Origin of the sequence: Pseudoalteromonas mucoides, from assembly GCF_049257175.1 — a bacterium.
Taxonomy (GTDB): domain Bacteria; phylum Pseudomonadota; class Gammaproteobacteria; order Enterobacterales; family Alteromonadaceae; genus Pseudoalteromonas.
The window spans coordinates 115,343-158,854 of record NZ_JBMMUC010000015.1; the positions used below are offsets into that span (position 1 = coordinate 115,343).

The 43,512-nt window shown below is 37.2% G+C and carries 35 protein-coding genes; 20 read left to right on the plus strand and 15 right to left on the minus strand.

Features of this window, described 5'->3' with window-relative positions; genetic code table 11:
- Positions 1-147 precede the first annotated feature (147 nt).
- The 5 genes from AAEU30_RS16390 to AAEU30_RS16410 all read right to left on the minus strand — a co-directional run bounded on the left by AAEU30_RS16390 (position 148) and on the right by AAEU30_RS16410 (position 8,014).
- Positions 148-993, minus strand: coding sequence for a heparin lyase I family protein (locus AAEU30_RS16390; protein WP_421961423.1), 846 nt, complete (start codon positions 991-993; stop codon positions 148-150).
- A gap of 143 nt (positions 994-1,136) precedes the next feature.
- The gene (locus tag AAEU30_RS16395; RefSeq protein WP_421961424.1) at positions 1,137-2,060 is read right to left on the minus strand and encodes a heparin lyase I family protein; all 924 of its coding nucleotides are present in this window, start codon (positions 2,058-2,060) and stop codon (positions 1,137-1,139) included.
- A 31-nt stretch (positions 2,061-2,091) separates the two neighbouring features.
- Positions 2,092-3,783 carry a GH39 family glycosyl hydrolase gene (locus tag AAEU30_RS16400; RefSeq protein ID WP_421961425.1) on the minus strand — a complete coding sequence of 564 codons (1,692 nt, stop codon included), beginning with the start codon at positions 3,781-3,783 and terminating at the stop codon, positions 2,092-2,094.
- Positions 3,784-3,792: 9 nt separating this feature from the next.
- Positions 3,793-5,244 (minus strand): sulfatase, encoded by a 1,452-nt coding sequence (locus tag AAEU30_RS16405; RefSeq protein WP_421961426.1) that lies wholly within the window; start codon positions 5,242-5,244, stop codon positions 3,793-3,795.
- Positions 5,231-8,014, minus strand: coding sequence for an alpha-L-rhamnosidase (locus AAEU30_RS16410; protein WP_421961427.1), 2,784 nt, complete (start codon positions 8,012-8,014; stop codon positions 5,231-5,233). Before AAEU30_RS16410 ends, AAEU30_RS16405 begins: the two co-directional genes overlap by 14 nt.
- Positions 8,015-8,149: 135 nt before the next feature.
- On the opposite strand from AAEU30_RS16410, the gene AAEU30_RS16415 reads away from it, so the two are divergent.
- The gene (locus AAEU30_RS16415) at positions 8,150-9,592 is read left to right on the plus strand and encodes a sulfatase family protein (RefSeq protein ID WP_421961428.1); all 1,443 of its coding nucleotides are present in this window, start codon (positions 8,150-8,152) and stop codon (positions 9,590-9,592) included.
- A 632-nt stretch (positions 9,593-10,224) separates the two neighbouring features.
- Here AAEU30_RS16415 and AAEU30_RS16420 read toward each other — a convergent pair.
- Positions 10,225-11,874, minus strand: coding sequence for a methyl-accepting chemotaxis protein (locus tag AAEU30_RS16420; RefSeq protein WP_421961429.1), 1,650 nt, complete (start codon positions 11,872-11,874; stop codon positions 10,225-10,227).
- 473 nt (positions 11,875-12,347) lie between these two features.
- Positions 12,348-13,253 (minus strand): LysR family transcriptional regulator, encoded by a 906-nt coding sequence (locus AAEU30_RS16425; RefSeq protein ID WP_421961430.1) that lies wholly within the window; start codon positions 13,251-13,253, stop codon positions 12,348-12,350.
- 180 nt (positions 13,254-13,433) lie between these two features.
- On the opposite strand from AAEU30_RS16425, the gene AAEU30_RS16430 reads away from it, so the two are divergent.
- Together AAEU30_RS16430 and AAEU30_RS16435 are read left to right on the plus strand one after the other, a co-directional pair.
- Positions 13,434-14,399, plus strand: a complete 966-nt coding sequence (locus AAEU30_RS16430) for a class 1 fructose-bisphosphatase (RefSeq protein WP_421961431.1) — start codon at positions 13,434-13,436, stop codon at positions 14,397-14,399.
- 235 nt (positions 14,400-14,634) lie between these two features.
- Positions 14,635-15,306: an HAD family hydrolase gene (locus tag AAEU30_RS16435; RefSeq protein WP_421961432.1), complete on the plus strand. Its 672-nt coding sequence runs from the start codon at positions 14,635-14,637 to the stop codon at positions 15,304-15,306.
- Positions 15,307-15,344: 38 nt separating this feature from the next.
- Here AAEU30_RS16435 and AAEU30_RS16440 read toward each other — a convergent pair whose 3' ends face one another.
- Complete coding sequence (locus AAEU30_RS16440; protein WP_421961433.1) at positions 15,345-16,178, minus strand: DeoR/GlpR family DNA-binding transcription regulator; 834 nt, start codon at positions 16,176-16,178, stop codon at positions 15,345-15,347.
- A 345-nt stretch (positions 16,179-16,523) separates the two neighbouring features.
- Between AAEU30_RS16440 and AAEU30_RS16445 the strand changes: the two genes are divergently transcribed.
- The 11 genes from AAEU30_RS16445 to AAEU30_RS16500 all read left to right on the plus strand — a co-directional run bounded on the left by AAEU30_RS16445 (position 16,524) and on the right by AAEU30_RS16500 (position 26,928).
- A complete protein-coding gene (locus AAEU30_RS16445) occupies positions 16,524-17,435 on the plus strand; it encodes a sugar kinase (RefSeq protein ID WP_421961434.1) in 912 nt (303 codons plus the stop codon).
- On the plus strand, positions 17,435-18,430 hold the full coding sequence (locus AAEU30_RS16450) for a TRAP transporter substrate-binding protein (RefSeq protein ID WP_421961460.1): 996 nt from the start codon (positions 17,435-17,437) through the stop codon (positions 18,428-18,430). Before AAEU30_RS16445 ends, AAEU30_RS16450 begins: the two co-directional genes overlap by 1 nt.
- Positions 18,427-18,930 carry a TRAP transporter small permease gene (locus AAEU30_RS16455; protein ID WP_421961435.1) on the plus strand — a complete coding sequence of 168 codons (504 nt, stop codon included), beginning with the start codon at positions 18,427-18,429 and terminating at the stop codon, positions 18,928-18,930. Before AAEU30_RS16450 ends, AAEU30_RS16455 begins: the two co-directional genes overlap by 4 nt.
- Positions 18,927-20,219 (plus strand): TRAP transporter large permease, encoded by a 1,293-nt coding sequence (locus AAEU30_RS16460; RefSeq protein WP_421961436.1) that lies wholly within the window; start codon positions 18,927-18,929, stop codon positions 20,217-20,219. Before AAEU30_RS16455 ends, AAEU30_RS16460 begins: the two co-directional genes overlap by 4 nt.
- A gap of 39 nt (positions 20,220-20,258) precedes the next feature.
- Positions 20,259-21,032 (plus strand): glucose 1-dehydrogenase, encoded by a 774-nt coding sequence (locus AAEU30_RS16465; RefSeq protein ID WP_421961437.1) that lies wholly within the window; start codon positions 20,259-20,261, stop codon positions 21,030-21,032.
- A gap of 55 nt (positions 21,033-21,087) precedes the next feature.
- Positions 21,088-21,918 (plus strand): 5-dehydro-4-deoxy-D-glucuronate isomerase, encoded by an 831-nt coding sequence (gene kduI, locus AAEU30_RS16470; RefSeq protein WP_421961438.1) that lies wholly within the window; start codon positions 21,088-21,090, stop codon positions 21,916-21,918.
- A gap of 208 nt (positions 21,919-22,126) precedes the next feature.
- Positions 22,127-23,293, plus strand: a complete 1,167-nt coding sequence (locus AAEU30_RS16475; RefSeq protein ID WP_421961439.1) for an NAD(P) transhydrogenase subunit alpha — start codon at positions 22,127-22,129, stop codon at positions 23,291-23,293.
- The gene (locus AAEU30_RS16480) at positions 23,290-23,565 is read left to right on the plus strand and encodes an NAD(P) transhydrogenase subunit alpha part 2 (protein ID WP_421961440.1); all 276 of its coding nucleotides are present in this window, start codon (positions 23,290-23,292) and stop codon (positions 23,563-23,565) included. Before AAEU30_RS16475 ends, AAEU30_RS16480 begins: the two co-directional genes overlap by 4 nt.
- A 7-nt stretch (positions 23,566-23,572) precedes the next feature.
- Entirely contained in the window at positions 23,573-24,943 is a 1,371-nt protein-coding gene (locus AAEU30_RS16485) for an NAD(P)(+) transhydrogenase (Re/Si-specific) subunit beta (protein WP_421961441.1), read from the plus strand.
- 311 nt (positions 24,944-25,254) lie between these two features.
- Complete coding sequence (locus AAEU30_RS16490) at positions 25,255-25,593, plus strand: plasmid mobilization protein (RefSeq protein ID WP_421961442.1); 339 nt, start codon at positions 25,255-25,257, stop codon at positions 25,591-25,593.
- Positions 25,594-26,628: 1,035 nt separating this feature from the next.
- Positions 26,629-26,928: a hypothetical protein gene (locus tag AAEU30_RS16500; protein ID WP_421961443.1), complete on the plus strand. Its 300-nt coding sequence runs from the start codon at positions 26,629-26,631 to the stop codon at positions 26,926-26,928.
- A 385-nt stretch (positions 26,929-27,313) separates the two neighbouring features.
- Here the strand turns inward: AAEU30_RS16500 and AAEU30_RS16505 are convergent, their stop codons facing one another.
- Complete coding sequence (locus AAEU30_RS16505; RefSeq protein WP_421961444.1) at positions 27,314-27,565, minus strand: helix-turn-helix domain-containing protein; 252 nt, start codon at positions 27,563-27,565, stop codon at positions 27,314-27,316.
- A 104-nt stretch (positions 27,566-27,669) separates the two neighbouring features.
- On the opposite strand from AAEU30_RS16505, the gene AAEU30_RS16510 reads away from it, so the two are divergent.
- The gene (locus tag AAEU30_RS16510) at positions 27,670-28,182 is read left to right on the plus strand and encodes a hypothetical protein (RefSeq protein ID WP_421961445.1); all 513 of its coding nucleotides are present in this window, start codon (positions 27,670-27,672) and stop codon (positions 28,180-28,182) included.
- Between the two features lie 97 nt (positions 28,183-28,279).
- Here AAEU30_RS16510 and AAEU30_RS16515 read toward each other — a convergent pair whose 3' ends face one another.
- The 3 genes from AAEU30_RS16515 to AAEU30_RS16525 form a co-directional block, all read right to left on the minus strand.
- Positions 28,280-29,284, minus strand: a complete 1,005-nt coding sequence (locus AAEU30_RS16515) for a hypothetical protein (RefSeq protein ID WP_421961446.1) — start codon at positions 29,282-29,284, stop codon at positions 28,280-28,282.
- A 6-nt stretch (positions 29,285-29,290) separates the two neighbouring features.
- Complete coding sequence (locus AAEU30_RS16520; RefSeq protein ID WP_421961447.1) at positions 29,291-30,487, minus strand: AAA family ATPase; 1,197 nt, start codon at positions 30,485-30,487, stop codon at positions 29,291-29,293.
- A gap of 358 nt (positions 30,488-30,845) precedes the next feature.
- Positions 30,846-31,625, minus strand: coding sequence for a DeoR/GlpR family DNA-binding transcription regulator (locus AAEU30_RS16525; RefSeq protein WP_421961448.1), 780 nt, complete (start codon positions 31,623-31,625; stop codon positions 30,846-30,848).
- A 393-nt stretch (positions 31,626-32,018) separates the two neighbouring features.
- On the opposite strand from AAEU30_RS16525, the gene AAEU30_RS16530 reads away from it, so the two are divergent.
- From AAEU30_RS16530 to AAEU30_RS16550, 5 genes are all read left to right on the plus strand, one after another.
- Positions 32,019-33,434, plus strand: coding sequence for an FGGY-family carbohydrate kinase (locus AAEU30_RS16530; RefSeq protein ID WP_421961449.1), 1,416 nt, complete (start codon positions 32,019-32,021; stop codon positions 33,432-33,434).
- A 139-nt stretch (positions 33,435-33,573) separates the two neighbouring features.
- On the plus strand, positions 33,574-34,602 hold the full coding sequence (locus AAEU30_RS16535; protein WP_421961450.1) for a GGDEF domain-containing protein: 1,029 nt from the start codon (positions 33,574-33,576) through the stop codon (positions 34,600-34,602).
- A 629-nt stretch (positions 34,603-35,231) separates the two neighbouring features.
- Entirely contained in the window at positions 35,232-36,245 is a 1,014-nt protein-coding gene (locus AAEU30_RS16540) for a tyrosine-type recombinase/integrase (protein WP_421961451.1), read from the plus strand.
- Between the two features lie 131 nt (positions 36,246-36,376).
- On the plus strand, positions 36,377-37,729 hold the full coding sequence (locus AAEU30_RS16545) for an ATP-binding protein (RefSeq protein WP_421961452.1): 1,353 nt from the start codon (positions 36,377-36,379) through the stop codon (positions 37,727-37,729).
- 181 nt (positions 37,730-37,910) lie between these two features.
- A complete protein-coding gene (locus tag AAEU30_RS16550) occupies positions 37,911-38,789 on the plus strand; it encodes a DNA replication terminus site-binding protein (RefSeq protein ID WP_421961453.1) in 879 nt (292 codons plus the stop codon).
- 431 nt (positions 38,790-39,220) lie between these two features.
- On the opposite strand, the gene AAEU30_RS16555 is transcribed toward AAEU30_RS16550, so the two are convergent.
- The 3 genes from AAEU30_RS16555 to umuD form a co-directional block, all read right to left on the minus strand.
- A complete protein-coding gene (locus AAEU30_RS16555; protein WP_421961454.1) occupies positions 39,221-41,098 on the minus strand; it encodes a hypothetical protein in 1,878 nt (625 codons plus the stop codon).
- 608 nt (positions 41,099-41,706) lie between these two features.
- On the minus strand, positions 41,707-42,966 hold the full coding sequence (locus AAEU30_RS16560) for a Y-family DNA polymerase (RefSeq protein ID WP_421961455.1): 1,260 nt from the start codon (positions 42,964-42,966) through the stop codon (positions 41,707-41,709).
- Positions 42,954-43,367, minus strand: a complete 414-nt coding sequence (umuD, locus tag AAEU30_RS16565) for a translesion error-prone DNA polymerase V autoproteolytic subunit (protein ID WP_421961456.1) — start codon at positions 43,365-43,367, stop codon at positions 42,954-42,956. Before umuD ends, AAEU30_RS16560 begins: the two co-directional genes overlap by 13 nt.
- Between the last annotated feature and the right edge of the window lie 145 nt (positions 43,368-43,512).

Genomic DNA, 43,512 nt, shown 5'->3' on the forward strand with positions numbered 1-43,512 from the left:
TAATACAATTAAAAGCTACCTGTTTTTCCGGTTTAATAAATAAACGATCTTATCTAAATAAGTCGAGAAAACCCAGTGATCAGAGCGAAGCGATGTCGCTGGGTAGTTCACTTTACTATAGTATGTCCAAAGTCGATTTTTATCTTACTAACGAAAATTATCGGGGATAACAGACGATAAGCTTGTACCAATTTTAATATCGTGAAAGTAAGCATTAATATCATACTTACACGACTTTTTATTATATGCGCCCCATTTAGGGTAAACAAAACGGCCATCATTTGTACGATGAAATATAGTTTTTTTATCGTCAGATACTTTTACTTGATATAACTTCGATTCAAGATTTGTTAATTCCTGTTGCTCACCATTAAACCAAAATTGAACGAACCCGCCATGGTTACCTTTATCTACTTTAATGCGAAGAATGATAGAGATCCATTCATTTTGTGCTACGGGTTTACGCCACAACACCGTTCTTCGTGATTTATAGTTCTTATTTTCATCATAATTAGCGCCCCAAGCATTTAAAGTTAAATCACCATCATATTCAAAATTAAGTGGGTAATTTTGAAAATGCGGGCTGGCTGACTTCCATTGGAAAACAGTGACTTCCTTATCTATAGGCAAGTTATCTGCTGTATCAATCTTCCATTGCCAAGCAATATAGAGATCATCGCCTTCGTTAGGACTAAATGAATTTAGCTTGCCTTCAGTTCTCGCTAATTCAGCTCTTTTCCTATTTTTTGGTTTGTTAATCATCCAAATTTTGCCGAGTTTTTCATCGGTAAGTACATTATACGATGAGGCTTTGACATTTTTTTCATCACCTTGAAATTTGCAATAATCTTGAGGGTAATTGCCATCATCAAGTCGTTTAAAAAAACTGTCCACTTGAGTACTTTTATCGGCGTCGGCAAACCAAATTACTTCTGCGGAAACAGGACAACTTATTGAAGAGTATAAAGTGATTAACATTATGAAATTTTTCATAGTTTCTCAATTATTTTAAGGCCGCCTAATTCAAGTATTAAATGGCTAGGATCAATATCTTATAAGTAGGGCTAACATTTTATTTAAATAAGCAATAAGGCGTTAGCCGCTCTGATCAAATAAACCTATTTATGAGCTCGTTATTAATTAGTTCTTGGCACAAGATCTTGATAGTTAAGTTCATTACCTTCAGCCTGACGAATTTCATCTAAATACATGACAACGTCTTCGTCACGATTGGCATACTCCCCCCATAAATACCAACCAAATGAGGGATAAACGCCTTGTTTGTCGTTGTAGCCTAACTGGATGTCTTGTATATCTGCGGCCTGTTTACCATCAATCCATAAGGTAATACCGCCTTTTTCTTGAAAAGGATTGGTGTTTACTTTTAAAACAAAATCAACCCAACGATCTTGATAATCAGCGAGAGTTGCGGGAATTGTTAATGTCTCATTGCCTTCTCCTTGGGTGCTGGTACTGATTTTTTTGCTATCCCATGAATAACCTAAACTAAAGCCCTGCTTTTTAAGGTTAAGAGCAACCGGTGGTATGCGATTTGGTTCACTTTGGCCATCTCGTGCACCGTGTATTTGAAAAAATAGTGCGCCTTGATCTTGTGTAAACTGTGTGAATTCACTCGGAAAGTAAGCACTAAACCCATACCATACGGTTGAAATATTACTTTGCGCTTTTTTACCATGAAACATGGCTTTACGGTCTGTGTTATCTAGCTTCTGCGGATCACCGTTCCATTTTGATGGATTATTTGCTTTCCATAGTAACTTCGCGGAGTAGTGGCCTGATCGTGCTTTTGATTCATCAAGAGTAAAAGAGTGGGGACCCTGTAACTGAGCAAATAAAAAATTCATCGGCAGTGATGGATCTAAGCCAGGTTGGTGGGTACTTATTGATAAAGTTGTATTTTCAGCATTCCAGCCGCCTTGCTCGAACGATTCGTAAATAATAGACTTATTTGATGTATGGCTATCATTTAAGTCGTTGTGACTGCACCCGAGTAAAGAGGCTAACATAAGCAATGTAAATTGTGTTTTTATAGCTGTCATTAGTCGTCATTCCGAAAGTTTAATTAATGTGTTACCAACGAACCTGATAGTTTTGTACACTAAAAGAAGGCAGAGTATTTTTTATATGTACTTGTGAAAGCTGTGAGTTACTATCTGCGGTAGTCTTTCCGTGCTGCCATTCACCCCAGTTGAGTTTGTTGATTTTTCCATATTTGGATAGGCTTTCTTTATATACTTTAAGCCCGGTTTCGTTTAATGCATTAGTCGCCGATGCAGTAGGGTGAGAGTCATTTTTACGCCATCCCCCTTGGTTTTGTGGGATCATGGCATTCGGGTGATCTGCAAAAAATAGTTGATCGAAATTGCTTGTATTATCAATTTGCGCAACCCGATACTTAAACTCTGTGCCAGCAGGTTTATCGACACGTAATGAAAGCTGTATCTGCTCGGGTGTTTGATATTCCATATTTTTTTTATTAAAACTAAACATAAGAATGTCAATGTCTTGGTTACTTTGTTTTTGAGAAAATATACCATCGATATAATTTCCTCTTTCTGACTGAGTTTCACTACGTGTATTGCGATAAAAACTATTGCCGACCATGTTATTGAGAGCTAGTTGTGTCATGGCCTCGGGGCTATAAGAGCCTTTTCTGGCATTTCCCCATTGATATACATCTTTTATATTCTTCTCTAGCATCATTTTTGACAGCATGGCAAAAAATGCAGAGTTGTGTGACGTTGCGACACTGACGAAACCAGCTCGTTTCATTTTTACGATAAATTTATACTCATGGATTTCAAAGCGGGCATCAGCATTATAATCGGGGTGCTCTAAAATGGGCGCTATTTGCTTTTGGTAAACTTCATCCATATCCATTTCTTGAGGATGAGTAATATGGGGATAATAAGAAATGGCTAAGAAGTCGTAGGGAACATTATTTTGTTTTGCCCAACTGACAAAGTTTGGAGCATAAGCATCATCAGTGTTACCAGTGTAATCAATATAGTTGCTTTTATGGGTCGCTTCGCGAAAGTGAGTACCTACAACTGCCTTGGGGAGGACAGATTTTAGTGCTAAAACAGTGTTTTGATAGTGTTCAAAAAACTCTTGTTGAGTAGCAGCCCAATGTTGTGGACGAGTGTCTATTTCTGAACCTATTCTAAATCGCCAACTTAATACCTGCCTTTCACCATACTTGTCTACTAAGTGGGTGATCAAAGCACGAATATAATCATGCCAAGCTTTAGCATCCTTAGGTGGTAAACCGTTACCATATACGCCGACACGGTCTTTGGCCAAATAGTGTATGCCATCTGGCTGTTCGACAAAATTATAGCCACGTTGAAATGCCCAAGGTGGGTTATCCAACACTATCTGGAAAATATCCCAATCATTTTTAAGCCAACTATCAATGCGATCAGTTGCTGCTTTGAAATTATAAACGTATTTTTCACCGTCCCAAATATAAGTATCACCAGTAAGATCTTGGTTATACCATCCGCCTAGCATACGTACTGTATTGACTTTAGCTTTACGGCCAAAGGTTGCTGGTTTAGATTTTGGGTTTCCGTGCTCTGTCCTGACTGCAACGTCAAAAAAATCATATATCTGACCAAGTTTTTCTTGCTCAGTGGTAAAGTCAGCAGTGAATGTGTGTGCTGTTTCAATCACATTGTCATTTTGTGATGGCGTCGTAGACGATTGGCAGCCTGTCATACCAATACAGAGTGTGAGTAGTGTGAGCTTGAGTAATTTCATTATTGTTTCTTAATTATTTATTACGTGACGTTTTTTATAAAACGATGGAGCGTCTTGAGGAAACTTTTCATCCAAAAGTGCTTTGAGTCGTTCTTTAATTTTTGCGTATTCTCTTTCGCCAGCTACGTTGACGGTTGCTACGTTGCTGGTGGTGTGATTGTAGAGCTCAGTACTTTTAATCTCTTGCGTCTGAGCATTTCTCCACTCTGTATAACGCCATAGGCCATCTGTCACTGTTACTCCCATGATCTTTCCGCGATTAAACAAGCTATAAGCGGCTTTTTTAAATGGCATGTCAGGGTTATCAGTGACTGTTAATAAACTTTTACCATCGACCTTAGGGGTGGGGAGCCCGGCTGCTTGTGCTATTGAAGGGAAAATATCTACGTTTTCAACGAGTGCCTTCGATGTTTTGCCTGCTTTGCGATTATCATGGGATAACTCACGACTGATGATAAGGGGTACCTTCGTATCTAATTCCATATTAGTGTGTTTATTCCATGCACCATACTCACCTAACTTATACCCGTGATCGCTCATAAAGACGACCATTGTATTGTCTCGTAAATCCATTTCATTTAGCGCTTCCATTACACGGCCAACTTGCGCATCCATATAACTTACCGAGGCGTAGTAAGCGTGAATAAGCGTTTTAGTTAGCTCATCATCAACATCCCCTTTTTGTGGGATGCCTCCATACATACGAAGCTCCCCCCATTTAGTGAGAGCTAGTCGGTACATATTGTCAGGTTTTTCTCTACTAGGAACACTGAACTGATCGCGGTCATAAAGGTCCCAATATTTTTTTGGCGCATTAAAAGGAAGGTGTGGCTTACTAAAGCCTACAAACATTAAAAACTTATCATCTTTAAGTTGCTTTAAAGTATTGATAGCATCTGTTGCAACTTTGCCATCTTTATAAAAGTTGTCATCTACTTCACCCGCTTCATAAGCGAAGCGCGTTTTTGCGTTTTCAGAATTCGCATAAAAATTATCAAGCTTTTTAATATGCGTTGACCAGTTTTCTTGATCATCCGTTACACTATGATAGACCTTACCAATACTGATAGTTTTATAGCCGTTTTCTTTAAAGAGTTGTGGCATAGAAACAACATCAGGCTGATTAGGTCGTAAGCGACCATCCCTGCGAATTGTGTAAAGCCCAGTCGTTTCTGGACGTAACCCGGTCATAATACTAACGCGAGAAGGTCCGCAAATTGCTTGTTGCGCATAAGCGTTAGTAAATTTGATACCTTCAGTCGCTAGCTTATCTATACTAGGGCTTTTAACATGTTTATGGCCATAAACACCTAAATCACTACGTAAATCGTCGACCAAAAAAACCAGCACATTTACGGGCTCTTTATCCTGTGTACCGATCAAATCATTCTTAACTTCGCTTGAACTACAGGCAGTAAGCAGCAGGATTAATAAAACAGCTATATAATTAAATTTTGCCATGAATCTGATACTCACCAGGTGTTAATCTTCTTTTATTCGTAACTGTTTTACCTTGTTGTAAAATTGTTACGTCACTTAAATGAGCCAAGTCTAATATGGCTGTTGAGTTCTTTGGTACTGTGAGTGAAATGGATGCTTCATTTCCCTTTAATGACCAGCTGAGCTCAATAGCACCATTGGTTGTCTGTATGTTTCCGCCAACATTATTTAGATAGTGAGAAAATTGTGGTGAAACGTTAAATTCTCTGAATCCAGCTTCTATAGGTGTAACACCTAATATTCCTTCATAGAACCATCTAGAAATAGTGCCGTAAGCATAGTGATTTAAGGAGTTCATTCCTTGCGGGTTAAAACCTTCCTCTAACGAATAAGAATTCCAGCGCTCCCATGTTGTCGTTGCGCCATTGTTGATTGAATAAAACCATGATGGATAACTTTCTTTAAACAGTAATTGATAGACTAAATCGCTACGACCTGCTTTTTGTAGAGCTGACGCAAGTAATGGCGTGCCTAAAAAGCCTGTGCGAAGGTGGTTGTCTGCTTTTTCAATTAGTCCAATGAGTAGATGTTGGGCTTTTTCAATTTCGGCTTGTTCGAATAAGTTAAATTCTAAAGCAAGTAAGTATGCAGTCTGTGTCGACTCTCCTTTTTTAGGCATTAGGTTTTGATCGAAGAAAGTTTTTCTAAATGCTGTTTTTATTTGTTGGTGCAATCTTGTTAGTTGCTCTATATCAGCTTTTTTCTTAAGTACTTTGGCAGTTTTAAGCGTTAACTCAACTGAGCGAGCATAGAAAGCGGTGCCAATTAAACTAAAATCTGTATCACCTCGGTTTGCTTTTTTTCCTTGTGCTTTCGGGTAAGGTTGTAACCAGTCGCCAAACGTTTGCATGTTTGAAATGTGATTATTGCTTTGGCTTTCGTGATAATTTAGCCAGTTCTTCATCATGGAATAGTTATCAGATAAAACCGACTCATCTCCTGTCATTATGTACAATTCCCAAGGGATAATTGTGGCTGCATCCCCCCATCCAGAAGAGGTCCATTTAATCCATTCTACATAAGGGATATATAATGGGATTTTGCCATTATCAGTTTGCTCTTCTCGCATGCTTTCTAGCCAAGCTGACCAAAAACCATACGCGTCGGCCATGTACATTGACGGTGTCACAAACGCATTGGCGTCACCAGTCCATCCTAGTCTTTCGTCTCGCTGAGGGCAGTCTAGAGGGACATCATAAAAATTACTTTTAAGGCCCCAGTTAATATTACTGAAAAGCTTATTTAATTTCGCATGTGATGAGTGAAAGTTATTATATAGCTTGATATCAGAATGTTGTACTAGAGCTTTAACCCAGTTATTAGAGGGAGTTTTTGATGGATCGAAGCCAGATAGTTTTATGTATCGATAACCATGAAATGTAAAAGTAGGTCTATATTTAATAAGGCCTGACTTTGATGGTGTGATGTAATTAGTTGAGAGTGCACTACGATAGTTATCAGTATAAAACTCACCCATATGTAATGCTTCAGCGAACTCAACCTTTATTTTTTGGCCGGCCAATGCGGGTACTTTTATTTCAGGTACACCAACCATATTTTGACCAAAATCATATACCACACTATCTTTTGAAATATTCACTATTTTAATAGGTGAAAGTTCATTGATGATTCTAATAGGTTCGTGTCTTTTTGGGCTAAGCTTAATAGCAGGATCAATTTTTTGTGTGTAAGCACTTTGCCATGTAGCACTGTCAAAATTATTCTTATTCCAATTAGGTTGTTCTAGTGCTTGTGAATAATGCTCCCCATCGTAATTACTGGCAAAGCGAATAGGGCCATTTTGTGTTACTTTCCAAGATTGGTCTGTAGCTACGACTTGAGTAGAACCATCTGTAAAGTGTATTTCAAGCTGAGCAAGTAGAAGCGGGGAGTGGATATGATCTGTATCTTTTAAGTCAGCAATCCTCGCTGAGAACCAGCCGCCTGCTAATATTGATGCAAGAGTGTTTTCTCCTTTTGTAAGTTTGTTGGTTAGATCGTATGTGAGTGTTTCGATTCTTTTACTATATGGAGTCCAGCCAGGAGTCATTACATCAACTTTTGATACTTCTTCTCCATTAATGAAAGGCTTAAAAACACCCTTTGAAGTAATATACAAACGCGCTTTTTCTATTTCTTTGTTGATATTAAATGACTTTCTGAAATATTGTGGAGTAGCGATAATACTTTTGGATGGCTTTTTTGACTGTTTAGTATCAGGATGCCCGATCCAGCGAGCTTTCCACTCGCTATTGGTCAATAATCCAAGTTCTATACTTTGGGGTTCACTCCATTGCGAGGGTTTGTTTTTTTCATTCCAAACTCTAACACGCCAGAATACGCTCTGTCTTGAAGACAGGGGTTGGCCTTGGTATTCAGCCCAGCTAGTCCCAGATGAATTTACCTTTTTACTATCCCACAAATCTGGCCGTCCAGTGAGTAAGTTTAAAGTTGTACTGACCTGAATTTGATAAGCTGATTGGAAATTAGAATGAGCGTTTTTTGCTATTTTCCATGAGAAACGAGGTTTACTCTCATAGTAACCGATAGGTGATTCAAAACCTTCGCCGACCTTTAATTCAACAGGAGCTGCAATTGATACGAAAGGTTGCTCAGTAACTCTTTTTGTTTCTGTATCGCTGCTACACGCTATGTTTAAGGACATTACTAATGTGATAATGAGTGGCTTAACAATTACCTTAAATAAATAATGTTGTTTTGATTTATTCATTTTGTGTGTGTTTGTGTTAATCAATTATTTCTTTACAGTAACATTAATACTGTCATTTTCAAGCTAAATCAGTCATCATTGTGATTGGTTTTGATTGTTGTTTCTTGGTAGTGATACAATTTTTGGATGATTAAAATGAAAAAATATTTGAGCACACTGTTTATTTTAACTTTGTTCACCACTGGGTTTAATTCCCATGGTGCAATAAAAAAGGGGGCGGAAAGTTCAACCAATAAACGCCCTAATATTCTATTTATCTTAGCTGATGATCATCGCTGGGACTTACTTGGTAAAAATCACCCGATAATACAAACGCCTAACTTAGATGAGTTGGCAAACCAGGGAGTGAGTTTTTCTAATTCATTTGTAACTACACCAATTTGTGCTTCTAGCAGAGTCAGCATACTTACGAGCTTAACTGAGAGGACCCATGACTTTACCTTTAGTCGCCCTGCAACTGGCGCGATAGAGTCAGATAACATTTACCCTAAAAAATTGAAAGATCACGGTTACACTTCAGGGTTTGTCGGGAAATACGAAATAAAGCTATCAGGTGAAAACTTTGATAGGTTTGATTATTTTGAACCATTACTACATTCTAAAACAAATACTTATCAAGGAAAGGAGATCCCTCAAACACATTACATTGCCCAAAGAGCAAAAGATTTTATTGAGCGAACGCAAGATTCATCAAAACCTTGGGTATTAAATGTTAATTTTTGGAATCCACATGCACTCGATAGTGACAAGAAAGATCAATATCATTACCCTGCAAAATTTGAAAATTTATATACTGATATAACTATTCCAGCAGCAAAGTTATCTGATGATGCGACATTTGCAGCATTACCTGAATTTTTACAGAAATCTATTGGCCGAACTCGCTGGGAGTACAGGTATGCAAATGACGCAATGTACCAAAAAATGGTCAAACGCCACTATCGAGCTATAAGTGCGGTTGATGAAGGGGTTGGTCAGATTATTGAGCAACTTGAAAAGCTGGGTATGTTACAAAATACGATTGTTATTTACACTGGAGATAACGGGTATAGCTTAAATGAACGTCAATTAGCTGGTAAGTGGTTTGGTTGGGAAGAAGACCTTAGAGTGCCTTTAATCATTTATGACCCTCGCAATACCAAACAAGGAGTGACTATTGATAAGACGGCCCTTAACATTGATATTGCTCCTACAATTTTAGATTATGCAAATGTTGCAATACCTGAAATGTATCAAGGCAACAGTTTAGTTGGGTTGGTTAAAGGTGAAGAAATGCCTTCCTGGAGAGATGAGTTTTTCTTCGAACATATGTATCAGCCTAAAAGAGTATCGATACCCCCTATGGTTGGCTTGCGAACAGACAACTGGAAGTTTGTTGATTTTTATAAAAATGATTACTTACAGCTCTATAATTTACAAGAAGATCCTAAGGAGCAATTTAACCTTGCACAATTACCTGAATATAAATCTAAAGTTGACGAGCTACGTAAGCGAACCTCTGACTACATCATTAAATATGAAAATGAGAGAAGTGAAGAAGTTAGTTCAAGGGTATCTTTTTTAAACTCTAGAGATTAACTTTCAGTTAAAAATGTACATTAAATGAGAAACTAAGTGGTTAAATATCACAGGGTTTCTCACTAAGTCATCGATAAATGTCGCTTTTATAAACATAAAGCGACTTTTTTATTTTAAGGTGTACTAAAGTCCACCGTGCGGTTTTGTAACCGGGATCACAATGACTACCTGGTGCACTATATAGTCGCTACTTGTTCATTTCTGAATCAAACCTATTTGATGATTTCATCTAATGTTACGAATGAAATACAACCCGCCAACTAAAACTGCGAAAGTTAAAAATAATATAATCAAACATGTGATTTGTACTACATTCATAAACATTCCTCCACGTTTTTATTTTTGTATTATATCAGAGCAATTTAAAAGTACTATTGTGTAAGGTGGCTTGTTTATATCATGATATATTTTATCGTAGCCGTCGAGAAAGCACCGTGATCAGAGCATAGCAAAGTAGCGTGGAAGTTCTGAATATCGTTCGTAGTTCCTAGGTGCTAACTAGTGAGGGGGGCTTAATATTAGGAGCCGATTTAAATAATTCGGCTCCTTTAAATAGTGCTATAAAATCAGGTTACTACTTTTTTAGTTCAATAGTAACGATGTAGAATGTTGAACTTACCGTTTAAGCTGCTTTAATCTAATTTAAAAGCTTTAACTGCTTGTTGTAATTCATGAGATATCGTAGATAACTCATTCGCATTTTCAAGTGTACCATCAGAGCTTGCAGCTGTTTTATTAGCTAAATCTCTAATTGAGACAATACTTTTATTTATATCTGTGGCTACGTTGGTTTGCTCTTCTGCAGCCGTTGCTATTTGAGTGTTCATATTTTCGATAAAGGCAATTGATTCACGTATATCTTCTAATGCTTTACTAGCTGTGATAGATTTTTCGTAAGTAGATTGAGCTCCTTGCATGTTTACTCCCATAAATGAGACTGATTGTTTTGCTGAGTTTTGCAGTTGTGTAATCATTAATTGAATCTCATCAGTACTTTGCTGGGTTCTGGTTGCTAAATGACGAACCTCATCGGCTACAACAGCAAACCCTCTTCCTTGTTCACCCGCCCTTGCAGCCTCTATAGCTGCATTTAGTGCTAATAAGTTTGTTTGCTCGGATATCCCTCTTATAACATCTAAGATACTACCAATTCCCATGGTCTTATCTTCTAGCTCGGTGATCACTTGTTCAACTTCTTGCATGCCAGACACTAAGCTGGTGATACTTTCATTCATGGAAGCAACAATTTCGTTGCCTTGCTTGGCGTTTTCGTTCGCTTCTAGAGTTGAGTTCGATGCTTCAAGCGCATTACGAGCAACTTCCTCAGCTGTAAACGTCATCTGATTCATCGCTGTTGCGGTCAATTCAAGTTGCTCCATCTGAGCCTGAGAGTCTTCTTTAACTGAATGGGCGCTATTTATCATTGTTTCCGCTGAAGTATTAAGCGTTGATGAAGCATCATTAATATCGTAAATAATATTCTTAAGTTTATTTACCATTTGTTGTACTGCACCATAAATCCCGGTCGGGTTTAAGGTATTATGACTAGTTGTTGTAAAATCACCAGATGCAATTTTTTTGACAACCGATTCTATTTCATAAGGTTCACCGCCAATGACTTCGTACAATCGTTTAACAAATACAAGAGCAAGAGCGATTACAATTGCAAGTAAGAACAGTGCAACCAAAACTAGATTTCGAATAAATGAGTTAAGTTTAATTTCTCCATTTAGTTTTTTTTCTTGGATAGTGTGCGCTATTTCATCAATATAAAAGCCAGTACCAATATACCAATTTGTACCAGGAATCATTTCTAGATAGGCCATCTTCTCATAAATTGCAGAGTTATCACCTGGACGACCTGAAAGGTATGTTAGATAGCCATCTTTTCTTGTTACAGCTTCGATTTGCTTCAAAACGCTTTTATTTTTACTGAGATCTTTTCCTCGTATTGCTGGATTTCGTCCGTTTGCTAGAGCAATACCGTCTATGGTCATAATAAAAAAATAGTTAGTTGAATCAAACTTTAGATTATTTATTATATCAATGGCTTTCTCATTGTTTCCTGCTTCAATTGGTTCTTTAATGGTATTGAGTGCCAAGCTAACTAAGCTTTTTAAATGATAGCGTTTAGCTTGTTTTATATCGGTTTGATAATGCGCTAAATCGCTCTCAAAAGTATCAATAGAGTTGTTGTAAGTCAGAAGCACAAAAATTGCTATTATTGCAATAATAGGTGTGATGACGCTAAGTATTATTTTCTTTCTAAAGCTTAAATCCATATTCATTCTTACCCTGTGAATAATAAGGTGCTTTTATGCATGCATGACAAATATGGCACGCAAAATGTGCACAAAATCTGGGTGACTGCTATAGCAGTTATAATTTTTGTTTATATTTATATGAAGTAACATCAGCTAAGTTGTAGTGAGTCTGTGATGTTTGCTTCTATTAAACAGATGGAAAGTGGGCTAATTGATTATATTTAAACATGTGAGTTACCTATTATTGTGTGTGTAATAAAGCTTGAATTAGTGTTTGATTTATTTTGATTGAAAATGCTTGTATTTAGTTATACTGGTTAATGTTGTGTTAAATGTCAAGCTGTGGTTTTCAGATGGTATGTTGTGAGGTTATTTCTATTTATGGCGCAGCTATCTTTAAGCGCTACTTTGACAGCTATCTTTAAGCGCTACTTTGACAGCTATCTTTAAGCGCTACTTTGACAGCTATCTTTGGTTAAAGGGGGAGTAGATTAATTAAAAATATGTTCTAGCGATTGGTATTCTTTTTTTATACTTTGAATAAGTCGTGTAATCTTTTCGGGTTTATGGCGGGTGTAAGGGTAAATGGCAAACACACCTAAAGAGCGAGCTTTATATTGATGTAATACTTGTACAAGGGAGCCAGCTTGTAGCTCTTCATATACGCTACACTTTGGAACATAAATTAAACCTATATCGTTAAGAGCTGCTTTTTTTAACGACAGAGCATTATTTGAAGACATACTCCCTTTGACGAGAATTGACTCGTGTTGTCCGTCTTTTGTAAAGCGCCACTCATTACTGCCGTTTGCTTGCAGATCATAACAGAGACAATTATGCATTTTAAGATCATGTATTTCTGCTAGTTGGTTTGCAGACTCCAAATATTTCGGAGAGCAGCAAACAACCCAACTCGATTGTAATAAAGGTACGGCGATCAAGGATGAATCTGCAAGATCAGCTGTTCGAATAGCTAAATCTACTCCTTCTTCCACTAAATCAATAAGCTTGTTCTCAAGTCTTAACTCAATGGTAACTTTAGGGTACTTTTTGCAAAACCTAGCAACTAAATCAGCTAAAAGTAACTCTCCTGAGATTGTTGGGACAGACATGATTATATGGCCAGATATCTCTTGAGAAAGCTCATTAATAGCGGAAAAAGCATCATTGGCTTGCTGGTTAATTCCTTTTGCATGTTTGTACAAAAGCTTTCCTGCATCTGTCAGGCTTAGTTTTCTTGTCGTTCTATAGAGTAGTTGGGTGTTTAATTCTTGCTCTAATGCAGATACTTTCTTACTAATAACTGTTTTTGATAAACCAATTTTTAATGCAGCCTGGCTGAATGAGTTTTCCTCAACGACTGCGGCAAATATAGCGAGTTCAGAAGCACCGATCATGAAATAGCCTTGATTATGTATTATTTCGAAACAGTTTATTTGTTTATTGTCAATATACACATAAATAAGCGCGGAGTATATTGTTTGGCTGATAAATCGCTAGTAAATGTTTTAGCCAATAAGCAGAGAGCACCGGCGAGTAGTCACGTTTAATATCATGATAAAAAGTAGGAAAGTAAGTTGCAAAGATTAATACCGGTACTAAAAAAAGATAATGTTGAGCTAGAATTAATTATGTTGATTAGAACAATTCTTGCTGCATCAAAAGAGATATCATTTAGAGTTAGTCAGGGGGCATTAGCTGGCGTTCTGGGTTCTACCTTAGATGAGAATATCCAAGGTGAAGTGCAAAAAAAGCTGGATGTTATCGCAAACCAACTACTCAAAGATATGTTATTGGATGATGATTCTGTTCGCGCAATTGCTTCAGAAGAAGAAGACTTTGTTGTTCCAGGCACACCAGAAGCACCTTATATCGTTGCATTTGATCCATTAGATGGTTCATCTAATGTGGATATCAATGGCCAAATAGGTACCATTTTTACGATATATAAAGCAAGAGATGATGTACCAGATGATAGCGAGCTACAGTTTGCTCAAAAAGGTGATCAACAATTGTGTGCTGGATATGTCTTATATGGTGCTTCAACTTTACTTGTTATGACTACCGGCGGACCGACGCGCTGTTATACTCTAGACTCTACACATGGAGGCTATTTGTTAACAGACAATAACTTCGAGATACCGGTAAAAACCAAAGAATTTTCTGTAAATATTGCTAACTACCGATATTGGCCTGAAAAGATTCAGTCTTATTTTGATGAATTATTATATAAAAGTGATGCATTTTCTGGCTCATCTATGAGATGGAATGCTGCAATGGTTGGTGATATTCACCGTATTATAAGCCGTGGTGGATTATTCTTGTATCCACAAGATAATAGAAATGGGAATAGTAATGGCAAAATTAGACTACTTTATGAGGCCAACCCATTAGCTTTGCTTGTAAAAAATAGCGGTGGCTTAGCAACAAGTTTAGGCCAGTCAATTTTATCAATTGAGCCAACATCCCTTCACCAGCGTGTTCCTGTAGCTTTAGGATCTAAAGAGCAGGTTGAATATTATAATAAGATTACTACTCAGTGATTATTTAATAACCGGTGCGCTACAAATGTGCTAAGTCATTCTCAAGCTTATAGTTCAATTAGAAGTTTGGGATGACTTTTAGGTGGGTTAGTTAAATCTGAAATATATCTCGCTATTAAACCAGAGTGACATGGCTAATAATGAGCTATTGTGATTGATTTTGTTCTAACATAATATAAATGGTATGAAGATAATGATGATTTATAAATCAAACTTAGACTGGAGCGTGTAGGTTTTGCGTACTCATATATTTGATATTGATGGTACTTTAACTAAAAGTGGCAATGATTTATGGTTCTTAATTATGCAAGAGCTATGTGAACCTAAAGCCTTTAGAGCATTAGTTTTGGACTGGGAAGCAAAAAGTAAAACTTATGAGAGTTCATATACACTTCTTGTAGGCACTCTCAAATTACTCCGAAATATTGAAAATGCTGAAGAAAAAATTTTTAACACAGCTAAAAAACTGACTCATGGTTTGATAGATAAGAAACTTGTACCAAATAAAGCGCTTATTGCTCTTAGGCAAAGTATTCATGCTTGTGATTTAATTGTACTAAGTACAGCTAACTACTTTGAAGCTGCTAAAGGATTCACAGAAGCATTACTGGAACGAAACTTAATTAGTCAGTTTGAATATAACCAGCTTGTTATTCTTGCAACTAATACCGATTGGGGTAAATATTCCGTAGAGTGCTTTAATATGGGTGATGTGAAAATACATACATTTTATAGGTTTTTACAACAAAAAAACTATCCATTGAAGGTACCTGACAAGGTATTTATTGATGATCCCCAATTTAATGATGCATCACTCGCTAATGAATCTCTAGAAGTTGTGGTTGTAGATAACCTTAAAAATAGGGATTACATACGAAATACAGGGTTTGAGCGAGTATTTTGGTAATTTAATAAGCCCTAAGAGCAAGGGCTTATTAATGAAAGTTACGCAGCGGAAAAAGGTACGATGATAACTTCAATCCCTTTACTCTCAAAATCTTTAATTAGCTTCATGTCTGCATTTGAGTCAGTGATTAAAATATCCACCTCAGACAATGGGCAAAATATAAAATTACTGTGCTGACCTAACTTAGTACTATCAGCTAATATAACTAATTTTTCAGTCTGTTTCTTTAATTTTTGTTCTGATCTAATGAGTAAAGGATCTGATTCCATTACACCAAACTCCCCTATCCCTGGGGTACCCATAAACATCATAGTGGACCGATAGTTCTCTATCGTATCACTCTCATACGAGCTGAGAATAATACCTTGATCTCTATAAATCTCTCCGCCTGGTAGCGAAACTTGATTCTCACTATTCTCAGTTATGTAGTTGGCTAAAACAAAAGAGTTGGTGAGAATATTTAATTGTAAACTAGATAGAAACTCACCCATCATGTAAGTAGAGCTACCACCATTGATGATAATAGAGTCCCCATCCGAACATAGCTCTACAGCACGCTTAGCAATTAGCCTTTTTGTATCGGCTTGCTTTGTTTTATCTACACTAAAAGAAGTACTGGCTATTTGAGTTTTTTTCTTCTCTTTATTTGCAGATTCTGCACCGCCCCTTATTTTTGTGATTTCACCACGCTTGGCCATTTTAGTGATGTCACGCCGGATTGTTGCTTCGGAAGCATTGAGCTGTTGAGTCAAACTTCTAACACTTGCGAATTGACTCTTTTCTAAAATATCAATGATCAATTGTTGTCTGTGCTTTTCAAGCATTGGCAACGTTTGTTCACTCGACTCAGTTTTTCCAGAAGATTTATTCATATACCGATAAATTAGCCATTTTAATATAGTCTTCACACGATAACACAGTTTGATTTAAAAAGACAGTTTGTGACAAATGGTGATTTTTGATTGTTGTTCAATGTGCTTGAACACAGTTTTAGGCTAATTAAGAATCAATTTTTAACGAAAAACCACTGCATCATGACTAGATTATTTGACAATACAAAACTATTCGGTCAAAATCGCTCAAAGTGGTCATTTACAATCATATAACCTGTAGTTAAAATCGTTCTGTAAATTTTTAACACTTTTGATGAAAGTGCTCATTAGCCAGCATGATTTTATTTAAAGCCGCTTATGTTAATTGAATCTAAGGATGTAATAGTGAAAGTCGCAGTATTAGGTGAATGCATGGTTGAATTAAGTCAACAGGCAGAAGAGCAATTTAAACTAGGTTTCGGCGGTGATACTTTAAATACTGCTGTCTACTTATGTCGATGTGATGGGCAAGCTGATTACTTTACTGTTTTAGGAGATGACCTTTACAGTAAAGGTATGCTTGAAGCGTGGCAAAATGAAGGTGTAAATGTTGAGCACGTAAAAATTAAAAAGGGGCAGTTGCCGGGCTTATACATTATAAATAACGATGATGCTGGTGAGCGCTATTTTAATTATTGGCGTCAAAATTCCCCTGTACGCTCAATGTTGACTGATTTCCCTGAAGTATTAGAAGAACTGCAAGAATATGAAGTAATTTTCCTCAGTGGTATTACTTTATCTCTTTTTCCTCAAGATGATTTGATTGCTTTATTCAATTGTTTAACACAATACCGTAAAAAAGGTGGTTTAGTTGTGTTTGATAACAATTACCGACCTCGTAATTGGATGAGTGTGGATACTGCCATAGATGTATTTAGTAAAATGATGTCGTTAACAGATATCGCTTTGATTAGTTTTGATGATGAAAAGTCCTTATACGGACAGCATTCAGTCGATGAGTGCATTGATCGTTGGGCGGAAGCCGGAGTTAATGAGGTAGTGGTTAAAAATGGCCATCATGGCTGCCACTTATTTAAAGATAATCAACGTTTTTTTCACCCTCTAAAATCTATCCTATCACCAGTAGATACAACTGCTGCAGGCGATTCTTTCAATGGCGCCTATTTAGCCGCCAAGTTACAAGGTAAGTCGGTAGATGACTGTATTAGTGCAGGTCAGCGATGCGCAAGCACAGTAATTATGCATAAAGGCGCTATTATCGATAAAGAAATAGCACTGACAAGCGGAGGCTTATGATGCTTAATAAACTCGTTTTTAAGTCTTTCATAGTGGCATTGTCTTGTTTAATGCTGTCAGCATGTAATAACAAAGATGAAAGACACACATCGATTCGTCTGGCGCATCATTTAGATACAAAACACCCTGTCCATAAATCACTTGTTCATATGAATGAAGTGTTGAAGGAGCTGTCAGGAGGAACGATGGAACTAGTTATCTATCCGTCTGCACAAGTGGGTACTGAGCGCGAAGTACTGGAGCTTCTGCAGATTGGTAGTATGGGGATGACAAAAGTGTCTGCTAGCTCCCTTGAAGCATTTGTTCCGCAAATGAAAGTTTTTGGTCTTCCATATTTATTTAATGACCATGCGCATTATTGGAGAACATTAGACAGCAACATAGGGCAAGAATTACTTGATGCAGGCACTCCATTTCTAATAAAAGGTCTTGGATACTTTGATGCAGGCAGTCGTAGTTTTTATTCTACTAAGCGTAAAGTAGAGAAGCCTGAAGATCTTCAGGGGCTAAAAATAAGAGTTATGAGCAGTAAAACAGCTGTAAGTATGGTTAACACTATGGGTGGAGCTGCAACTACTGTCAGTTGGGGTGAGTTATATACAGCTCTCCAACAAGGGATTGTCGGAGGTGCTGAAAATAACCCTCCTAGCTTTTATTTCTCAAAGCACTATGAGGTGAGTAAGTATTATTTGTTAGATGAGCATACTTCAATTCCTGATGTAATAGTTATTGGTACAAAGGTATGGAACAACCTTAAGCCACAAGAACAACAATGGTTAAGTCAAGCGATGAGTGAAGCAACAGAGTATCAAAAAATACTTTGGGCTGAATCGACTGCAATGTCTTTACAAAAAGTCAAAGAAGCAGGTGTTGAAGTGATTATTGCAGACAAAAAGCCGTTTCAAGAGAGTGTAAGTCCTATTTATGAATCGTTAGAAGGTACGTTGCTAGAGCCTCTCGTTGAAGATATAAAAGCTTTAGGAGAGTCAAAGTGAAACAATTTGAACATGTCTTACACACGATTGACCGTTCTTTACGGGTTTTATTAGCCATCATGATGGCTTTGTTAGTAGTTGATGTTACTTGGCAAGTTTTAACACGGTTTGTACTACCACAGCCAAGCTCATTTACTGAAGAAATTGCTCGCTTTTTGCTTATTTGGATCAGTTTGCTTGGAGGCGCTTATGCCTATAGAGAGCATAGCCACTTAGGCTTTGATTTGATTGTGAGGAACTTATCGACAGCAAAAGCAAAAGTTGTTTTTCAGTTATGTTGCTTACTCGTGGCTATATTTGCGATCACTGTACTGATAATCGGTGGTTTTAATCTAGTACACCTAACTTGGACTTTAGGTCAGCACTCGGCGGTGTTAAATATACCAATGGCCGGCGTGTATATCGTATTACCCCTTAGCGGATTGCTATTTTTACTCTATAGCACCTATTTCTTTTTCAATGCTTCAAGTTATTCATTCGAGCAGGAGGACATCATATGATCAGTATAATTTTGTTTGGTGTTTTCGCACTGTTACTGCTAATTAATTTACCAATAGCATTGGCTATCATATTTGCCACATTAGTGACTATGTTGGCGACAATTGACACATTACCGGCTCTGACGACAATAGCCCAGAGGCTAACGGCTGGTATTGATAGTTTTGCGTTACTTGCTATTCCGTACTTCATTCTATCTGGTTATATCATGGGACAGGGCGGTATAGCATTACGATTGATTGAGTTTGCCAAAGTATTGGTCGGGCGCCTTCCAGGAGGCCTAGCATTTGTAAATGTGATCTCATGCGCACTTTTTGGTTCTATATCAGGCTCTGCTGTGGCTGCGACGTCAGCGATTGGCGGTTTCATGATCCCTGCAATGAAAAAAGAGGGGTATGACAAACCTTTTAGCACGGCTGTAACCGTTACCGCAGCGACAACTGGTATGTTAATTCCTCCAAGTAATATTTTGATTATTTATTCACTTGCTAGTGGCGGGGTTTCGATCGCTGCATTGTTCATTGCAGGTTATTTGCCAGGACTATTAGTGACACTCTTGCTGATTGCTGGCGCTGCGATATATGTTAAACGTAAAAATATTCAGCCGTTGTCAAAAGAATCAATAGGACCGTTTTGGCCTTCATTATTTGGAGCTATTCCAAGCTTATTTTTGATTGTTTTGATCATCGGGGGCATCATTGGTGGGTTCTTTACACCGACGGAAGCTGGGGCTATAGCTGTACTCTATTCATTGGTTGTGTCTTTAGTGTTTTATAAAGAGCTGAGCTACAAAGACCTTTATCCAATTTTACTTAAAGCTGTTAATACAACGGCTATTGTGATGTTGTTAATTGGCGCATCATCTGCAATGTCTTGGTTAATGTCTTATGAGTTAATTCCGCAGACAATTAGCCAAACACTATTAGCATTATCAGAAAATCCGTTAGTTATCCTATTAATAATTAATATTACATTGCTATTGATAGGCACCTTTATGGACATGACACCTGCAGTATTGATATTTACACCAATATTTCTACCTGTTGCAGAAAGTTTGGGTATATCACCATTACACTTCGGCATCATGATGATCTTAAATTTATCAATCGGGCTGTGTACACCGCCGGTAGGTAGCGTGCTATTTGTTGGCTGTAGCATTGGTAAGGTGTCAATTAGTCAAATAGTTAAACCTATATTGCCATTATACGTGGCAATGGTAGTTGCACTTATTTTAGTCACAATCTTCCCTTCGATTAGTGAATTTTTACCTCAACTTTTAGGTTTAATCTAAGAAGGTCTTTAATTTAAACCGTTAAATAGGAATTTAGTAATGAACACATATTTACAGCAACAGTTTGGTTTAGAGAATAAAGTTGCAGTTGTAACCGGCGCTAGCCGTGGTTTAGGTCAAGCGATGGCAATAGCACTGGGTGAAGCTGGCGCAACAGTTGTAGCCGTTGGCTCAAAGGTTGAGAATGTTGAAAGCACTATCTCTTTATTGAAAGAAAAAGGTGTGACATGTTTGGCGCTTGGTTGCGATCAAGGCGATGGCGACCAAATCAAACAAGCAGTTGCAGATACTATCAGTGAGTTCGGGCAGATAGATATTTTAGTCAATAATGCCGGTACAATTAAGCGCTCACCAGCGCATGAGTTTTCAGATGATGACTGGAACGAAGTTATCAATACAAACCTAAATGGCGTGTTTAAATTTTGCCGTGAAGCGGGTAAACACATGCTTAAACAAGGCTCAGGTAAAATCATCAATATTGCTTCACTACTGAGCTTTTCAGGTGGTATTACAGTACCAGCCTATGCTGCTAGTAAAGGTGGTGTAGCGCAGTTAACAAAAGCATTAGCAAATGAATGGGCATCGAGCAATATTCAGGTAAATGCAATCGCACCAGGTTACTTCGAAACGGATAACACTTACAACCTACGTCAAGATAAAGAGCGTCATGAAAGTATCACGGCTCGTATTCCAAGTGGCGTTTGGGGTAAACCTGAAGATCTAGCCGGTGCGACAGTCTTTTTATCAAGTAATGCAGCAAATTATGTAAATGGCCATGTCATGTTAGTTGATGGCGGATGGATGGCTCGCTAAGCCATTATTATTTCAAATTTTTAAATGTATAAACCAATTATACAAAGGGGCAATTATGGACTTTATGTTCTCAGCGGATATTAGAAGCTACAAGACAATGCGTAATGATGAACTACGTGATGCCTTTGTAACCGCACCATTATTCGAAGCCGGTAAAATTAATTTAACGTATACCGACGTTGACCGTGCTGTGATTGGCGGCATTACACCCGCGGGTGAACCAATCGTCTTGCCAACCCATAAAGAGTTAGCAGCGGATTATTTTTGTCAACGCCGTGAAGCGGGTGTGATAAATATTGGTGGTGAAGGGCTTATCACCGTTGATGGTACTGAATACCCAATGAATAATCGCGACAGCTTGTATATTGCGAAAGAAAGCCAAGAGGTGGTGTTTTCATCAAAGGATGCAGCGAACCCAGCGAAATTTTATTTGGCATCGTACCCAGCACACCGTGTAACAAAGACTGTGCACGTACCAAAAAGTGAAGCGAAGTTCATTGAGCTTGGATCACAAGAGACATCAAATGAGCGTACGATTTTCCAATCGATTCGCCCAGGTATTGTGGATAGCTGTCAATTAGTGATGGGTATTACAGAGCTTAAAAAAGGCAGTGTGTGGAACACGAAGCCACCACACACCCACTTTAGACGTACCGAAGTGTATATGTACTTCGACTTACCGAAAGATGAAAAAGTATTTCATTTAATGGGTGAGCCAACGGAAGTGCGTACATTACCGATTGAAAGTGAAGTGGCGATAGCGTCACCGAGCTGGTCAATACACAGCGGTGTGGGCACATCTAACTATACGTTCATTTGGGCGATGGGTGGTGAAAACCAAGAGTTCGATGATATGGACCACATTGAGGTGAGTGCACTACGTTAGTTCGATGATGCATCTTAACTAAGCGTTCGCCAACCACGTACTGGCGTTCGCCAGTACGTTATATCCTTAAACAGTTTAAGCAAGTCATCATCTAGCCTTGCCTGTTTGAGGTCACCCTACGTTGCCCACAGAGTGGGTATTAAACTTCTATCCGACACGATGTGTTGGAGGAATTGTTGCACCTTAAATTTAGGAATGAGGAAAATTTATGGCCAAAATAGTGTGTTTAAAAGAGGCTGCTAGCCGAGAGCGGCGGTGTGGGCTATTGCCTGCGAATGTCAAAGCGTATGTATTGTTAGGGGCTGAAGTCATTATTGAATCAGGGCTTGGTGACGGTATTTTCATCACAGATGAAGAGTACGTTAATGCAGGCGCTACAGTGCTTAAAAACCGCGCAGAGATTTTAGCGCAAGCAGACGTAATTTTATCGGTTGATAAATTGCCAGTGGAGGATATACCTCATGCGAAAGGTAAAACGGTTATCAGCTTTTTAGACCCGTTTAACAGTCATGATTATGTGGATTCACTTTGTCTCAACTTAGTCACCAGCTTTAGCGTCGAGATGATCCCGCGGAGCACACGTTGCCAAAAAATGGATGCACTGAGCTCGCAAGCTAGCTTGGCAGGGTATGTAATGGTGACAAAAGCAGTCGCAGCGTTGCCAAGTATTTTACCTATGATGATGACGGCTGCGGGAACAATTAAGCCCGCTAAAGTGTTTGTTATTGGTGCGGGTGTTGCTGGGCTACAAGCGATTGCGACTGCAAAGCGTTTAGGTGCGGCAGTGACGGCATTTGATACACGAGCGGTGGTCGCAGAGCAAGTGCGCTCGTTAGGCGCCAAATTCCTAGACATTGATTTAGGGGATACAGGGCAAACAGCACAAGGGTATGCACAAGCACTTACTCCAGAGCAAATGGCAAAACAGCAGGCGGCGCAAGCGCAGTGTATTGCACAATCAGACATTGTTATCACGACAGCACAACTGTTTGGTCGTAAACCGCCTGTGCTTATCAATCACGAGACTATTAAGTTGATGAAAGCGGGGTCAGTGATTGTGGACATGGCTGCACAGAGTGGTGGTAATGTTGCAGGCTCAGTGGCGGGTGAGTCTACTGTGATTGATGGAGTCACAGTCATTGGGTCAGGTAACTGGTCAAATGAAGTGGCTCTTAATGCCTCACAAATGTACGCCAATAACCTATTTAATCTCGTGAGTGAGTTTTGGCAAAAAGGCAGTAAGCAGTTTGCGATTGACCTTGAGGATGACATTCAAAAGAGTGCGGTGATTACGCATCAAGGCGATATAACAAATCAAACAATCAGTGAACTACGAGCGCAACAACAGGAACAACCAGTGGAGCAGGCATCATGACCGATATTTATCTTTTATTCATATTAATGCTCGCGATATTTGTAGGGTTTGAGCTTATTCGTAAGGTGCCAGCGACGTTACATACGCCGCTCATGTCAGGTGCGAATGCGATATCGGGTATTACCGTGATTGGGGCATTGAGTTTAGCCGGTGGTGAGTCAGATGAACTAGCGACATGGTTGGGTGCTGCGGCCGTGATGTTGGCAACAGTGAATGTAGTGGGGGGTTACCTAGTGACTGACCGCATGCTTGCGATGTTTAAAAAGCGCTAGGAGAGAGATGATGGATTATTTAGTACTTATCAATGCAGTCTATGTGCTGTGTGCCTTACTGTTTATTTTTGGTTTAAAGCTATTAAGCCACCCTTCTACTGCACGAAAAGGTAACCTGCTATCAGGGCTTGCGATGTTAATTGCGGTAGTGGTTACGTTGTTAGATAAGCAAATTATTTCGTTTGAGTTTATTTTAGGCGCGATAGTACTTGGCTCTGCGGTGGGGGTGTTTGCGGCGAAGAAAGTTGAAATGACGTCAATGCCAGAGCTTGTCTCATTGTTTAATGGTGTGGGTGGTTTAGCGAGTTTAGCGGTGGCATATGCGGCCATTGTGAATGATGCATCAGCGAGTGTATTTGTTCTGATTGTGAGCTTTTTAGCGCTGCTTATCGGTGCCGTCACGTTCTCGGGCAGTGTGGTTGCGTGGGCAAAGTTAAGTGAACGGATAGTGGGCCGCCCGATTGTCTTTAAAGGACAAGCGATTGCGAATGTAGTGCTTATTCTAGCGATAGCGGCATCGGGTTATTTATTGGTGACAGAGCCTGCGATAACGACTTGGCACTATGTGGCTATTGGTTTGGCGCTATTAATGGGGGTGATGTTAGTACTGCCGATAGGTGGTGCAGATATGCCGGTGGTAATTTCATTATTAAATAGCTACTCAGGGTTAGCAGCGTGTGCAGCAGGCTTTGCGTTAGAGAACAACCTATTGATAGTGGCCGGTGCGTTAGTGGGAGCCAGCGGGATCATTTTAACGAACATCATGTGTAAAGCGATGAACCGCTCCTTAGTAAATGTACTGACGTCAGGCTTTCAAAAAGTGCACACGAGTGAAATGAAAATAGAGGGTGAGATAAAGCCACTGAGTCCAGATGATGCCTTTTATGTGTTAGAAGCGGCGCAATCGGTATTGGTAATCCCGGGTTACGGTATGGCCGTTGCGCAAGCTCAACATACGATGAAAGAGCTGCAAGCGTTATTGGAAACCAATGGTGCTGAAGTGGCGTATGCGATCCACCCTGTGGCAGGGCGTATGCCGGGCCACATGAATGTACTGCTTGCAGAGGCGGATGTGTCATACGAACAATTATTTGAAATGGATGAAATCAACCCACGGATAGAAGGGTTTGATGTGGCGATAGTGATTGGTGCAAATGACGTGGTGAATCCAGCGGCAAGGGAAATGGTGGGGAGCCCAATTTATGGTATGCCGGTTATTAATGCCGACTTAGCGAAGAATGTGTTTGTACTTAAGCGTGGCATGGCGACGGGTTTTGCGGGTGTTGATAACCCATTATTCTTTAAGCCAAATTGCCGGATGATATTTGGTGATGCAAAAGAAACGCTAAATAGCCTTGTGCGCCAATTTGCTGATTAAACTTTATAGAAATAAAGTTTAATCAGCCTAAAGGCACCTCTATCTGAATGAGGTGTCTTTTTTATATAAGGTCAGGTTTTTAATAACCACCTACAACTCTTCTTTATTATTAATGAGATGTTTATCACATTTCTCTTATCTTCTATTTGTGTAACTTTCGGTTCGATCTTAATCTCAATTCAAATTTAGCGAGTATGCGCATCGGGGTCTCTGATTACATTAGTTAGATTAAGTTAGTTAATGGACTTCTTGCTGTAACTTATAAATTCTTTGTGTTTCTAGGGTCTGAATAATCTAAATGAGGTGAAATAATGAGTGATAAAAAACGGACTAAATCTATAAAAATTAGAGTAAATGATAGTGAGTTTTTAGCGTTAAATAAGCTTAAAGATAATGCAGGTTTTTCGATGCTGGCTGATTATATGAGAACAGTTTCTTTAAATTTAGATATACCATCTAAAAATGTTTATCCGACTGTCGATCCTGCTTTGCACAGATTGATATCTGGTATCGGAAACAACGTTAACCAAGTAGCTCGTAAAGTTAATAGCTCTAAACTGAAAGCCTGTGACTCTATTAAAATTATATGCATTCTTTCATCTATTGATGAAAATTTAAAGAGAATACGGGTGAGTTGGAGCGCTAAATAATGATAATTATTTTTTTTAACCGGGGCAAAGGAAGCGGTCATGGGCCTGCTGACTATTTGATGGGTAAAGATAGAAATAGAGAAAATGCTCAAGTTATAAAGGGGGATTTAGAGTTAACGGTCGAAAATATAAACGGGCTAAATTTCACAAGGAATTATACAAGTGGATGCCTTTCCTTTTCAGAAAAAGATATATCAAGTTACAAGAAAGAAAAATTAATGGATCAGTTTGAACTTACTATTTTTGCTGGTTTGGATAGAGATCAATACGATATAACTTGGATTCAGCATCAAGATAAAGATAGGTTAGAGCTTAATTTTTTGATACCTAATGTTGAGTTACGATCAGGTAAGCACTATCAGCCATATTACCATAGAGGCGAATGGAAGATGTTGAACGCTCTTCAGACGCTCGAGAACAATACATATGGTTTTTCTGATCCTAACGAGCCACACAGAAAAAGAGCTGTGATGCTTCCAAGGGATTTACCAAGAGAAAAAATTAAAGTTTTAGAAAATATTACTGATGGTCTAATAGCTATGGCTATTAGCGGTTTAATAGAAAATCGTCAGGATGTTATTCAGGCACTAAGTGAAACTGGTTTTGAGATAACCAATGAAACTGAAGTATCAATATCAATTAAAAACCCACAAGGTGGAAAAAATATAAAGTTAAAAGGAGCTTTGTATGAGCGAGATTTTAAAAATGTCAGAGGACTTCGAGAAAAGATCGAAGCTGCAAGTAAAGCGTACTCAGCTAGCAATAAGGAAAGAGTTCAACAAGCTGAACAAGTTTATTTACGTGGAAGTAAAAAGAAGCGAAAAAGAAACGAGTTGCGCTATGCGAGATTTAAATCATCATCATTTGATGCAATACAAAAAACTAAAAATAGTATTGTTAATAATGAGCTTAACAGCTTTTTTCTTGGCTGGGATGGTATTTCAATCGATTCTAAGCGTGATAAACATAGAGCAAATATTAAATTAAAACTAATGCAGGAGTTAGAAAAAAATGACGAAATTAGAGCAACAATTAATGCTATCGCTCGAGCGACTTCAAGACGACTACGAACAAGAGTTCAAAGCACTTTACGAGTCTTTGAACAACTTAGCAATCAGTATAAGCGAGAAACAAAAAAAGCCTGTATCTTCAACGCTAGCGAAACAAGAGTGCGGGAAAGTGTGTCTAGAATGTAAACACGGTAAATACAGTAATTATAAAATCAGCACAGACGAAGAGCATTGGAAGTTTTCTTGTTTAATGGATCATAGTCAAAAGCGTAGTGTTGAAGAATGTACACACTATGAACCGACAATAAACCCTAATATTAAATAGTGGCTGGTATCTGTGTAGTGTTCAAAAATCTGTGTCATTTCAGTAAACCGATAAAACAGGAATGACACACATGACAAATCAATTCAACTTCGAAGAAGCAGTTAAAGCATTTCAATCAGATAAAAAGGTTAATGGTAAAGATGGTTCCTGACCATGCTCGCTGAGCTTTAAGATCACCTTGCTAATAAGCGAGTACCTAATCTTAGAAACGGCTCCTCTAGCACTAAAGCCATTAAGTAATCTGCTGGTAATTTTGAGCTAGATTTTTCTTAATCCAAACTTTTCCTTAAAGAGTTCATTATTATAATAAACTATTCATTCTGATCCTTTTCTAATTTCTCAAGTGAATTGTCAGATATTGTCTAAATTAGTACCAATAAATATTTTACTTACTGGTAGATGATTTTATGTTTATTTTGACATTGTCAGCTGAAGGAAATATATCGTCTGTATCACAGCCTAGTAAGAACATTATTTCATATATTCTTTCGCATGACATTGCTATAGATCCAGATTCAATTCTACTAATATAGCTCTGCTCTACATGTAAATGATGGGCTAATTCAGCTTGGCTCCAACCTTTAGTGACACGTGCTATTTTTATATTTTTACCAATGAGTTTTATAACTGACTGCATTCATAGTATCCGGATCATAAAACGTTATGATCCCATATTGAATGCAAGTGCCATATGTATTATAGTGCATTAAAAATGCAATATAATACATATGTGAGATTGGTGTGAAATTAGAAATAGAATTATTAATCGATACTGTCATTTCGATGGAATACATCGATAGTTTTACAGTGAGGGAGGTAAGTATTGCTTTATGCTGTCTAACTAAAATGGAGCACTGCGAACTCACAGACATACAAAAGAGAGTATCAGAGTATCTTGAAAAGTTAGTTGATGTTGATTTGCTTGAGTCCACATTTGAGAATGAACAGACTAAAATTTATAAAAAAACAGATGAAATTCAGTTGTATATTGATAATTCGCAGGTAGCTAATCACTATAAACTTTTATTGATTAAAGAACTCGAAGCCCTGCGAGATAATAACGCTTTTGAAATATCAGAATCCAGCTCAGCTATGAGAGTTCATTCTAAATTATGTGGAGGTAGTCACAATCTAAAAGAGTTAATGAAGCCAGCTTATGATCTTTTAGAAGAGCGGCATCACTCTCTTATTAATAAATTAAAAATAGTCGATCAGCTTTTAAGTATTTATGAAAATGAAGTGAGCTTAGCCTAAAAATAAGGCTAGAGTTTCCATGGGTCTACTGTCAGATTTGATTTAGTTTTGATAATCAAGTCTGACAGTTTAGTTAAAAGCTATTTAAATCACCATGTCATTGTTCATTACCATTTAATATTGTAATAAATTTATCTAGTATTTTAGGGTCAATCTTTGACTCATTAATGGTGATACTTAAACCAGATTTAGTGGGCTTCACTTTGATCCCTGCAAGGTCTTGTTTAGCATATTCTTTTAGTTTTCCTTCATAGCTAATAGGAGCTGTTGCTTTGTCCGCTCGGATTTTTGCAAGTAACTCTTTCTGAAGGTTTTTTGATGATTTTTCTAATTCTTCTTCAAGAAGGCTTATTTCTTCAGCTGTTTCAGTTCCGGTTAGTGTAACTGGTTCGATAGGACGGAACTGTTCAGCAATCGTTTCTAGGTAACCATCTTTGTTATGCTTAACCAATTCGCGTAATAATGGTGTAGCGATGTACTTCAAAGCTGGAAATAAGTTAATTAGCTCTTTTGGTAAGTTTGCATAGCTTAACGCATAATAAACATTGCTCTTTTTCATGCCTAAGAGATCACTTAGTTCTAAACCAGAGATTTCTTTTTCGTTGTTTCTATCAAGTTTTGTTTTTAATGCTTGGATAGATTTAGCTTTATCCATAAAGCTAGGCTCAGCGTATTCATCCATTACACGAGCAAAATGCGCTCGTTCTTTTTCTGTTAAATCTTTTGCAACAATAAGGCTTAGCTTTGTATTTGGAAGAAGTGAGACAGTATAAGCGCGTCTTAAACCTCCCAGGATTTCGTATTTACCACCTACTAGCTCAGCTCTTACTGGCTCAGTATTTCCCTTAGAAGATCTAATTGAGTGGTAAATATCTAAAACTGACGCTAATGACAAATCATCAAATGAACGCTTGTTATATATAGATTTTACGCATTTATTAAATACATCTTGGCTTTTGATCGTAACCTTTTCCCATTTGATATCACGGCCATCAATGGGGGAGCTATCAATTAAGCAATCGCTATTATCTTTTGTGATAAGGGTATCTAAATTTGTGTTAGATATTTTTCGCCCGATCACTGCTCTTTTTTTATTACTCATAGCGAATTAACCTTCATTCTTTCTATTAAATGTAATTGTGTCGAATACTGAACGAGTGAACTCTTCAGCTTTAATTCGTGCTTTTTTTAGTGCATCTCTATCACCAGGGTAAAACTTAGGGTTAGTTGAAAATACGGTCCCGAAGCTTTCACCACATCGTTCAAATGCCGTTGATAATGGGAGTGAAGTATCTAACATATCAGCGCCGCAAACTTCTCTTAATAAACTTTGTGCATCAGCATGGTCTGACTTCCTTGCTATTTTTGCCATATAGCCAAAAACGGAATTAAGTTTAATTTCACTGCCTGCACTTTCTGCCATGTCGAATAGTTCTGGTAAGCGCTGCATAAACTTAAGAGTTGAGTGAAAATCAACTTGTGCGGGAGGCACTGGGATCAAAAATGTGTCTGCTGCAACGAAAGAGTTAAGCAAAAATGCATCAAGGTGAGGGCCACTATCGATAAAGATAAAGTCGTAATCATGCTTTAATTTATCAATCACATTATTTTTTAATACATCGTATATATTTTGATTAGGTAAATGCTCATTGGCAAGCTGTTCAAACTGTGAAGCTATAAATGCATCCTCAATTGATGCAGGGATTATATCAACACCAGCAACACTAGATGGCTTAATAAAATCATTAAGTAATTCTTCCCGGCTAACATTTTGCAACATTGCCTGAGCAACAGTTTCATCTACGATCCCGATAGATAAATCATGCTTCATAAACATTGTCGCGCTTGCTTGAGGATCTAAATCTAAGACAAGTATTCTTAAGTCATGCTTTATTAGTGCTGGTGTACATCTTAAGCCATGTGCGAGGGTAACAGAGCTTACAGTTTTAGCGACTCCGCCCTTTAAGTTAGTCAAAAAAACTGTATGTGCTTCTTTAAACTGATCTCGATATTTAGGAACAGCTCGGTGTTCATAAATTGCAGTTACATCTTTATGGCCCATACTATAAACATTATTGAGGCCAGCTTGTTTCTTTTGAAATTGATAGCCCTTTAACTCCATCTCTGCTACAGCTTTATCTACTTTTGCTTTAGCAAGGTCAGGTAGGCTTGCCACTGCGGATTTTGAAAAGGTTTGTTCATAATTCTCAGCATCAAATTCAATCTTTGAGCTGGTAATTTTTTCTGAAAGCGTTTCTAAAGTTAGCTTGGCTCTCGTTGCAATTTTTAAAATCCTATCATCCATCACTTTACCTTGCTTTATGCAGCTTTTTAAGAATTATACATATAATGCTGCATATTCGTATTAATGTAAATAATAAATTGAAAACAAGCTTAAGAAAGCAACGTAACAACCTGGTTATTTCTGGTTCCACATTGTGGAATTGTTTAAGAGAATTTCGTTAATCTTTCGGCAAGTTAAAAATAAGAGTGGTAAGTTTTTCTACGATTTCAGACTAGATTTTGTGAACAGAGGAAAGCGTTGTTGCAGGGTAGTTTATAATTTATAATTTATAAGTAAAATCACATCTTAGGCCATTGAAAAACTAGGGTCTAAGATGTGAACTAAAATGGATAGTTAAACTTAGATATTTGTATTTAGATTAATCATCAAGAGATTCGACAACGATGACTTCGATACCTTGTTCTTTAAAGTATTCAATCAAATCTGAATCGGCTTTTGAATCCGTAATTAAAATATCAACTTCTTCTAAAGAGCAAAATACAAAGTTACTACGTTTACCTAATTTAGTGCTGTCTGCTAGTACAATCAGCTTATCTGTTTGCTTTTTAAGTTTTTGCTCAGACAAGATTAATAGGGGGTCTGACTCCATTACCCCAAACTTACCTATTCCTGGAGTACCCATAAACATCATAGAACTACGATAATGTTCAGTGTTATCTTTTTCATAAGAACTTAAAATAATACCTTGTTCTCTATATATCTCACCACCTGGAAGTGAAATTAAATTTTCACTATTCTCTGAAAGGTGGTTTGCTAAAACAAATGAATTAGTCAGTATATTTAAGTTTTTGTCTTGTAGAAACTCACCCATCATGTATGTGGAACTGCCCCCGTTAATGATGATTGAATCATTTTCTGAGCATAGCTCTACCGCTCTTTTAGCGATTAGCCTTTTGGTATCAGTACGTTTAGTTTTATCTACTTCAAATGCGGAACTTTGAATGTTTTTTCTCTTATTAGAGTTTGATTCTGCGCCCCCTCTGATTTTTAAAATTTCTCCACGTTGCGCCATTTTAGTTAAGTCTCGGCGGATGGTTGCCTCAGAGGAATTTAATTTATCTGTTAAAACTTTAACACTCGCAAAGTTGTTTTGATCTACAATTTCTTTAATTAGCTGCTGTCTATGTTTTTCTAACATTTATAACTATCCATTTTATTCACCCCTAAGGGTTACATACTAATTCAATAACAGTATCTTACTAAAAGTTTATCATTATCTGACCTAAAATGGAAAAAATAGATTTCAAGAAATTCATTTGTAAAACATGGTGTTATATTTGTTTGCTAGGCGTAATAGTTTTACCTGAGGCTTATTTTATGAAAGTTTTAACTTAAAACGATACACATTAAACCTATACAATCAATCATATTCGCTCTATATAAATCATTTACAATCATCACTGTTCGGTGTACATTAATATAAATTATCGCAGCTTACCTAAGTTACAGTTATATATCGTGATAGCACGAGGATAGAAGTATAATTTTTTGTAAGTTTTAGTCTTAATTATCTGAATAATAAGTAACAAAAATGACAACTCAAACAATCGCACATTCCTTGGTAATTGATATAGGGAAAACTCATGTAAAATTGCATGTGTTAGACAGTAAATTTAACTCTTTATTTTCCAAGCAAATGAAAAATACAGTAGTTAACGAAGGTGTTTTTCCTAGTATTAATACGAAAGAAATATGGGATTGGCTTATTGCCGGAATTAAAGAGATAACACCAACATATCGTATTAATGCCATAAATATTACAACACATGGTGCAACAGCTGCACTCATTGACCGTAATTCTATCAGTGCAGATGGCCTTGTTTTACCGATTTTAGATTATGAATATACTGGCGTTTATGAACAGAGTCCTGAATACGAGAGTATTCGACCTTCTTTCGATGATACTTTTTCGCCATCACTCCCTGCGGGTCTAAATTTAGGTCGTCAGTTATATTGGCTAAAAACAAAATTTGGTGATGAGTTCAAACAAGTGACAGATATACTCATGTACCCACAATATTGGGTTTGGCGCTTCACCGGACAAAGAGTGAATGAGATTACTTCATTGGGTTGCCATACTGATTTATGGTCAATCAAAAACAATAGTTACTCTTCTTTAGTTGATTACCTAGATTGCGAAAAGTTGCTCCCTAAAATTGAACCTGCATGGTTTGATTGTGGGCAGGTTACAGCCTCACTAATAACTGAACTAGGACTTGATCCAGAATGTCACTTCTATAATGGTATTCATGATAGTAATGCGAGTTTTTTGCGATATAAATTAACTCAAAAAGACACTCCATTTACTGTGGTTTCAACAGGTACATGGACTATTTTAATGTCATCTCAGGTATCACTTAGTAATCTAGATGCTAAAAAAGATATGCTAGCAAATATTGATGCCATGGAGCAGCCTATTGCTTGTGCTCGCTTTATGGGAGGCAGAGAGTTTGAAGCTATTTGTGAGCAAGCCGGCTCTTGGCTTGGTGAGCAATTTAATGTTAATGATATTCAGAATGTAATTGATGAACAGGTCTTCGCAATACCAGACTTTAGTGACGGAAGCGGTCCGTTTGGTGGGGCCGAGTCCGGCTTTATTTCTAATACAGATAAAGTGAGCGGTATTGCTTTGGCAACAATTTATTGTGCTCTAATGATTGATTATCAATTGGACATGCTTGATGCTAAAGGGGATATTTTCATTGAAGGTGCGTTTTTGAAAAACCCACTGCTATGCGCTGTTCTTAATCAGTTAAGAGACAATAACAATGTAATATTATCAATGGACTCTACTGGTACTGTTCAAGGTGCAGGTTACTTATCTGACTGGGGTAATGTTCAGTGTGAAATTGAATGCGAACCTTCAACTTACACAAATTTAACCAGTTTAAAGGAATACCAAAAAAGATGGCGTTCATATGCTGAGGCTAAACTAAATAATATTTAACCTGTTTCAGAGCAGCATCCCCTAGGGACAAATATAAACGGTGTCAATAAGGTGGTTGTACTTGTGCCTCAATATCTACAGACCAGTTTATTTGTAGATATTGAGGCACATGTGAGCCCCCTATATTTGTGAATAGCATGTGGTAGGTCCATTGTTAAATTATTCAGATCAAGATGAAAGAAAGTTTATAATTAAGTATTTCGCATGTATTGGGTGCTCTGCGACTTCTTTGATGGCAACTTTAGCAATACTAAATCAAAAATATATATTATTTTTATCCCTTACTATTTCATCTTGTCTTTTTTTATATTGTTGGTTTATATATAGAAAAGAAAAAGTAGCAGCTTCAATAATTTCATACACACTTTATATTTTAATGTTGTTCCTTGTTTTCAGTGGAGGGGTAAAAGGGACTGGACCTATATGGATTCTTATCGTATCTCCAGTAACTTTTTTCATCCGTGGATTGAAACTTGGTGCATTTGATAGTTTATTATTTCTAATATCAGTGATTATAGCTTTCATTGCTACAGAGTATTTTGGAGTGTATGAATATCACTCGCCAGAAATGATTGTCAGAATCATTTCATGCTTTTTAATAGTGGCATCGTTGAGTGGCTTTTACGAGTACTCTAGGGAAAGATACAGCCAAAAACTCATTGTTCTAGCGAAAGAAAATCAGTTTCTTGCCAATCAAGACCCTTTGACTGGGTTACCCAATCGTCGTTTTATAGTAGACTATTTAAGTAATAATGAGTTGAATATCTCCAAGGAACTTCCCCTCTCAATTGTTTTATTTGATATAGATAACTTTAAAAAAATTAATGACTCATATGGGCATGGTATTGGTGATCAAGCACTCGTGCATTTTGCTAATGTTTTCACTCATACCAGTCGTGGTAATGATATTATTGCACGCTGGGGAGGTGAAGAATTTTTATTGGTTTTAGAAGATACTGATAAAAATTTAGCTATTGAAATAGCAGAAAAGCTTCGCTTGCACCTTCTAAATACACCTATGAATATAAACAATCAATCAATAAAGCTCACGGTCAGTGCTGGTGTTGAAGTCATTTATTCAAAAGATACTTTGGATTTGGCTATAAAATCTGCGGATGATAATTTATATCGTGCGAAATCATGCGGTAAAAACAGAATTTGCTATTAAGACGGCTATAATATTCTCTTCCCTTAGACTTGACGGCAGTAAATCCTGGATCAGTATTTAACTTACTATTGTTAATTTAGGACACTAAAGTGAAATTAAATGTTGTATATCAAAGCCTAAGAGGACTAAATGTAGCCTTTTTTGCTTTTTCATACTCAGTAATCAATGTGAGTGAGTAAAAATTTGATCTGGATTAAATTAAAATTGACTAGTTTAATTTTAAAGCCCATAAGTTAGATTATGTTAAACAGAATGGGTTTTTATAGCTGCTCTTTATATAATGCGACTTACACTTATTAGTTATAAAATAAGTTATTAAGTCCAATACTATCTAGTATCGGACTTTGGTGGGTTGGGCTTCTTCCGCTTATCGTCACACACATCACTAAGCATGAAATTAGGAACATGTCATTCCATAGTTTTATTAGAGTTTCACAGCAGAATCTCTATTTATTCCCATTTAGAAAACTTTCATTAAACCTACTACGAGTCCTTAAAATTAAATTTTAAGGCTTTTTAACATAATATTTAATACCATAAATAAACCTTTACGGTAGTAATATTTAGCTTTTTAAATTAAACTATAATTTCTGCTTAAGCCGAGTGATAAAATCTAGTTGAATAGCAATATGAATGCACGACTGAAACACATTACAAATGGTAGCAAGGCCCTCGCTCTTAGCGTACGGGCGGAAAAAACTGCGCCAGTAGTTCGTGATGATAACTGCCCTATTTATGCTTATTTAATGTCACTTAAATCAACTAATTCACAACAGACTGTCATACGAGTATTACAATCAATAGCGAAACATCTAGGTCAACCTGGTTATTACAGCATTATTTGGCAAAACTTTGATAGAAATACATTAAATCAGTTAATTAAGATATTAATTGATAAAGATAAAGCCCCCGACACAATTAGTTTATATATTTCAGTGATTAAGCGTGTGCTTTTTGAAGCATACCTATTAGACCTTATTGATACTAAACATTGGGAGCGCATTAAATCAGTACAAAAGCCGCAGGCTGGAAGGCAGAAAAAACACAATGTGTTAAATGAATTTGAATTCAAAGAGTTGCTTCATACTATTGAAATAACAAGTAGCAACTCGTTAATGGCCGTGCGTGATAAAGCTATTTTTCATTTATTTATTGGCTGTGGCTTAAGGCGGTTTGAACTTGTAAACCTAAAGCTAGAAAATATCAATCTTCAATATCACACGATTATTTTTGATGGTAAAGGACGTAAACAGCGTGAGGTAAAATTACATAATGTTACTTTCGCAGCTTTACAAGAATGGCTCGCTGTACGGGGAGCTACACCAGGTCCGTTGTTCGTTCGAATTTACAAATCAGGCTCTCTGCCAGCTTGGTTAGTAAGCAACGAAAGCCGGATAAGTGGTTTGTCTACTGAAGCAATGTATATGTTGTGTAGAAAATATGGTTTGATCGACAAGAATATAGCACCGCATAGTTTACGGCGTTCGTATGCGACTTTATTAGATAGCAATGGTGCTGATATAAAACATATAGCAAAGCTCATGGGGCATTCAAGTATCAAAACGACTGAGCGATATATTCAAGTAGATCACCAAGATGTAATGGACACCGTAGATGATAAGTTGTTTAAAACTATACCTTAATACAAGGGGTTTTGTGCTCATCTCCTAATCATTAGCTAGATTTTACTTATATACTGTAACAATAATTACTGTAATAAAAAATACAGTAGTGTATAGTGTAATTAATCAGTAATCATTGTTAGGTGAGTGAAATGCAAAAGTTTTATAACCGCGAGTTACAGCTCAAGGAACTGAGAAATATCTCTGATAATACAGAGAAAACGAAAGGTCGATTAAGTGTTGTCGTTGGTCGTCGTCGTGTAGGTAAAACTCGTTTGCTCAACGAAGTATTTAAAGAAGCAACTCATCAACATATCTATTTATTTATCAGTCGCAAATCAGAAAGTGCGTTAGTGGCTGAGTTTAGCTCAATTATTCAAAGCACACTAAATACAAAGTTTTTTCAGCCAGAATCTTTAAAAGATGTTTTTGAATTTTTATTAGACTATTCAACAAAGACGCCTATTACTCTAGTTATAGATGAATTTCAGGATATTGAAAGAGTAAATAATAGCCTCTTTTCAGACTTACAAAACTTATGGGATAACTATAAAAATAAGTCTATGATGCACCTAGTCTGCTGCGGCTCTTTATATAACCTTATGACTAAGCTTTTTAAAGATGAAAAACAGCCATTGCTCAACCGGGATGATCACTTCTTCAAAATTAACCCCCTAACACCAAGCTATATTAAAGAAATAATGCAAGATAATGGTAAGTATAACTCTAATGACCTCCTTGTTTGGTGGTGTTTATCAGGGGGCATCCCTAAATATTTAGAATGGTTGAATAACTCAGGGGCCTCCCCTTTAGAAAAGCTGATTTCTAATGGCTCTCCATTAATTAAAGAAGGTATGCACCGACTTGTAGAAGACTTTGGCTCAGAGCACAGAGCCTATTTTGATGTTTTAGGTGCTATAGCCAATGGATATAATAGTCGTCCTCGAATAGAAAGCTACCTCAATACAGGTGTTGGCGTAAATCTTGAAAAGCTTGAAAAAGATTTTGATATTATTAATAAGCTTAGGCCTATTACTGCAAAAGATAATTCTAGAGATATTCGCTATGAAATAGCTGATGAATTTTTAAGTTTTTGGTTTAGGTTTATCTACAGTAATAGAAGTGCAGTAGAAATAGAAAACTACGATTTTATAAAACGCATTATTGATCGTGACTTTGACACCTATTCAGGATCACAACTGGAAGAACTATTTAAAGCAATTCTTGCAGAGTCTAAGCAGTTTAATAATATTGGTAGTTACTGGGATAGCAAAGGTGAAGATGAAATCGATATTGTAGCAATAGATGACTTTAATAAAAAAATACTAATTGCTGAAGTTAAGCGCCGTTATAAACGTTACAGCGAAGCCAAGCTAATAATGAAATCCAAAAGTTTATTACAGAGCTTAAATAAGAAAAACTATGAAGTTACCTTCAGAGGGTTTGCTTTAGATAACTTAGATGAAATATTGCTAGAATTTTCATACACGAAAGGGAAATTGTAATGTTTTTCTTTCACAATAAACTATACCATCATACTAAAAGTTAATATTCTATGAAACACTCCTCCATTTGTTTTGAACATTTTAAATTCAACAACTAGATGATAACTTGTTCAAAATTAAAATATACAAGTCGTTCAGGGTGTGCGATAGTTACTTTTATTAGTATGATGGTATAGTTTAAATGTCTTTAAATACTGAAATTACATTTGCATATAAGCAACTAGTAAACTCTACAAATTTACTTAACGAGTCTTTATTAGAGGCCGAGGTAATGCATGCTCAGTGTTATAAATTACCAGCTGTAGTAGGTGATATGTCAGATTCAAGTGGGTGGGAGTTTATTAATCCGGATGTTTATACTGGTTTTACAGCTTTAAGCATGGCGACAGGTGCATTTTCTCGGTTTACACCTAGTTACCAACACTCTCCTAAATACCCATTTCGTTTGCCAGGTATTATTCAATTAAACCCTGTTCATAATGAGCACATTTCGGAAATAGTTAATCAATGTAACCATCTAAAACTAAAAATTAAAGATTTAATTAACTCAAGTAAGCTAGATCAAATTAAAAAACGTGAATTAATTCAGAGTGCTTGCCCAAATGCGATCACTTTACAAATTTACCGCTTAATTAAAACAACCTCCTCACCTGTGCGACGCGTTGGATTTACGTGGTGTAATAAAACTAGCATGCGTACAATCAAAAAAAATGAATTTCTAGACTACTTACAAGGGAGTAAAAACAATCCTCCTGCCGGTCAAACTAAAGCTGAATGGACTCCATGGGTAGATAAAGAAATTGATTTAATTAAAAATAAAACCAGTGACATTGTTAAAGTTAAACGCCCACTTCCCATAGTGCCTAAGCTAAATATCTCATTTACTGATGATACAAAAACTATTATGTTCTATGGCCACCTACCAGTTATTATCTTTACCGCTGACCCCATAAAAATAACCCCGCTGAAAAGTTACATCGATAAGAAGAGTAAGAAACAGCTTCAGGAGTATCTGATTAAAAGACTGTATGTTGTTAATGAATGTACTGATCAAACTTAACTATTTTATCTAGTAAGCTACTGTCGGAGGACATTAAAGTATGAAACTCGACAATAAATACCGAAACCATGGCAATAAAGTTTGAAACTTTTCGATGCTATTTGTCGCAGTCTGCCTTTTGTTCTAACAAACTTTTGCCCCAAAGTGAGTTGTAACTGAGACAAGACCTATTGGTAGAGTTCTGATTTTGGAATACTTAAGTTAATGCAGGCAGAAGACAAGACCTGATCCCAATGTTACTTTGGTCTAGGCTGACTTCTGCCATGACCTGACGCAGCTCGACTAGCTCGCTGGGAGCAAGTCGACGCAGTGCAGGATCTTCAGAATCTGCCGTTACGGTATTTATATACCACGCAGTTCATTCTCTGTGTCTGAACCGTGCTTTTTAGTCTCCACCAACCAACCTCCCCCGTAGACCGGAAAATAAAATTTTAGCACTTACCAATAGAGTCTCGACACCTTTTAATGATAACAGCGTCTTGAGACACTCTGTGATTCATGCTGGATAACCGTGTAAATATTGGATTATCAGCTAGACTTGACTGAACACTATAGCGGCACAATGCCTTTAACAACCAGCCACCAAGAGATACATAAGCCCCACCCGGAACACCATTGTATTCCATGACTGCTCCGGCCACTAATGGTCCGAAAGCTCCAGTGAAATCTAAAGCAGCCAAATTCCCTCTATTTTTTTCTATTTGCATGAGCTCTTTTCTAAGCTCATATAGTTTTAAACTAAGCTCATCATTACTTAAATTGGAGTAACCTTTCAATATACCAGGGATAGATCTAAGGCTATTGCTAGTGAGAGCGTCATCCAGCTCTAGTACATTCATGTCATTATTAATTGCTAGAACATTCTCCAAGAGGATGCTGATTTCAGACTCTCTAATAAACTGAGAGTTGTCAATCACGCCACTATAAAGACTGCTAACAGCTTCGCAAGCCGCAACCTCTGAATACTGTTCGGAATCAAATGGAAAGTGATGTGCATTTAATCCTTGAGCAAACTCAAAGCTAGAGCAGGCTGTAGCAAGTTCAATGGATAAGTCCTTTCCTTTAGCTTTAAATAGCTTGGTAGCCAAATTAGAAAATCCAGCCCTAAAAACAGAAGCAGCTCCTTCTTTATCTATCATGTACTCTGAGAACTGCCATTGGTCAGAAAGCGACTTTGCTAAAAACTTGAGCCCTTCGTTATTAGACCTTGCACAATAATAGAGAAATTCATATTGCTCATCACTTGAAAATGTCGCACCAACAATGCCAGTCTTTTTTTGAATCCCCTGAATTGCTGTTGCAGCCAATCGCCTAGAGAATATTATTGCATTCGGATTTACCTCTATAATTTCCTGCAATAGGCTTTGCGAGTATCTTGCTAAATTCTGTGGAACAACGAAAAGTAACCGACCTCTAATGATAAGTTCCTTTAACTCAAGTGGATTTATACCAAACATTCCATAAAAATCTCTTTCTTCAGACTTAAATGGCAAAGCTATAACGACTTTCTCATACAGAGATAAATACACCCTCAAGTTTCTGCGCTCAAATACAGAGGCATCCACGAAGCATTTAGTACTTTTCCCCAGAAAATCATTAGGCAAAAATATATCCTGACGCTCTAAATCATCACCGCAAAAAACAATCTTTCTATTTTGAACCCAAAAATCCTCATCAGCCTCATACCTATCTAAAATTTTTCTAGGAAACTGCTTCTGAATTAAACCGCTTGCTATAATTTGGAGGTTATCTATAGAGTTAGTCTTGAAATCGACCACTCCTGGATAATCATTAATATCAGGATTAACCTCGAAAACATAAACAAACCCCTGATAGCCTAAAGATTCACAGATTAGCTGAATCTCTTCTTTATCATCATTAGTCACTTCATTCTTCAGTATAATTTTAAACTCATTCGTACCCCACTTCATATCAGCATTAAATGGCTGATACTTTTTAGGAATGTGAATATTTAACTGATTAATAAACTCACCCATAACAAGCGGCTGACCAAACAAGTGGGACTTTTCGAAAGAGTCTCTAAGTGGAATATTAATAAAACCAGGAAGCTTTTCACCAACAATGACTACGGGAGGAATCGCCATTGTTCTAAACTCTTCATAGTGATTTTCTAATGCGGTTCTCTTTTCTTCATCACCGAGAACTTCTTGAATAACTGCATAAATTTTTTCGCCATCTGTATACAATCCCTTATGGGAAAGATCATGCGTCTCGAATCTAAATGACTCATAGTTATTTTTGATGGTATCAACGACAGAAACCGAATAAGGATAACTTATACTAGACAATGCACTCTCCCCTAAAGCAAACCTATGCATACTAAAAAACTATCTTCCTACGCATAATAAACTAAAACTTATGTTCAAATTACGCCAGTTTGTTCATGATATATTAAATGCATGCTTTTATACGAACATTAAAAAAGTAAAGGGGTCTTGCTTTTTGCTTGTCAAGATTTCCCGTACCTGAGCTAATCCATAGGTTTCTAATTTAGCAAAATTACTGACTCACTTTTGTCCAAAAGTGAGTTTCAATCTTTGTTGTCACAACTTTTCTTTGGGTAGGCACGTTGATTGAATCTAAGTTTTGATCTTTATTGTCGTACATACCTTCTATTGACACGAAAGGAACGGACTGGGAAGGCAAAAAAGTTTCAAACATTATTGCCTTCCGACAGCTACATAGCACCTTGGCATAGCTGAACTAGTAAATACCAATTAAAAAATAGTCAATCTTATTGAACTACCCCGCTACATCACTTCGCTCTGATCACGGGGTTTTCTCGACAACTTTAGATAAAGCACAATTTTTGATTAGTAAATATATATCAAAATGCAATATTTATATGTAATTACATATAAATTGGCGCTTGTTATTTAATTTAATTCTACTTGGCTTAATCACATTTAATAAGAGGTATATCTGACCAACGGGTGGTGTAATGAGGTGATAAAAAGGCTCGTTTCATATTCCATGTTTGAGTTAACTTTTCACTCGCTAATGAGAGAGCACCAACACCATAGCGCTTGTTAATAGTATCAATACATTGCATCACTTGAGGTTTATCTGCACTAACAGAAAACATATCTGATTGCTGAAAGTGTTCACTTTCGAGCTCTATCGCGCCTATACCACAACGATAAAATCGAGTATTTACTTTAAATATCTCATTAATAACATCAGACACAGCTTTCGCAAGGACACTGGTATCAGATGTCGCGATAGGAAAGTCGTACAGAAGAGATTTTTTATAATACGAGCCTTCATGTGGAGAGCTTGACGCGAATATAACAATGCGCTTAGTTAAAGAGTGCTGCTTTCTAAGTTTACGTCCAACGATTGCAGCATGCGTAACAAGCGCTGATTTTAATGTATTTATGTCACTGACGCGCTCACCAAAGCTTCTGGTTGAAAAGACTTCTTTTTTATTTTGTTTTACTTCGTCCCAACTTAAACATGAGATGCCGTTAAGTTCACTCACAGTTCGCTCGACAACGACGCTAAACATCCTTCTCATCTTCTTAGGATTTTGCTTTGCTAAGTCCAGTGCGCTTTTTATGCCCATGAACTTAAGTTGCTTTCCAAGTCGAGAGCCGATTCCCCACACATCAGTGACATCCATTCTCGCAAGAATATTTTGACGGGATGTTTCGTCATAAATGACGGCTATACCATTGAAACCGGATAGCTTTTTTGCTGCGTGGTTTGCAGCTTTTGCCAGCGTTGGAGTCGGCCCAAAACCAACCCCTACAGGTAAACCAGTTTCACGCCATACAGCCTGCCTAATAGTACTACCATAAGCCGACCAATCGTCGATGATATTTGAAAAACCTGTGAATCGTAAAAATGACTCATCGATACTATACACATAATGATTATCACAGAAGCGATTTATCACTGTCATCATTCGCTCACTTAAATCAGCGTAAAGCTCATAATTAGATGATCTGACAACCACATTATGCTGTGTTAAAAAGTGCTTAATTTTAAAGTATGGCTGAAACTTTGGTATGTTCAGCTTTCGTGCTATGGGGCATACAGCACAGATACAACCATCGTTATTTGTAAGAACTACAACCGGCTTAAATCGTATAGATGGGTCAAAAACCTTTTCTGCACTGGCATAAAAAGCGACTGCATCGACTAAGGCATACATCGGCTTAACTCAACTTTATTTTTATGAAGACGAATGCTAGTTGTTACCACACCTTCTAATTTGAAGTCATCCTCAGGAGAAATATAAACCGACGAATAGTTTTTGGATGCAGAGATAAGTAAACGGTTGTACTTATCAATGATTTTACACACAAAGGTACCGTTATAGCTTGCTACAATAACATCACCTGAACTGACACTTTCAGCTCTATCAACAACTAATAAATCACCGTCAAATATCCCTACATCTTGCATTGATTGACCTGATGCTAACCCAATAAAGGTTGCATTCGGATGTTTAATGATCAATTCATCCAACGAAATACCTAGCTCAGTGTATTCCGCAGCGGGAGATTCAAAGCCAGTAATACCAGCTTCAATAAAAATGGGGATAACAAACATACACGCCTCTACACTGTTTATTTATGGCTATGTTGTATTTCAGTGTTGGTGAACTATATTCAATATAATGAAACCTAATAACGGCAGGTGCAACATGGCTTCCAAGCAGTTTCAAAATACACTACATCACATTACCAACTTAAAT

Coding starts and splice junctions, on each gene's coding strand:
- AAEU30_RS16410 (WP_421961427.1), bottom strand. CDS start 8,014: ATGAATAAATCAAAACAACATTATTTATTTAAGGTAATTGTTAAGCCA.
- AAEU30_RS16400 (WP_421961425.1), bottom strand. CDS start 3,783: ATGAAATTACTCAAGCTCACACTACTCACACTCTGTATTGGTATGACA.
- AAEU30_RS16560 (WP_421961455.1), bottom strand. CDS start 42,966: ATGTATGCCTTAGTCGATGCAGTCGCTTTTTATGCCAGTGCAGAAAAG.
- AAEU30_RS16525 (WP_421961448.1), bottom strand. CDS start 31,625: ATGTTAGAAAAACATAGACAGCAGCTAATTAAAGAAATTGTAGATCAA.
- AAEU30_RS16395 (WP_421961424.1), bottom strand. CDS start 2,060: ATGACAGCTATAAAAACACAATTTACATTGCTTATGTTAGCCTCTTTA.
- umuD (WP_421961456.1), bottom strand. CDS start 43,367: ATGTTTGTTATCCCCATTTTTATTGAAGCTGGTATTACTGGCTTTGAA.
- AAEU30_RS16460 (WP_421961436.1), top strand. CDS start 18,927: ATGATCAGTATAATTTTGTTTGGTGTTTTCGCACTGTTACTGCTAATT.
- AAEU30_RS16415 (WP_421961428.1), top strand. CDS start 8,150: ATGAAAAAATATTTGAGCACACTGTTTATTTTAACTTTGTTCACCACT.
- AAEU30_RS16405 (WP_421961426.1), bottom strand. CDS start 5,244: ATGGCAAAATTTAATTATATAGCTGTTTTATTAATCCTGCTGCTTACT.
- AAEU30_RS16485 (WP_421961441.1), top strand. CDS start 23,573: ATGATGGATTATTTAGTACTTATCAATGCAGTCTATGTGCTGTGTGCC.
- AAEU30_RS16440 (WP_421961433.1), bottom strand. CDS start 16,178: ATGAATAAATCTTCTGGAAAAACTGAGTCGAGTGAACAAACGTTGCCA.
- AAEU30_RS16545 (WP_421961452.1), top strand. CDS start 36,377: ATGCAAAAGTTTTATAACCGCGAGTTACAGCTCAAGGAACTGAGAAAT.
- AAEU30_RS16390 (WP_421961423.1), bottom strand. CDS start 993: ATGAAAAATTTCATAATGTTAATCACTTTATACTCTTCAATAAGTTGT.
- AAEU30_RS16465 (WP_421961437.1), top strand. CDS start 20,259: ATGAACACATATTTACAGCAACAGTTTGGTTTAGAGAATAAAGTTGCA.
- AAEU30_RS16530 (WP_421961449.1), top strand. CDS start 32,019: ATGACAACTCAAACAATCGCACATTCCTTGGTAATTGATATAGGGAAA.
- AAEU30_RS16550 (WP_421961453.1), top strand. CDS start 37,911: ATGTCTTTAAATACTGAAATTACATTTGCATATAAGCAACTAGTAAAC.
- AAEU30_RS16505 (WP_421961444.1), bottom strand. CDS start 27,565: ATGCAGTCAGTTATAAAACTCATTGGTAAAAATATAAAAATAGCACGT.
- AAEU30_RS16490 (WP_421961442.1), top strand. CDS start 25,255: ATGAGTGATAAAAAACGGACTAAATCTATAAAAATTAGAGTAAATGAT.
- AAEU30_RS16520 (WP_421961447.1), bottom strand. CDS start 30,487: ATGGATGATAGGATTTTAAAAATTGCAACGAGAGCCAAGCTAACTTTA.
- AAEU30_RS16515 (WP_421961446.1), bottom strand. CDS start 29,284: ATGAGTAATAAAAAAAGAGCAGTGATCGGGCGAAAAATATCTAACACA.
- AAEU30_RS16450 (WP_421961460.1), top strand. CDS start 17,435: ATGCTTAATAAACTCGTTTTTAAGTCTTTCATAGTGGCATTGTCTTGT.
- AAEU30_RS16540 (WP_421961451.1), top strand. CDS start 35,232: ATGAATGCACGACTGAAACACATTACAAATGGTAGCAAGGCCCTCGCT.
- AAEU30_RS16420 (WP_421961429.1), bottom strand. CDS start 11,874: ATGGATTTAAGCTTTAGAAAGAAAATAATACTTAGCGTCATCACACCT.
- AAEU30_RS16425 (WP_421961430.1), bottom strand. CDS start 13,253: ATGATCGGTGCTTCTGAACTCGCTATATTTGCCGCAGTCGTTGAGGAA.
- kduI (WP_421961438.1), top strand. CDS start 21,088: ATGGACTTTATGTTCTCAGCGGATATTAGAAGCTACAAGACAATGCGT.
- AAEU30_RS16500 (WP_421961443.1), top strand. CDS start 26,629: ATGCTATCGCTCGAGCGACTTCAAGACGACTACGAACAAGAGTTCAAA.
- AAEU30_RS16480 (WP_421961440.1), top strand. CDS start 23,290: ATGACCGATATTTATCTTTTATTCATATTAATGCTCGCGATATTTGTA.
- AAEU30_RS16475 (WP_421961439.1), top strand. CDS start 22,127: ATGGCCAAAATAGTGTGTTTAAAAGAGGCTGCTAGCCGAGAGCGGCGG.